This window comes from Streptomyces flavidovirens DSM 40150, assembly GCF_000429085.1.
GTDB classification, from domain to species: Bacteria; Actinomycetota; Actinomycetes; order Streptomycetales; family Streptomycetaceae; genus Streptomyces; species Streptomyces flavidovirens.
This window is the reverse complement of record NZ_AUBE01000002.1, coordinates 498016-547923: the sequence shown is the minus strand read 5'-3', so window position 1 is coordinate 547923 and position 49908 is coordinate 498016. Positions and strand designations below refer to the sequence as shown.

Annotated in this window: 49 protein-coding genes, 1 pseudogene and 1 riboswitch (1 of these 51 only partly in view); of the genes and pseudogenes, 27 read left to right on the top strand and 23 right to left on the bottom strand. The window is 70.9% G+C overall.

Annotation, left to right across the window (positions count from 1 at the left end; genetic code table 11):
- Nucleotides 1-333, top strand: a 333-nt coding sequence (locus G412_RS0105250) for an IS5/IS1182 family transposase (protein ID WP_028811137.1), incomplete at its 5' end; no start/stop codon positions are given.
- A 48-nt stretch (nucleotides 334-381) separates the two neighbouring features.
- On the opposite strand, the gene G412_RS0105245 is transcribed toward G412_RS0105250, so the two are convergent.
- Complete coding sequence (locus tag G412_RS0105245) at nucleotides 382-882, bottom strand: flavin reductase family protein (RefSeq protein WP_028811136.1); 501 nt, start codon at nucleotides 880-882, stop codon at nucleotides 382-384.
- Between the two features lie 379 nt (nucleotides 883-1261).
- Between G412_RS0105245 and cdgB the strand changes: the two genes are divergently transcribed.
- Together cdgB and G412_RS0105235 are read left to right on the top strand one after the other, a co-directional pair.
- Entirely contained in the window at nucleotides 1262-2938 is a 1677-nt protein-coding gene (gene cdgB / locus G412_RS0105240; RefSeq protein WP_028811135.1) for a diguanylate cyclase CdgB, read from the top strand.
- Between the two features lie 110 nt (nucleotides 2939-3048).
- Complete coding sequence (locus G412_RS0105235) at nucleotides 3049-4050, top strand: carbohydrate-binding protein (protein ID WP_028811134.1); 1002 nt, start codon at nucleotides 3049-3051, stop codon at nucleotides 4048-4050.
- Between the two features lie 10 nt (nucleotides 4051-4060).
- On the opposite strand, the gene G412_RS0105230 is transcribed toward G412_RS0105235, so the two are convergent.
- From G412_RS0105230 to G412_RS0105215, 4 genes are all read right to left on the bottom strand, one after another.
- On the bottom strand, nucleotides 4061-4912 hold the full coding sequence (locus G412_RS0105230; RefSeq protein ID WP_028811133.1) for a class II fructose-bisphosphate aldolase: 852 nt from the start codon (nucleotides 4910-4912) through the stop codon (nucleotides 4061-4063).
- Nucleotides 4913-4943: 31 nt separating this feature from the next.
- Nucleotides 4944-5870, bottom strand: a complete 927-nt coding sequence (locus G412_RS0105225) for a 1-phosphofructokinase family hexose kinase (RefSeq protein WP_028811132.1) — start codon at nucleotides 5868-5870, stop codon at nucleotides 4944-4946.
- A gap of 149 nt (nucleotides 5871-6019) precedes the next feature.
- Nucleotides 6020-7165 carry an N-acetylglucosamine-6-phosphate deacetylase gene (gene nagA / locus G412_RS0105220; protein ID WP_028811131.1) on the bottom strand — a complete coding sequence of 382 codons (1146 nt, stop codon included), beginning with the start codon at nucleotides 7163-7165 and terminating at the stop codon, nucleotides 6020-6022.
- Nucleotides 7165-8115, bottom strand: a complete 951-nt coding sequence (locus G412_RS0105215; RefSeq protein WP_028811130.1) for an ROK family protein — start codon at nucleotides 8113-8115, stop codon at nucleotides 7165-7167. Before G412_RS0105215 ends, nagA begins: the two co-directional genes overlap by 1 nt.
- 207 nt (nucleotides 8116-8322) lie before the next feature.
- Between G412_RS0105215 and G412_RS0105210 the strand changes: the two genes are divergently transcribed.
- From G412_RS0105210 to otsB, 3 genes are all read left to right on the top strand, one after another.
- Complete coding sequence (locus tag G412_RS0105210; RefSeq protein WP_051338156.1) at nucleotides 8323-9537, top strand: ABC transporter substrate-binding protein; 1215 nt, start codon at nucleotides 8323-8325, stop codon at nucleotides 9535-9537.
- Between the two features lie 39 nt (nucleotides 9538-9576).
- Nucleotides 9577-9882, top strand: coding sequence for a DUF3263 domain-containing protein (locus G412_RS0105205; protein ID WP_425274447.1), 306 nt, complete (start codon nucleotides 9577-9579; stop codon nucleotides 9880-9882).
- 240 nt (nucleotides 9883-10122) lie between these two features.
- Nucleotides 10123-10986, top strand: coding sequence for a trehalose-phosphatase (gene otsB / locus G412_RS0105200; RefSeq protein ID WP_028811127.1), 864 nt, complete (start codon nucleotides 10123-10125; stop codon nucleotides 10984-10986).
- On the opposite strand, the gene G412_RS39570 is transcribed toward otsB, so the two are convergent.
- On the bottom strand, nucleotides 10987-11214 hold the full coding sequence (locus G412_RS39570) for a hypothetical protein (protein WP_157839061.1): 228 nt from the start codon (nucleotides 11212-11214) through the stop codon (nucleotides 10987-10989).
- Nucleotides 11215-11296: 82 nt separating this feature from the next.
- Here G412_RS39570 and G412_RS0105195 point away from each other — a divergent pair, with 82 nt between their 5' ends.
- Complete coding sequence (locus G412_RS0105195; protein ID WP_037647655.1) at nucleotides 11297-12508, top strand: phospholipase D-like domain-containing protein; 1212 nt, start codon at nucleotides 11297-11299, stop codon at nucleotides 12506-12508.
- 23 nt (nucleotides 12509-12531) lie between these two features.
- On the opposite strand, the gene G412_RS0105190 is transcribed toward G412_RS0105195, so the two are convergent.
- Together G412_RS0105190 and G412_RS0105185 are read right to left on the bottom strand one after the other, a co-directional pair.
- On the bottom strand, nucleotides 12532-13926 hold the full coding sequence (locus G412_RS0105190; protein WP_028811125.1) for an alpha,alpha-trehalose-phosphate synthase (UDP-forming): 1395 nt from the start codon (nucleotides 13924-13926) through the stop codon (nucleotides 12532-12534).
- A 104-nt stretch (nucleotides 13927-14030) separates the two neighbouring features.
- Nucleotides 14031-14981: a glucosyl-3-phosphoglycerate synthase gene (locus tag G412_RS0105185; protein ID WP_028811124.1), complete on the bottom strand. Its 951-nt coding sequence runs from the start codon at nucleotides 14979-14981 to the stop codon at nucleotides 14031-14033.
- Between the two features lie 178 nt (nucleotides 14982-15159).
- A riboswitch (SAM riboswitch) is annotated at nucleotides 15160-15287 on the top strand.
- A 17-nt stretch (nucleotides 15288-15304) separates the two neighbouring features.
- On the opposite strand from G412_RS0105185, the gene thrC reads away from it, so the two are divergent.
- The 5 genes from thrC (at nucleotide 15305) to G412_RS0105160 (ending at nucleotide 20850) form a co-directional block, all read left to right on the top strand.
- The gene (gene thrC / locus G412_RS0105180) at nucleotides 15305-16603 is read left to right on the top strand and encodes a threonine synthase (RefSeq protein WP_028811123.1); all 1299 of its coding nucleotides are present in this window, start codon (nucleotides 15305-15307) and stop codon (nucleotides 16601-16603) included.
- Nucleotides 16600-16875 carry a MoaD/ThiS family protein gene (locus G412_RS0105175; RefSeq protein ID WP_028811122.1) on the top strand — a complete coding sequence of 92 codons (276 nt, stop codon included), beginning with the start codon at nucleotides 16600-16602 and terminating at the stop codon, nucleotides 16873-16875. Before thrC ends, G412_RS0105175 begins: the two co-directional genes overlap by 4 nt.
- A 439-nt stretch (nucleotides 16876-17314) precedes the next feature.
- A complete protein-coding gene (locus tag G412_RS0105170; protein WP_028811121.1) occupies nucleotides 17315-17518 on the top strand; it encodes a cold-shock protein in 204 nt (67 codons plus the stop codon).
- Between the two features lie 316 nt (nucleotides 17519-17834).
- Nucleotides 17835-19457: a chaperonin GroEL gene (gene groL, locus G412_RS0105165; RefSeq protein WP_028811120.1), complete on the top strand. Its 1623-nt coding sequence runs from the start codon at nucleotides 17835-17837 to the stop codon at nucleotides 19455-19457.
- A gap of 214 nt (nucleotides 19458-19671) precedes the next feature.
- Nucleotides 19672-20850, top strand: coding sequence for a S8 family peptidase (locus G412_RS0105160; protein WP_028811119.1), 1179 nt, complete (start codon nucleotides 19672-19674; stop codon nucleotides 20848-20850).
- A gap of 71 nt (nucleotides 20851-20921) precedes the next feature.
- Here the strand turns inward: G412_RS0105160 and G412_RS0105155 are convergent, their stop codons facing one another.
- The 3 genes and pseudogenes from G412_RS0105155 to G412_RS40430 form a co-directional block, all read right to left on the bottom strand.
- Nucleotides 20922-21857 (bottom strand): hypothetical protein, encoded by a 936-nt coding sequence (locus G412_RS0105155; protein ID WP_028811118.1) that lies wholly within the window; start codon nucleotides 21855-21857, stop codon nucleotides 20922-20924.
- Nucleotides 21858-22092: 235 nt separating this feature from the next.
- Nucleotides 22093-22356, bottom strand: coding sequence for a DUF397 domain-containing protein (locus tag G412_RS40435; RefSeq protein WP_028811117.1), 264 nt, complete (start codon nucleotides 22354-22356; stop codon nucleotides 22093-22095).
- Nucleotides 22339-22521: pseudogene (locus G412_RS40430) on the bottom strand (helix-turn-helix domain-containing protein); the annotation flags it as partial. The pseudogene G412_RS40430 and the gene G412_RS40435, both read right to left, overlap by 18 nt.
- Before the next feature lie 114 nt (nucleotides 22522-22635).
- Here G412_RS40430 and G412_RS0105145 point away from each other — a divergent pair.
- Together G412_RS0105145 and G412_RS0105140 are read left to right on the top strand one after the other, a co-directional pair.
- The gene (locus tag G412_RS0105145) at nucleotides 22636-22851 is read left to right on the top strand and encodes a hypothetical protein (RefSeq protein WP_051338155.1); all 216 of its coding nucleotides are present in this window, start codon (nucleotides 22636-22638) and stop codon (nucleotides 22849-22851) included.
- Nucleotides 22794-23048, top strand: a complete 255-nt coding sequence (locus tag G412_RS0105140) for a hypothetical protein (RefSeq protein ID WP_051338142.1) — start codon at nucleotides 22794-22796, stop codon at nucleotides 23046-23048. Before G412_RS0105145 ends, G412_RS0105140 begins: the two co-directional genes overlap by 58 nt.
- A 67-nt stretch (nucleotides 23049-23115) precedes the next feature.
- On the opposite strand, the gene G412_RS33410 is transcribed toward G412_RS0105140, so the two are convergent.
- The 4 genes from G412_RS33410 to G412_RS0105120 all read right to left on the bottom strand — a co-directional run bounded on the left by G412_RS33410 (nucleotide 23116) and on the right by G412_RS0105120 (nucleotide 27237).
- Nucleotides 23116-23451, bottom strand: a complete 336-nt coding sequence (locus G412_RS33410; RefSeq protein WP_037647643.1) for a helix-turn-helix domain-containing protein — start codon at nucleotides 23449-23451, stop codon at nucleotides 23116-23118.
- Between the two features lie 323 nt (nucleotides 23452-23774).
- Entirely contained in the window at nucleotides 23775-25283 is a 1509-nt protein-coding gene (locus G412_RS0105130) for a PTS transporter subunit EIIC (protein ID WP_028811114.1), read from the bottom strand.
- Between the two features lie 9 nt (nucleotides 25284-25292).
- On the bottom strand, nucleotides 25293-26255 hold the full coding sequence (gene murQ, locus G412_RS0105125) for an N-acetylmuramic acid 6-phosphate etherase (protein WP_028811113.1): 963 nt from the start codon (nucleotides 26253-26255) through the stop codon (nucleotides 25293-25295).
- Nucleotides 26256-26307: 52 nt separating this feature from the next.
- Complete coding sequence (locus G412_RS0105120) at nucleotides 26308-27237, bottom strand: MurR/RpiR family transcriptional regulator (protein ID WP_028811112.1); 930 nt, start codon at nucleotides 27235-27237, stop codon at nucleotides 26308-26310.
- A gap of 88 nt (nucleotides 27238-27325) precedes the next feature.
- Between G412_RS0105120 and G412_RS0105115 the strand changes: the two genes are divergently transcribed.
- Nucleotides 27326-27685: a hypothetical protein gene (locus G412_RS0105115; protein ID WP_028811111.1), complete on the top strand. Its 360-nt coding sequence runs from the start codon at nucleotides 27326-27328 to the stop codon at nucleotides 27683-27685.
- The gene (locus G412_RS0105110; protein ID WP_028811110.1) at nucleotides 27682-27951 is read left to right on the top strand and encodes a DUF4031 domain-containing protein; all 270 of its coding nucleotides are present in this window, start codon (nucleotides 27682-27684) and stop codon (nucleotides 27949-27951) included. Before G412_RS0105115 ends, G412_RS0105110 begins: the two co-directional genes overlap by 4 nt.
- A 12-nt stretch (nucleotides 27952-27963) precedes the next feature.
- Here G412_RS0105110 and G412_RS0105105 read toward each other — a convergent pair whose 3' ends face one another.
- The 4 genes from G412_RS0105105 to G412_RS0105090 form a co-directional block, all read right to left on the bottom strand.
- The gene (locus G412_RS0105105) at nucleotides 27964-28566 is read right to left on the bottom strand and encodes a Uma2 family endonuclease (protein ID WP_028811109.1); all 603 of its coding nucleotides are present in this window, start codon (nucleotides 28564-28566) and stop codon (nucleotides 27964-27966) included.
- A gap of 151 nt (nucleotides 28567-28717) precedes the next feature.
- Nucleotides 28718-29953, bottom strand: a complete 1236-nt coding sequence (locus tag G412_RS0105100) for a Cmx/CmrA family chloramphenicol efflux MFS transporter (RefSeq protein WP_028811108.1) — start codon at nucleotides 29951-29953, stop codon at nucleotides 28718-28720.
- Nucleotides 29954-30045: 92 nt separating this feature from the next.
- On the bottom strand, nucleotides 30046-30711 hold the full coding sequence (locus tag G412_RS0105095) for an HD domain-containing protein (protein ID WP_051338154.1): 666 nt from the start codon (nucleotides 30709-30711) through the stop codon (nucleotides 30046-30048).
- A 135-nt stretch (nucleotides 30712-30846) separates the two neighbouring features.
- Nucleotides 30847-33162 (bottom strand): heavy metal translocating P-type ATPase, encoded by a 2316-nt coding sequence (locus tag G412_RS0105090; protein ID WP_279626754.1) that lies wholly within the window; start codon nucleotides 33160-33162, stop codon nucleotides 30847-30849.
- Between the two features lie 201 nt (nucleotides 33163-33363).
- On the opposite strand from G412_RS0105090, the gene G412_RS0105085 reads away from it, so the two are divergent.
- The 4 genes from G412_RS0105085 (at nucleotide 33364) to G412_RS0105070 (ending at nucleotide 36253) form a co-directional block, all read left to right on the top strand.
- Nucleotides 33364-34059, top strand: coding sequence for a copper homeostasis protein CutC (locus G412_RS0105085; RefSeq protein ID WP_028811105.1), 696 nt, complete (start codon nucleotides 33364-33366; stop codon nucleotides 34057-34059).
- Nucleotides 34060-34301: 242 nt separating this feature from the next.
- Nucleotides 34302-34625 carry a hypothetical protein gene (locus G412_RS0105080; RefSeq protein ID WP_028811104.1) on the top strand — a complete coding sequence of 108 codons (324 nt, stop codon included), beginning with the start codon at nucleotides 34302-34304 and terminating at the stop codon, nucleotides 34623-34625.
- Nucleotides 34622-35737, top strand: coding sequence for a DUF6973 domain-containing protein (locus tag G412_RS37095; RefSeq protein WP_157839060.1), 1116 nt, complete (start codon nucleotides 34622-34624; stop codon nucleotides 35735-35737). Before G412_RS0105080 ends, G412_RS37095 begins: the two co-directional genes overlap by 4 nt.
- A 3-nt stretch (nucleotides 35738-35740) precedes the next feature.
- Nucleotides 35741-36253, top strand: coding sequence for a hypothetical protein (locus tag G412_RS0105070; RefSeq protein WP_028811103.1), 513 nt, complete (start codon nucleotides 35741-35743; stop codon nucleotides 36251-36253).
- Between the two features lie 225 nt (nucleotides 36254-36478).
- Here G412_RS0105070 and G412_RS33400 read toward each other — a convergent pair whose 3' ends face one another.
- Entirely contained in the window at nucleotides 36479-36943 is a 465-nt protein-coding gene (locus G412_RS33400) for an ATP-binding protein (protein ID WP_051338140.1), read from the bottom strand.
- A gap of 211 nt (nucleotides 36944-37154) precedes the next feature.
- On the opposite strand from G412_RS33400, the gene G412_RS33395 reads away from it, so the two are divergent.
- Both G412_RS33395 and G412_RS0105055 read left to right on the top strand, forming a co-directional pair.
- Nucleotides 37155-38534, top strand: coding sequence for an NsdA family TPR-like regulatory protein (locus tag G412_RS33395; protein WP_051338139.1), 1380 nt, complete (start codon nucleotides 37155-37157; stop codon nucleotides 38532-38534).
- 21 nt (nucleotides 38535-38555) lie between these two features.
- Nucleotides 38556-39110, top strand: a complete 555-nt coding sequence (locus G412_RS0105055) for a GNAT family N-acetyltransferase (RefSeq protein ID WP_028811100.1) — start codon at nucleotides 38556-38558, stop codon at nucleotides 39108-39110.
- 96 nt (nucleotides 39111-39206) lie between these two features.
- On the opposite strand, the gene G412_RS0105050 is transcribed toward G412_RS0105055, so the two are convergent.
- On the bottom strand, nucleotides 39207-41303 hold the full coding sequence (locus G412_RS0105050; protein ID WP_028811099.1) for a HelD family protein: 2097 nt from the start codon (nucleotides 41301-41303) through the stop codon (nucleotides 39207-39209).
- A 268-nt stretch (nucleotides 41304-41571) separates the two neighbouring features.
- Between G412_RS0105050 and G412_RS0105045 the strand changes: the two genes are divergently transcribed.
- Together G412_RS0105045 and G412_RS33390 are read left to right on the top strand one after the other, a co-directional pair.
- On the top strand, nucleotides 41572-41796 hold the full coding sequence (locus G412_RS0105045; RefSeq protein WP_028811098.1) for a hypothetical protein: 225 nt from the start codon (nucleotides 41572-41574) through the stop codon (nucleotides 41794-41796).
- 95 nt (nucleotides 41797-41891) lie between these two features.
- Nucleotides 41892-43214 carry a glycosyltransferase 87 family protein gene (locus G412_RS33390; RefSeq protein WP_106964013.1) on the top strand — a complete coding sequence of 441 codons (1323 nt, stop codon included), beginning with the start codon at nucleotides 41892-41894 and terminating at the stop codon, nucleotides 43212-43214.
- Nucleotides 43215-43438: 224 nt separating this feature from the next.
- Here G412_RS33390 and G412_RS0105035 read toward each other — a convergent pair whose 3' ends face one another.
- Entirely contained in the window at nucleotides 43439-45094 is a 1656-nt protein-coding gene (locus G412_RS0105035) for a DNA repair helicase XPB (protein WP_028811097.1), read from the bottom strand.
- A 190-nt stretch (nucleotides 45095-45284) separates the two neighbouring features.
- On the opposite strand from G412_RS0105035, the gene G412_RS33385 reads away from it, so the two are divergent.
- Nucleotides 45285-45758 (top strand): VanZ family protein, encoded by a 474-nt coding sequence (locus tag G412_RS33385; RefSeq protein ID WP_341860528.1) that lies wholly within the window; start codon nucleotides 45285-45287, stop codon nucleotides 45756-45758.
- Between the two features lie 53 nt (nucleotides 45759-45811).
- Nucleotides 45812-46252 carry a hypothetical protein gene (locus G412_RS0105025; RefSeq protein WP_157839059.1) on the top strand — a complete coding sequence of 147 codons (441 nt, stop codon included), beginning with the start codon at nucleotides 45812-45814 and terminating at the stop codon, nucleotides 46250-46252.
- Nucleotides 46253-46493: 241 nt separating this feature from the next.
- Here G412_RS0105025 and G412_RS0105020 read toward each other — a convergent pair whose 3' ends face one another.
- The gene (locus G412_RS0105020) at nucleotides 46494-49034 is read right to left on the bottom strand and encodes a helicase C-terminal domain-containing protein (protein WP_051338137.1); all 2541 of its coding nucleotides are present in this window, start codon (nucleotides 49032-49034) and stop codon (nucleotides 46494-46496) included.
- A gap of 70 nt (nucleotides 49035-49104) precedes the next feature.
- Here G412_RS0105020 and G412_RS0105015 point away from each other — a divergent pair, with 70 nt between their 5' ends.
- Nucleotides 49105-49908 carry the 5' portion of a hypothetical protein gene (locus tag G412_RS0105015; protein ID WP_028811094.1) on the top strand. It continues 261 nt past the right edge of the window, so only the first 804 of its 1065 coding nucleotides appear in the window; it begins with the start codon at nucleotides 49105-49107; the stop codon falls past the right edge of the window.

Genomic DNA, 49908 nt, shown 5'->3' with positions numbered 1-49908 from the left:
AGGGTGGCACGGCCGGGTCCCGGACGCCCCCGGACACGGCCCGACCGGGTCGTCGCGGACAAGGGCTACTCGGCCCGGAAGATCCGTGCCTACCTCCGCCGGCGCGGCATCGCCGCGACGATTCCCGAGCGGATCGACCAGATCAACGGCCGCATCCGCCGTGGCGAGGCACGCTGCCGGCTCGACCGGACCGCCTACCGACGACGCAACGTGGTCGAACGCTGCTTCAGCCGACTCAAGCAGAACCGGGCCCTGGCCACCCGATACGACAAACGCGCCGTCCACTACCAAGCCATGGTCACCCTCGCCTGCCTCAGGCTCTGGCTCCCATGACTTTCCGGACAGCCCCTAGGACCTCTCCAGGCAGAGCGCGGCCGGCCCTCAGGCCAAATGGCGGTACCGGCCCCTGAAGTACGCGAGCGGGCTCCCGTCCGCGCTCGGCAGGCCCACGGCGAGGACCCGGCCGATCACCAGCGTGTGGTCCCCCGCCTCCACCCGCTGCTCGGTCCTGCACTCCACCACCGCCAGCGCGCCGCCGATCAGCGGGGCCCCGGACGCCGTGCCCCGCGTATGCGGGATGTCCTGGAACAGCAGGCGGTCGCTGAGCCGGCCCTTCATCGCGAACCGCCCCGCGATGTGCCGCTGGCTCTCCGACAGGAGTGAGACCGCCCACAGCGGCTGCTCGGCCAGCAGGTCGTCCATGCGTGAGCCGTTGCGTACGCTCACCAGCACCAGCGGCGGGTCCAGCGACACCGACATGAAGGCCGTCGCCGTCATGCCGACGTCCTCACCGCGCGCACCACTGTCCGGATCGTGCGCGGTCACGAGGGTCACGCCCGCCGTGAAGCGGGACATCGCGGCCCGGAACTCTTCGCTGCTCACCCCCTCAGGATGAGGGATCGGGGGGCGGGGGGACTGGGAGGAAGTCGACTGGAACACACAGGGAACGCTATGCCCGTGCCTCCGGCCGCCACCATCGGGCCTTGGGACCAGTACGCTCGCCTCCCGGTCCTAGGACCGGGAGGCCGCGGCCGTATTTGCGCTATTTGCGTTCAAGAAAACTATGGAGCGCTCCCACGCGGCTCCCACCCACCCCATCCAGCCGTTCCTCACCTGACGTGACTTGAGTCACACAGCCCAGTATTTGCTGACCCTGTGTACCGGGTGGGCAGCTCGCTGTGATTCAGTGGCCGTGATACTGCAACAAGTGCGGCGATTGAGAATCCTGGAGTTGCTGTCGAGGTCTCGGGGAGAGCGAACAATGGAGGCCGAGTCCGAGCCGTACGTCCGCCTGGCGACGCTGCGGCAGCTGCACCAGGTGGTCGCCGACCTCAATCGGGCCACCAGCCTGGCTGACACCCTGCAGGCCGTCGCCGACGGAGTCGTCGCGGGTCTCGGGTTCGAGCTGGCCTGCGTAAACCTCGTCCAGCCCGACGGCGACCTCGTCATCGCCGCCTTCGCGGGCAACGCGGCGGCCGAAGCCCTGATCACCGGCCGCGTCGGCTCCCGCGCCTCCTGGGAGCGCCGCCTCTCCATGGGCGAGGCCTGGGGTGACCTGCACTTCATCCCGCACACCGAGGGCTGGGTCCTCCTCGACGACGACGTACCCCAGTGGCACACCGAGGGCCCCGAGCCCCGCTTCGCCGACGAGTGGCACCCGCACGACCGCCTCTACGCCCCCATGTACGCGTCGGGCGGCGGCCAGGAGCTCCTCGGCGTCATTTCCGTCGACCGGCCGCGCAACGGCAGGCACCCCGGCGCCTGGGGCCAGGAGGCGCTCCAGATGTACGCGTCCCAGGCAGCCATTGCGATCAGCAACGCCAGGCTTCGCGCAAACATGCAGCGCGCCCTGGTCCGCCTGGAGCGCGAGCAGCAGGCTCTGCGCGCCAGTGAGGAATCCTTCCGGCAGGCCTTCGAGTACGCCCCCAGCGGCATGGCCATCGCGGAAATGGGCGGCGACCAGCACGGCCGGCTGCTGCGGACGAACGACGCGCTGTGCCGGCTCCTCGGCCGCCCCGCCTCCGCGATGCGCCGTTACTCCTTCGCCGACCTCGTCCACCCCGAGGACATCGGCACCCTGCTGCGTACGTCGGCCGAGGGCGGCCGGGCCGAGCTGCGGCTGGCGCGGCGCGACGGCACGTACGTCTGGGTGTCCCTGCGTAACTCCGTCGTCGCCGACACCACCGACGGGCCGCGCTTCCTCCTCACCCACGTCGAGGACATCGAGGAGCGCAAGCGTCACGAGCTGCACCTCGCCCACCGCGCCTCGCACGACTCGCTCACCGGCCTGCCCAACAGCGCCGAGCTGCGCTCCCGTCTCTCCTCCCGGCTGTGCCGCCGCCCGCACTCGGTGCGCGCCACGGCGGTCGAGGCCCTGGACGCGGCGTACGGCGAGCCTTCCGCGCCGGGCAGGGCCGTGCCCGAGCACGACTTCGACTACAACCCGCACACCGACGCGGGCTCCTTCGATCACCACGTCCACATCGTCGCGCCCACCTCGGACGCCGACGGCGGGGCGGGTGGCGGCGCCGACGACGGCACGAAGGGGCTCGCCGTCCTCTTCTGCGACCTGGACGGCTTCAAGTCGATCAACGACCGGTTCGGGCATCACACGGGAGACGCCGTCCTGATCGAGGTCGCCCGCCGGCTGACGACGTGCGTACGCGACGGAGATACGGTCGCCCGGCTCGGAGGTGACGAATTCGTCGTTCTCGCCGACGGTCTCGGCAGCGCGGACGCCGCCGACCTCGCCGTACGCTTGCGAAACGCCATCATTCCGCCGATCAGAGTCGACGGCAGGGCGGTCCGCGTCGGAGCGAGCTTCGGCATCGGCTGGGCGAGCTGCGGAATGTCGGCGGACGAGGTGTTGCACTCCGCTGACCAGCGGATGTACGTGGAGAAACGCTCCCGTGCCAAGGTTCACAGGCGGGCGGGTTGACCGACCCCCCACTACCGCACTGTGGTCCACGCCAAACCTTCGGGTTGCCCATTCGGGGTAGGCTCGCCCGGTCGGCGACGGCTGGCGAACATGGTGAGGAGTGACCAGGGATGACTGCCGCGAACAACGGCACGAGCACGCCTGAGGACGACGATCCGTTCGGCTACCTCTACGAGGACGGCCAGGCGGCGGGTGCCGTCTCGCCCCGCTCGGGCGGCTACGGCTACCCGGGCCCGGCCTCGCAGCCCGGTGTGCCCAGAACCTCGTACCACCAGGTGGGAACGGTCGGGCAGCGGCAGTACGGGCAGCAGCACAGCCAGCACCAGCAGCAGTACGGCCAGCAGGTGCCCCCGCAGCAGGCCTACGGCCAGCAGAACTACAGCCAGCCCAACGCCCACTACGCGGCCCCCGAGACGCAGCCCGGCGGCGCCCCGACCCGCCCGGTGCCGCACGCGGGCGGCGGCGGTGGTGGCGGCCGCAGCGGCGGGCCCAACACCAAGGGCCTGCTCATCGGCGCGGTGGCGGTCGTCGCGGTCGTCCTCATAGGCATCGGCGTGGCCCTGATGACCAGCGGCGACAAGGACGACAAGAACGCGCAGGCCGGTGACACGGGCGGCGGCGGCTCCAGCGCCGGCCAGGCCGTCAAGCCGACCGAGGACCCGAAGGACAAGCCGGAGGAACCGGCGGTCGAGCTGCCCAAGAAGGACGCGGCGCTCCTCCAGCTCTCTCCCGGTCTGTCCACGGACAAGACCATTCCGGGTGCGCGGTCGGCGAGCGGCGCGTACGTCCCGCTGAACACGCCGGGTGTCTCCGCGACCTGGACGGTGAAGGTGCCGAAGGCCGGGGCGTACACGCTGTCGATCGACTACGGCGTGCCCGGCAAGGACGCGAACACCTCGCTGACGGTCAACGGGAAGCCGCACAGCGGCGGGCTGAACATGAAGAACTTCGCCCACGCCGAGGAAGGCGCCTGGGACAAGGGCTGGACCAACACCTTCGCCTGGGTCAACCTCACCGAGGGCGAGAACACCTTTGTGATCTCCTGCGGCGCGGGCGACCAGTGCGAGGCCAACCTCGACCGGCTGGAGCTCAAGGCCGGCCACATCCAGTAGCCCCTGCGCTTCAGGGGCCCATCAGCCCCAGGAAGTGCGCCACCGTCCCGGTCATCGCCTCGCGAGCCGGGACGAGGTACTTCCTGGGGTCGGCCGTCGCCGGGTTCGCGGCCAGGTACGTGCGTACCGCGCCTGTGAAGGCCGTGTTCAGGGCCGTGCCGACGTTGATCTTGACCATGCCCGCCGCGACCGCCCGCCGGATCTCCCCGTCCGGTACGCCCGACGAGCCGTGCAGGACCAGCGGCACGGGTACGGCGTCGCGCAGGGCGGCGATCAGGTCGTGGTCCAGGGCCGCCGTGCGGTGCGTCATCGCATGGGAGGAGCCGACGGCGACGGCGAGGGCGTCCACGCCGGTGTCGGCCACGTAGGACGCCGCCTCCACCGGGTCCGTGCGTACGCCGGGTGCGTGGGCGTCGAGCGGGGCCTCGCCCTCCTTGCCGCCGACCTTGCCCAGCTCCGCCTCGATCCAGATGCCGCGCTCGTGGCCCCAGCGCACTGCCTCCGCCGTGGCCTTCACGTTGTCGCCGTAGCTCAGCTTCGAGGCGTCGAACATCGCCGAGCTGAAGCCCGCCGGATGCGCCGCGCGCAGCAGCTCGGCCGACTCGACGTGGTCGAGGTGCAGGGACAGTGGGGCGGCGCAGGCGCGGGCCACCGCCGTCGCAGCCGCCGCGATGGCAGTGAGGTCACCGCCGTGGAACTTCACGGCGTTCTCGGAGATCTGGAGGACGGCCGGCGCTCCGGCCCGCTCCGCGCCGGCCGCGATCGCCTCCGCGTGCTCCAGCGTGATGACGTTGAAGGCGGCGAGGCCGTGGCCCGATTCCCTGGCCGCGGTGACGAGTTCGCCGGTGCTGACGAGTGGCATGCGATCCCCTGGTGCTCGTAGGTGGGCGTTGTTACGCCGCCGTGGCGTGGGCGGTGACTTCGACTTGTGGGAGCAGGTCCTCATAGGTCCGTACGTCGAACTCGCCCGCCGCCGGGGCCAGTACGGTCGCCGCCGACAGCGCCACCGCCCGCGCCAGCCGCTGCGGCCAGGGCAGTTGCTCGACGAGACCTGAGAGCAGCCCGGCCACCGCCGAGTCGCCCGCGCCCGTCGGGTTGCCCTTCACGCGGGCCGGCGGGGCCGCCTGCCACAGGCCCTCGGGGGCGGCGGCGAGCATGCCGTCCGCGCCGAGCGAGGCGACCACGGTGTGCGCGCCCCGGCGGCGGGCGTCGTGAGCCGCGCGCAGGGGGTCGCGGGAGCCCGTGAGCTGCGCGAGCTCGTCGGCGTTGGGCTTGACGAGGCCGGGGCGGGCGGCGATGCCGCGGCGCAGTGGTTCGCCGCTGGTGTCGAGGAGCACGGGGACGCCGGCGGTGCGGGCGCGGCGGATCAGTTCGGCGTACGCGCCGACGTGGATGCCGGGGGGCAGGCTGCCGCAGAGGGCCACCGCCTGGGCGCCGCCGAGGAGTTCGGCGTACTTCGAGAGGAAGGTGGCCCACTCGTCGGCGGTGACCACCGGCCCCGGCTCGTTGAGCTGGGTCGTGTCGCCGGTGGCGGCGTCGACGACGGCGATGGTGCGGCGGGTGTTGCCGGAGACGGGCACGAGTGCGTCGACGGGGGCGAGCGGTGCGAGCAGATCGCGGAGTACGGCGCCGGAGGGTCCGCCCGCGAAGCCGGTCACGACCGTGTCGTGGCCGAGGGCGGCCAGTACGCGCGCCACGTTGAGGCCCTTGCCGCCGGGGCGTTCCGCGACGTCGGTCACCCGGTGCGAGGCGTGCGGTGTGAGGGCCGGGACGCGGTAGGTGATGTCGAGTGCGGTGTTCAGCGTGACCGTCAGGATCACCTGCGTCACCCCCCTGTGGAAGCGCTTGCCCTGTGAACCCTGCCGGGGTGATCATGCCAAAAAGAAAGCGGCCGGCCCAGGGCTGCGGGCCAACCGCTCTGTGTCGCTTTGATATCAACTGGTGGTGAAATCACCCCACTTGGGGAGACTTACGGCTCAATCACCCAGGCGCCCTTGCGCATCACGCCCTTGAGCGTGAAGCCGGCGTCCAGGACCACCAGGTCCGCGTCCTTGCCCGGCTCCAGCGAGCCGACCTTGTCGTGGACGCCGAGCAGGCGGGCGGGGTTGGCGGAGATGGACCGTACGACATCCTCGACCGGCAGCCGGTCCACGGTCACCGCGCGCTTGAAGGCGGTGTCGAGGGTGAGCGTGGAGCCGGCGATCGAGCCGCCCTCGACGAGGCGCGCGACCCCGCCCTTGACCTCGACCGCGAGCGGCCCGAGGTCGTACATGCCGTCGCCGAAGCCCGCCGCGTCCATCGCGTCCGTGATGAAGGCGACCCGGTCCGCGCCCGCCCGGTGGTACGCCAGCTCCAGGGCGGCCGGGTGCAGGTGCGTACCGTCGTTGATCAGCTCGACCGTGATCCGCTCGTCCTCCAGGAGTGCGGCGATCGGGCCGGGCGTGCGGTGGCCGAGGGCGGGCATCGCGTTGTAGAGGTGCGTGGCGACACTCGCGCCCGCGTCGATGGCCTCGACGGTCTGCTCGTACGTCGCGTCCGTGTGGCCGATCGCGGCGATCACGCCGTGCTCGGCGAGCAGCCGCACCGAGTCGATGCCGCCGGGCAGTTCGGTCGCCAGCGTGACCATCTTCGCCGTGCCGTGCGCGGCGTCGATCAGCTTGCGGACCTCCGCCGGATCGGGGTCGCGCAGCAGGTCCTCGCTGTGCGCGCCCTTGCGGCACGGCGAGATGAACGGGCCCTCGAAGTGGATGCCGGCCAGGTCGCCCTGCTGGACCAGCTCGGAGAGCAGCGCGGCCTGCCGGGCGAGTACGTCCATCTCGCCGGTCACGGTCGACGCGGCGATTGTCGTCGTGCCGTGCTCGCGGTGCGTCTGTACGCCCCGCAGGACGTCCTCCGCGGTGCCGGAGGTGAAGGACGCTCCGCCGCCGCCGTGCACGTGCATGTCGACGAAGCCCGGCACGATCCAGTGGCCGGAGAGGTCCAGGGAGGGGGCGTCCGCCGGGGCGGCGCCGGCGATGCGGCTTCCCTCGACGATGACCCGGCCGTTGTCCACGGTCCCGGTCGGCAGCACCACCCGGGCGCCGGAAAGAACCTTGCTTGCAGCGCGTCCGGCCATCAGGCGGATACCTCCGTGGCTTCCGTGGAGTCGGCTTCGAGGAGATCCCAGGCGAGGAGCCCCGCGCCCAGGCAGCCGGCGGTGTCCCCGAGGGCCGCCGGAACGATGTGGGGCAGCTTCTGGAACGTGACGCGTTCCGCGACGGCCGCCCGCAGTGGTGTGAACAAGGTTTCCCCCGCCTCGGCCAGTCCGCCACCGATGATCAGGGTGCGGGGGTCCAGGAGGGTGAGCGCGGTGACGAGCCCGTCGGCGAGCGCGCCGACGGCTTCCCGCCACACCTCCCGCGCCCTTCGGTCGCCCGACTCGACGGCCTTCGCGCAGTCGGCGGCGTCGGCGCCGGGGTCGCCGGAGGCGGCGGCCCAGGCGGCGGACACGGCGGACGCGGAGGCGAGGCGCTCCAGGCAGCCGCGCTGGCCGCAGCCGCACGGGATGCCGCCGGGGCGTACGACGATGTGGCCGATCTCGCCGGCGTAACCGTGGGCTCCGGACTCGATGACGCCGTTGATGCCGATGGCCCCGGCGATCCCGGTGCCGAGCGGCACGAACAGGAAGCGGTCCGTGCCCCGGCCCGCCCCGATCCGGCCTTCGGCGAGGCCGCCGGTGCGTACGTCGTGGCCGAGCGCGACCGGCACGCCGTGCAGCTCGCGGCCGAGCAGCTCCCGCAGGGGTACGTCGCGCCAGCCCAGGTTGGCGGCGTACACCGCGATCCCGTTCTCGGCGTCCACGATGCCGGGGACGGCGACACCCGCGGCCGAGGCGCTCTCGCCGTACCGCTCCTCGCCGTACGCGCGCAGTTCGGCGGCGAAGCCGGTGATCGTCTCGACGACGGCCTCGGGCCCCCGCTCCCTGCCGGTGGCCCGGCGTGCCTCGTGCAACAGTGCGCCGTCCGCGCCGACCAGCGCGGCCTTCATCCCGGTGCCGCCCACATCGAGGGCGATGACGTGTTTCACGGGAACAGTCTCGCGCGTAAACCCTGGAAAGGTCTAGTCCACTTCGGGGTGGACGTGTTGTACAAGTGAGACCCCACTGGTGTAGACCTCACAGGGCGGTCTGGGCGAAAATCGCAGCTCATACGCATGTAGGACAACGAATCAGGTGGGGAAAGAGCTGTGCACCGGCGCTTCTTGGGTTTGACCGCGACCGTGGTCGCACTGGGTATGACAGTGGGCCTGGCGGGATGCGGAAGCTCCGACGGCGGTGACGTCACCCTCAAGCTCGTCGCGGCGGACTACGACCCCGAGGGCGGCGACAGCACCAAGGAGTACTGGGACGGCGTCGTCACCGCGTTCGAGGCCAAGAACAAGGGCATCAAGGTCGACGTCTCCGTCTACGACTGGAAGGACGTCGACCGCAAGGTCGCCGAGATGGTCGAGGCCGGCGACGCCCCCGACATCGCGCAGATCGGCGCGTACGCCGACTACGCGGCCGGGGACAAGCTCTACCCCGTCGACGAGCTGCTCTCCATCCCCGTACAGGCCAACCTGCTCGCCCCGCTCGCCGAGGCGGGGGAGGTCGGCCGTGTGTCGTACGGCATCCCGTTCGTCGCCAGCACCCGCCTGCTCTTCTACAACCAGACGCTGTTCAACCGGGCCGGCGTCGAACCCCCCAAGACGTGGGACGAGATCGAGAGCGCGGCCAAGGCGCTCAAGCAGCGCGGCGTGAAGTACCCGTTCGCGCTGCCGCTGGGCAATGAAGAGGCCCAGGCCGAGACCATGATGTGGATGCTCAGCAACGGCGGCGGTTACACCGACTCGGTCGGTTCGTACACGATCGACTCCGTGCAGAACATCGAGGCCTTCAACTGGCTGAAGGACACCCTGGTCGGCGAGCAGCTCACCGGGCCCGTCGCGCCCGGCAAACTCGACCGGAAGCCGGCCTTCACCGCGTTCGCGAACGGCGAGGTCGGCATGCTCAACGGCCACCCCTCGCTGCTCCAGCAGGCCGCGAAGAATGGCGTCAAGGTCGGCATGGTGCCGCTGCCGGGGCCCAACGGCAAGGCGAGGTCGAGCATGGGCGTCGCCGACTGGATGATGGGCTTCAAGCAGCACGGCCACGGCAGGCAGATCGGCGAGTTCCTCGACTTCGCGTACAGCGACGAGAACGTCCTGGAGTTCGCCGACGAGTACGACCTGCTGCCGGTCACCGTCTCCGCGTCCGAGACGATGGGCGCGGACCCGGCTCACAAGGAACTGTGGCCGTTCCTTGAGGCGCTGCCCGGATCGACGCTCTACCCGGTCGGCAAGACGTCGTGGGCGAAGGTCAGCGAGAACATCAAGAAGCAGATCGGTTCGGTGGTCGGACCCAACGGCGATCCGACCGGAACCCTTGGCGCGATCGGCCGCGAGGCGGCGGCGCAGGAGAACGCCGAGTAGGCGAACCGCCCGTTCTCCCCACCGCCCTAGACTGCTCATATGCCTTACCCCCCGGCCGAGGACGCCGCCCGCCCGGCCCCGTCCCCGCCTGCCGACGGCGCGATGCCGGACGCGGAGCCCTCCGGGCTCTCCGAGCGGGACCGTGCGGTGCTTGCCGTCGAGCGGCGGTCGTGGCCGGGGCCCGGCGCCAAGGAGCGGGCGATACGGGAGCAGCTCGGCATCTCGCCGACCCGCTACTACCAGCTCCTCAACGCCCTGCTGGACGACCCGCGAGCCCTCGCCCACGACCCCGTCACGGTCAACCGCCTCCGCCGGGTACGGGACGCCCGGCGTGAGCGCCGCTGAGGGGGTCGGCAGGGGGGCGACGCCCGCGGCGGGCTTGTGAAGTTGCCGCAAGCGGCAAAATCCAGCCCGTCCGGCGTTTGAGGACACGCCCGCAGGGCGTCCGGGGGTCTGGGGGCGTGCCCCCGGTTCGGGAAGGGGCGGGTAGGGGAAAGCCCGCCGCAGGCGTCCCCTTGCGCCGAGGGGCTCGGCCAGCGCCAGGTCAGTGCCGAGCAGGCGCGGGCGCCGGTAGGGTCAGGGGGCATGGGTAGCCAATCGCAACCGCACCCCCTGCCGACCGACTTCACGCCCGCCACCCCCGCCGGCCGCGACGGCCTCGCCGCGCTGCTGGCCGCACCGGACCGGGCGGTGATCGCCCTCGACTTCGACGGCACGCTCGCCGACATCGTCCCCGACCCGGAGCAGGCCCGCGCCCACCCCGGCGCGGTGGCGGCGCTCGCCGCACTCGCGCCGAACGTCGGCTCCGTCGCCGTGATCACCGGCCGCCCGGCCGGCGTCGCGGTCCGTTACGGCGGCTTCGCCGGAGTCCCCGGCCTGGAACACCTCGTCGTACTCGGCCATTACGGCGCCGAGCGCTGGGACGCCGTGACCGGCACCGTCCGTGCCCCCGCCGCACACTCCGGCGTACAGGCCGCCCGCGCCGAACTCCCCGGCTTCCTCGAAGGCATCGGCGCCTGGCGCGGCTCGTGGATCGAGGAGAAGGGGCAGGCCGTCGCCGTCCACACACGGCGCGCCGAGGACCCCGTAACAGCGTTCGAGTCCCTGCGCGTCCCCCTCGCCGAGCTCGCCGCCCGCCACGGGCTGATCGTCGAACCCGGCCGCCTGGTACTGGAGTTGCGCCCGCCCGGCATCGACAAGGGCGTGGCGCTCGCCGAGTACGTACGCGAGGTCGGCGCGGGCTGCGTGCTGTACGCCGGGGACGACCTGGGCGACGTCGCCGCGTACTCCACAGTGGAGAAGCTCCGTACGGAGGGCGTCCCCGGCCTGCTGGTGTGCAGCGGCACCGAAGTACCCGCGCTCGCGGACCGGGCCGACCTGGTGGTGGACGGCCCGGCGGGAGTGGTGGGGCTCCTTACGGCGCTGTCCCAAACCGCCGGACGGGATTGATCACCCGCCCAGGGCGGGCCAGTGTGGCGTGAGCCGCCGCCGCAGCAGCCGGTCGTCGGCGACGGTGTGGCGGACGGCGAGCAGCGGGCGGTGGCCGGTGCGCCGCTGACGGTGTCGGCCTCCGCCCCGGCCCGCGCGGGCGCGGCGGCCACGCCCCTGGCGGCCAGGCTCGGCACTCCGCCGCAGTGGCTTCGCCTCGCCTGCGGCGTAAACGCGGCTCCCGCGCATTGCGAGCCGGTGTGTACAGTCGGCTCGCCTCAGCGGTTGCCGGACGCGCGGGGCGGCCTTCCCCGACCGGCCAGGTGGAGCCATGACCAGCACACGCAGCGAGTCGCCGCTGTCCGAACAGGGCACTGCGCCGTCTCTGCCGGAGCGCAAGCAGCGGATGCGGCGCCGCCTGGAGCGGCTGATCGGCATCGCAGCCACGGAAGGCAACGCCCTGGTTCCGCTGCGCAACGGGGACGAGATCTTCGCGGCCATGCTGCGGAGCATCCGCAGCGCCGAGCACACCGTGGACATGATGACGTTCGTGTACTGGCGCGGGGAGATAGCCCGCGAGTTCGCGAAGGCGCTGGCGGACCGGGCACGCAACGGGGTGCGCGTGCGGCTGCTGCTGGACGGCTTCGGCAGCCGGCTCATCGAACAGGACCTGCTCGATCTGATGGACCGGGCCGGGGCCGAGGTGACGTGGTTCCGCAAGCCTCTGTACCTCTCCCCGCTCAAGCAGAACCACCGCTGCCACCGCAAGGTGCTGGTCGTCGACGAATCGGTGGCCTACACCGGCGGGGTCGGCATAGCCGAGGAGTGGTGCGGCAACGCCCGCAACGAGAACGAGTGGCGCGACACCCACGTCCAGGTACGCGGCCCCGCCGTGGACGGCATCGCCGCCGCCTTCGCGCAGAACTGGGCCGAGTGCCACGACACCCTCTTCGACGCGCGCGACCGCTTCACCGGCCACACACCGCAGGGCGACGCCGTGGTGCAGGTCGTCCGCGGTTCGGCCAGCTTCGGCTGGCACGACATGCAGACCCTCATGCGGGTCATGCTCGAATCCGCAGAGGAACGTTTCCGCCTGGCCACCGCCTACTTCGCCCCCGACGCCTACTTCGTCGATCTGCTGTGCGCGGCGGCCCGGCGCGGCGTCGAGGTGGACATCCTGCTGCCCGGCCCCCACACCGACAAGCGGGTCTGCCGTCTGGCCGGCCAGAACTTCTACGAGGACCTTCTTGCGTGCGGGGTGCGCATCTTCCAGTACCAGCCGACGATGATGCACGCCAAGGTCATCACCGTCGACCGGGTCGCCGCCCTGATCGGCTCGACCAACTTCAACCGCCGCTCACTCGACCACGACGAAGAGATCATGCTCGCCGTCCTGGACGAAGACTTCACCGCCACCATGGACGGGCACTTCGACGAGGACCTTCAGGTCAGCGAACGGATCGAGAAAGGCCGCTGGAAACGCCGCTCCGCGACGCAGCGGATACGGGAGGCGGCCGTCGCCCCCATCCGCCGCTTCCTCTGAAACCGGAGCAGCCCCCCGGCCCCCTACTCCGACGTCAGCGCCGAGAGCTGCGCCAGGAACCACGCCGCCGGCGGCAGCGCCGTAGCCGCCGCCGCCAGCCGCTTCGAACGCTCCGCCCGCTCACCCGGCTCCATCACCAGCGCCGCGTGCAGCGCGTCCGCCGTCGCCATGACGTCGTACGGATTGACCACGATCGCGTCCTCGCCCAGCTCCTCGTACGCCCCCGCCTCCCGCGAAAGCACCAGCGCGCACCCCGCGTCGGAGACGACCGGCACCTCCTTCGCCACGAGGTTCATGCCGTCCCTGATCGGGTTGACCAGCGCCACGTCAGCCATCCGGTACGCCGCCAGCGACCGCCCGAAGTCGTCGTCCAGCTCCATCAGCACCGGCTGCCAGTCGTCCGTCCCGTACTCCGCGTTGATCTCGTCGGCGAGCCGCCGCACGGCCGCCGTGTACTCCCGGTACACCGCCAGGTCCTGCCGCGACGGATACGCGAAAGCGATGTGCACCACCCGCCCGCGCCACTCAGGCCGGTCCGCCAGTAGCTGCCGGTAGGCGAGCAGGCCGCGGACGATGTTCTTGGAGAGCTCCGTACGGTCCACCCGGACCACCGTCCGGCGCCCGGCCCCCACCCGCTCACGCAGTCTGACCAGCCACTCGTTCACGTCTTCCTGGTGCGCCCGCTCCCGCAGGAATTCCGCGTCGGCGCCCAGCCCGTGCACCCCGACCGCCGTGCCCTCCAGGGCGTCCGCGCCCAGCACATCCACCGCGCACGCCGCGAAAGCGTCCGCCCAGCGCCGCGTCAGGAACGCCACCCGGTCCGCGCCCAGCAGACCGCGCAGCAGTTGCCGCGCGATGTCGTCGGGCAGCAGACGGAAGTAGTCGACCGGCGCCCACGGGGTGTGCGTGAAGTGGCCGATGCGCAGGTCCGGGCGCAGCTCGCGCAGCATGCCGGGCACCAGGCACAGGTGGTAGTCCTGCACCAGCACCGCCGCACCCGGCGCCGCCTCGGCCGCCAGCGCGTCGGCGAAGGCGCGGTTGTACGTCTCGTACGCCGCCCACTGCCGCCGGAACTCCGTGTCGAAGACCGGGGTCAGAGGCGTCTGGTAGAGCATGTGGTGGACGAACCACAGCACGGAGTTCGCGATGCCGTTGTACGCGTCCGCGTGCACACCGGCGTCGATGTCGAGCATCCGTACGCCCGCCGTGCCCGTTCCGCGCCGTACCGCCTCCCGGTCGCCGTCGCCCAGCGCCGCGCACACCCACAGCGAGTCGGCGTCCTGCCCGATCGCCGAAAGGCCCGAGACGAGACCGCCCCCGCCGCGCTTCGCGGCGAGCGTGCCGTCCTCACGGAGCGTGTACGAAACCGGGCCGCGATTGGAAGCGACGAGAACCTGTGCAGCGCGCTCGGAGACCATGTGGCGAACCTAGCCCGTCCGGGAAGCCCTCAAACGTGCGTACGGCTCACACCGGCCACAGCGGCCACACCGGTCACAGCGGTTCACACAAAGCACAGCGGCGCTCACGCGGCCCGCCGCGCCGCGTACTCGACGATCTCGCGCATCGGCGGCCGCTCCTCCGTGTCCACCGCGTGCGTCCGCGGCACGAACCCGATCCCGTCCTCGCCCCGCTCGAACTGCGTCAGCGCCGGCCGCACCAGCGGGCCGCGCGAAAGCCGCAGGTGAGCCGTCCGGTAGATGGTGGCCGCCATCCGCCCGAGCGCCTGGCCGTCCTGGTGGCGGTGTTTGCGTACGCCGACGTCGACCTGGGCCAGTGCGTCGAGGCCCACCGTGTGGAGCGAGTCGACGAGCAGGCCCAGTTCCACTCCGTAACCGACGGGGAAGGGCAGCCGCTCAAGGAGCGAGCGGCGTACGGCGTACTCGCCGCCCAGCGGCTGGACGAACCCGGCCAGCTGCGGCCAGTGCAGATTGAGCAGGGGGCGTGCCACCAGTTCGGTCACCCGGCCGCCCTGACCTGTGGCTTCGCCGAGGGGGCGGTCGTACATCGCCTTCACGAAATGCACGTCGGGTTCGGTCAGCAGCGGGCCGACGATGCCCGAGACGAACGAGGCGGAGAAGTCCTTCAGGTCCGAGTCGATGAAGCACACAATGTCACCATGCGTGACGATGAGTGACCGCCACAGCACCTCGCCCTTGCCGGGCAGGGCCGGTATGCGCGTCAGTACGGCGTCCCGGTGCACGACCCGCGCCCCGGCGGCGGTCGCCATCTGAGCCGTACGGTCCTTCGAGCCGGAGTCGACGACGACGAGCTCGTCGACCAGGGGCACCGCCTCCATCAGCTCGTGGCGTATCGCCGCGACGATGTCGCCGACCGTCTCCTCCTCGTCGAGGGCGGGCAGCACCACGCTGACGGTGAGGCCGCGCCGGGCCTTGGCCGCGACCAGCCGGTCCAGCGGCCGGTCGGCCGTGGACCAGGACCGCAGGTCCAGCCAGCGCTCCACCTCTTCCAGCACGGGCCTTCTCCCTCGTCCGGCGAGCCGTCGCACGGCTCGTCATGTGATCCATCTCGCGGTGCGGACGACTGTCTCAACCGTCCGGGGGTTCGGTTACAGTCTTGAACAACGCGGACGACCCTCGCATCTCGGGGGGTGCCGCGGAACAAACGCGCCGGGCCCAGACCCGGCGCCATAGCGCTCATCCAGAGGGACAGAGGGAACGGCCCGTTGAAGTCCCGGCAACCATTCCGCCGACCGCGAGGTAACGGTGGGGACGGTGCCAATTCCGTCTCACGGCGAAACGCGCCGTGGGGAAGATGAGGAGAAAGGGCCTCGCCACCATGGCTGTGCAGTCTGTTGAAGCCGATGCAAACACCACGCATTCCCTGCCCGTAGACCTGGGCCCCGCCACCGCGCTTTCCTGCCGCGAGTGCGGAGAACGCTTCGAACTCGGCCCGATCTTCGCGTGTTCTTCCTGTTTCGGCCCTCTTGAGGTCGCTTACGAGCTGCCCCTCGGTGACGCCGAGGGCCTGCGCAAGCAGATCGAGGCCGGACCGGACAACATCTGGCGGTACGCGCCCCTGCTGCCCGTGCCCGCCGACGTGGCCACCAAGCCGAGCCTGAATCCGGGCTTCACCAAGCTCGTCAAGGCCGACAACCTGGCCCGCGAGCTGGGTGTCACCGGTGCCCTGTACGTCAAGGACGACTCCGGCAACCCGACGCACTCCTTCAAGGACCGTGTCGTCGCCATCGCCGTCGAGGCGGCCCGCGCGTTCGGCTTCACGACGCTCTCCTGCTCCTCCACCGGCAACCTCGCCGGCGCGGTCGGCGCCGCCGCCGCGCGGGCCGGTTTCCGCTCGTGCGTGTTCATCCCGCACGACCTGGAGCAGGGCAAGGTCGTCATGGCCTCGGTCTACGGCGGCGAGCTCGTCGGCATCGAGGGCAACTACGACGACGTCAACCGCTTCTGCTCGGAGCTCATCGGCGACCCGCTGGGCGAGGGCTGGGGATTCGTCAACGTCAACCTGCGCCCGTACTACGGCGAGGGCTCCAAGACCCTGGCGTACGAGATCTGCGAGCAGCTCGGCTGGGAGATTCCGGACCAGCTCGTCATCCCGATCGCCTCGGGCTCGCAGCTCACGAAGATCGACAAGGGTCTGAAGGAGCTCATCGCGCTGGGTCTGGTCGAGGACAAGCCGTACAAGATCTTCGGCGCTCAGGCCGAGGGCTGCTCCCCGGTTTCGACGGCCTTCAAGGCCGGGCACGACGTCGTACGGCCGCAGAAGCCGAACACGATCGCCAAGTCGCTCGCGATCGGCAACCCGGCCGACGGTCCGTACGTCCTGGACATCGCCCGCCGCACGGGTGGCGCGGTCGAGGACGTCAACGACGAGCAGGTCGTGGAGTCGATCAAGCTGCTGGCCGAGACGGAGGGCATCTTCGCGGAGACCGCGGGCGGCGTGACCGTCGGCGTGACGAAGAAGCTCATCGAGGCCGGACTGCTCGACCCGGCCCTGACCACCGTCGTGCTCAACACGGGCGACGGCCTGAAGACCCTTGAGGCGGTGGCCCCGACCACGGGCCAGTCCGCCGTCATCCGCCCCAACCTGGACTCTTTCCGAGAGGCTGGCCTCGCATGAGCGTCAACGTCCGCATCCCCACCATTCTTCGTACGTACACGGACGGCAAGGCCGAGGTCGCGGCCGAGGGCGCGACCCTCGCTGAGGTCATCGCCGATCTGGAGAAGAACCACGCGGGCATCGCGGCCCGTGTCCTGGACGACCAGGGCAAGCTGCGCCGCTTCGTGAACGTGTACGTGAACGACGATGACGTGCGCTTCGAGCAGGGCCTGGAGACGGCCACGCCGGACGGCGCCGGCGTCTCGATCATCCCCGCCGTCGCCGGAGGCTGACCGTTCGGCACAGTGCCGGACCGACTCCGCTGAGCATTGCTTCAATTGCCCCCTCCGCCATGAAAGCGGAGGGGGCAATTCTGCATGGTTGAGCGCGGTACAGTTGGGGAAGCCCCCCTCCGCTGCCTGTGCCCGGCGCATATGAGAATGCGACCCCGTGCGACAAGAAGCAGCCAAAGTGCCGGACCCAATTGCCGCCAATGCGTGCCTTGTCCGGCCCGACTTGCCCGGGAAACCTGAGAATTCTTCACATTCGCGTGTTCATCCATGCCCAGATTTCTCGTCGGAATGACCTGTTGCAGAGGGCAGTTGGGCAGATACATTCAGCCGCGGTCGACGCGTTCCGGCGCACGCCCTCTCCTGTCGGAGGGTGGAGGAGTCTGACCCAGGACCCGCGAAGTGCGGTCCTGTGCAAGGGCCAGTAATAGGGGAGTTAGGCATGGCTCAGGGCACCGTCAAGTGGTTCAACGCGGAGAAGGGGTACGGCTTCATCGCGGTCGACGGTGGTGCGGATGTTTTCGTCCACTACAGCGCGATCCAGATGGACGGGTACCGCACCCTTGAAGAAGGTCAGCGAGTCGATTTCGAGATCTCGCAGGGCCAGAAGGGTCCGCAGGCGGACATGGTCAAGCTCGCCGTCTGATCTCGGCGCGACCGGCCACCGACGCACTCACACACGAAGGGCCTGTACCCCGCACCGGGTACGGGCCCTTCGTGCGTGCCGCGCCCCCTGTCGGTCGTCTGTCCACATCTGAGGGAGGCGCTTGCACTCGGAGGGGTCGAGTGCTAATCATTGGCGTTAGCACTGTTAGCACTCTCCCAGTGAGAGTGACAGAAGGACCGGGCCGGTGAGGCCCGCAGGCCTGGTGGGACAAGGAAAACCACCAGGCAGGCTGGCCGTCCGTCGCGGGCGCCACTCGGTCCGGAGAATCCACCCCAGTCCGGGAGGACCACTTCACATGGCCAAGATCATCGCGTTCGACGAGGAGGCACGGCGCGGTCTCGAGCGCGGGATGAACCAGCTCGCCGACGCCGTCAAGGTCACCCTCGGCCCCAAGGGCCGTAACGTCGTCCTCGAGAAGAAGTGGGGCGCCCCCACGATCACCAACGATGGTGTTTCCATCGCCAAGGAGATCGAGCTCGAGGACCCGTACGAGAAGATCGGCGCCGAGCTGGTCAAGGAAGTCGCGAAGAAGACCGACGACGTAGCCGGTGACGGCACGACGACCGCGACTGTCCTCGCCCAGGCTCTGGTCCGCGAGGGCCTGCGCAACGTCGCCGCCGGTGCCAACCCGATGGCCCTCAAGCGTGGCATCGAGAAGGCCGTCGAGGCCGTCTCCGCCGCTCTGCTTGAGCAGGCCAAGGACGTGGAGACCAAGGAGCAGATCGCTTCGACCGCCTCCATCTCCGCCGCCGACACCCAGATCGGCGAGCTCATCGCCGAGGCGATGGACAAGGTCGGCAAGGAAGGCGTCATCACCGTCGAGGAGTCGCAGACCTTCGGTCTGGAGCTTGAGCTCACCGAGGGCATGCGCTTCGACAAGGGCTACATCTCGGCGTACTTCGCCACCGACATGGAGCGTATGGAGGCGTCGCTCGACGACCCGTACATCCTGATCGTCAACTCCAAGATCTCCAACGTGAAGGACCTCCTTCCGCTGCTGGAGAAGGTCATGCAGTCGGGCAAGCCGCTGCTGATCATCGCGGAGGACGTCGAGGGCGAGGCGCTGTCCACGCTCGTCGTCAACAAGATCCGTGGCACCTTCAAGTCCGTCGCCGTCAAGGCTCCGGGCTTCGGTGACCGCCGCAAGGCCATGCTCGGCGACATCGCCATCCTCACCGGTGGCACCGTCATCTCCGAGGAGGTCGGCCTCAAGCTGGAGAACGCCGGTCTCGACCTGCTCGGCCGTGCCCGCAAGGTCGTCATCACCAAGGACGAGACGACGATCGTCGACGGCGCCGGTGACAGCGACCAGGTTCAGGGTCGCGTCAACCAGATCCGTGCCGAGATCGAGAACTCCGACTCGGACTACGACCGCGAGAAGCTCCAGGAGCGCCTGGCGAAGCTGGCCGGCGGCGTGGCCGTCATCAAGGCCGGTGCCGCCACCGAGGTCGAGCTCAAGGAGCGCAAGCACCGCATCGAGGACGCGGTGCGCAACGCCAAGGCCGCCGTCGAGGAGGGCATCGTCGCCGGTGGTGGCGTGGCTCTGCTCCAGGCCACGGCCGTCTTCGAGAAGCTCGAGCTCACGGGCGACGAGGCGACCGGCGCCAACGCCGTGAAGCTCGCGCTGGAGGCCCCGCTCAAGCAGATCGCCGTCAACGGTGGTCTTGAGGGTGGCGTCGTCGTCGAGAAGGTGCGCAACCTGGCCGTCGGCCACGGTCTGAACGCCGCGACCGGCGAGTACGTCGACATGATCGCCGAGGGCATCATCGACCCGGCGAAGGTCACGCGTTCCGCCCTGCAGAACGCCGCGTCCATCGCCGCGTTGTTCCTCACCACCGAGGCCGTCATCGCCGACAAGCCGGAGAAGGCGTCCGCGCCTGCCGGTGGCGGCATGCCGGGCGGTGACATGGACTTCTGATCCCACCGGGATCAGTAGCTCCATCGCTGTACTGCTTGCTGTACGGCTGTACCGCTGTACGCGACCGAGGGCGGCACTCCCATTGCGGGGGTGCCGCCCTCGGGCGTTGGCGTTCACCCGCTCCGGTGCAATTACTTACCGTATTCAAACCACGCCAGCGAGTGATTGCGCGTGATCGTTTCTGCATGGTGCCATCGTGACCATGCCACAACCCATGAGGATCAGGATCGCCCTCGCGGCCACCGTTACGGCTGTCCTGGCGACCGTAGGCCCGTTGACCGCCTCAGCAGCGCCGTCCGCCCCGGCGGAGCGCTCCACTCCCGCGCCGTTGCGCCTCTCCGACAAACCCGTTCCCGGCCAGTACCTCGTGGCCATGAAACCGGCGGCGGACGTCTCCAAAGCCGTGCGCCAGGTGGGTGTCACCCCCCTGTTCAGCTTCAAGAAGGTGATGAACGGCTTCGCGGCCAAGCTCACGGACGCCCAACTGGTCACGGTCCGGGCGGACCCGAACGTGGCGGCCGTGGAGCAGGACGCCAAGGTCACCGCGTCCGCGCCCGCCGCGTCCTGGGGCCTGGACCGCATCGACCAGCGCAACCTGCCCCTCGACGGCCAGTTCAGCACCAACGCGACCGGCGCCGGAGGTGTCGCGTACATCCTCGACACCGGTATCGACTACAGCCACTCGGAGTACGCGGGGCGCGCCCGGTTCGGCTTCGACGCCTTCCCGGCCGAAGGCCGCTTCGGGCGGGACTGCCATGGGCACGGCACCCATGTCGCGGGCACCGTCGGCGGCCGGACGTACGGAGTGGCGCGCCAGGCCGACCTCTTCAGCGTCCGGGTCCTCAACTGTGAGGGCGCGGGCAGCAACGCCACGGTGATCGCCGGTCTCGAATGGGCGGCGTCGCACGCCGCGCTCGCCTCCGCCACGCCGGCCGTACTCAACGGATCACTCGGTGGGGAGAGGTCCGCACTGGTGAACGCCGCCGCGACCGCCCTCTCGGACAGCGGTGTGCTGCCGGTCGTCGCGGCGGGCAACGAGGCGCAGAACGCGTGCGGGGTCTCCCCGGCGTCCGCACAACGCGTGGTCACGGTCGCCGCGTCCACCAACTCCGACGCGCAGGCATCCTTCTCCAACTACGGCCGGTGCGTGGACATCTTCGCGCCCGGCACCGCCATCGTCTCGGCCAGGCTCGGCGGCGGCAGCGTCGCCCTGAACGGCACCTCCATGGCCACTCCGCACGTGGCCGGGACCGCCCTGCTCTACAACACCACCCACCCGGCGGCCACGCCGGCGGACATCGCCGAGTGGCTCGATACCACCTCCACCAAGGACGTACTGTCGGGCGTCACCCCGGGCACGCCCAACAAGCTCCTGTTCACCGGCGGCATCTGACCCACCCCCACTCCGGTGAAGCTCTGCCCTCCGCCCCCGGCTCGGGACGCGGAGGGCAGGCGTCCTCCAGGTCATGCCTGATCCGTTTCTGACCGGCGGGTCGCCGCGGCTCGGATCTTGGCCGCGTGAGCGCGGACGTCGGCCTCGGGGAGGCCGTCGCGGGGCGGGAGCGGCGGCTCGTCGCGGCAGACCCGGCACAGCCCGCCGGACAGCGCCTCGGGCCGGGCGGGCGCCCGGCATTCGGTGCACTCCAGGATGCGGAGGGTGCGGGCGGGGCCCTGGATGCCCAGGTCGGCGGGGTGCGGTGCGCGTTCGGGTGGGAGTTTCGCCAGCCGGGTCCGGGCGATGGCGGCGGGACGGTGGACCTCGGCGGGCAGTCCGGCGGTCAGCGCGTGCCGCAGCTCGGCGTCGGTGGCGCCGCGCGTCAGCCAGTCGGTGGCGAGGGACTCAAGGGTCACGCAGTCGTCCGCCGAGAGGGACATCTGGGGCTTGGTACGGCCGACGGAGGCGAGGATCTCGTACGCGCGGGAACGCTGCTGGGGCTGCGGCCGGCCCGGCTGCCGGGCGGGGGCGGTCCTGTTGCTGCTGCTGCTGCTGCTGCCGCTGCTGCCCTGGCCCTGCCCCTGGAAGGCGGCCCACCAGGCGTCGTCCCTGGCCGTACGGGAGAAGAACGTGCGGGTCACCCAGCGTCGGCTGCCGGTCGCCTCGTCGGTGACCGTCTCCCGGCCGAGGCGCAGGTGGCCGGCTTCCGAGAGGCGGCGAAGGGACGTGCGTACGGCGCACTGGCCGTAGTCCGGCAGGACCTTGGCCAGCATCTTCACGGAGATGTCCGAGCCGTCGGGCAGCCGGTCGATGTACGCCGCGATGGACGCCTCGCGGCGGGGCAGGTGGCCGAAATCACTTTCGCGACGGGGCAGTTGTTCGGGCGCGCTGCGCTTTCCGTAACCCGGATTGGCGAGGGGATGTGCGGGCGCGGAGGGGGCGGCATTAAGCTGGCTCGCAGCCATGGGATCGCTGATTCCGATCTTGTTGGTTAAGCCCTCGCTGGTGTTGTCCGCACCGGCGGGGGCTGTTCTGTTCGTTATTCGGGCACGCTAGACCGTCGCGACGTACTGTGGCAAGCCGAGCACGGAAAGTCATCCGCCATGATGTGGGCGGGAGTTGGACGGGTGGTTGGGTAGTTCTCACCCACCCAATCCACTGAAAAGGGCTCGGACTCCGAGGCTTGAGCCTCGGGCCGGATCAGGCCGCTGTGACCTGCCCGTTCTTCACCCCGGCGACGAACGCGGACCAGGCCCCGACCCGGAACACGAGCGCCGGGCGGAGTAGGTCTTTTGAGTCTCGGACGGGGACGATGCCGGGGTGGCCGTCGGCCACTTCGAGGCAGTTGCCGCCGCTGCCGTCGCTGTACGTGGACTTGCGCCAGGTTGCGACCTCCAGGCAGTTGCCGCCGTCGCCGCCGCTGTAGCTGGACTTGTGCCAGGTCGCCGCGTACTCCGGCATCATCCGCCGGGTGCCCGCCTCCAGTTGGCCGATGAAGGAGCCGCTCACGAAGAGTGGCTGCCCGAGTTCCTCCTGCGTGAGGCCGGCTTTTTCGCGCGCGTGGCGCAGTTCCGCGCCGAGCAGGGCGCGTGGGGAGGGCGAGGGATCGAGGTCCTTTGGTCCGGGCATGGCAACTCCCTGTCGTACATACGGGGTTGTTGGGCCGTTTTCGCTGTCAGGTTAGTGCGTCTTCGGCCACGCTGTGTAAGTAAAGCGAACACTCAGCGTGTGGAGGTGCTGGACATGGTGGTGCGATCGTCGGAGCGGCTGCGGGCTGCGGAAGAGGTGGTGGCCCAGTTGCGGGAGGGGCTCGGGGACGTGGCGGTGACGCTGCCGTCGCTGCGGGTGGACCTGGTGTCGCTGGCGGGCGAGGCGCCGTATCCGCTGGTTGACCTGGGGCGATGCAACCTCGATACGGCGCTGCGGCTCGCCGCCGTACTCCAGGGGCTGAAGCCGTGACGGGGGAGTACGCCATCGACGTGCGGGACGGGCGCATGGGCCGGGTCATGGGGCGGGTGGGCCCTTACGTACAGCTACGGCCGCCCGGTGGGGGCAAGGAGTGGGACTGTCCACCGGAGCACGTGCGGCCGGTCACACTCGGGGAGGTGCTGAGAGCGAGAGTGCGCGAGATCAACGCGCAAGGGCGGCTGCCGTGACGCGCGGCCGTTGTCGGTGGCGGGTGGGAGCGCAGCCTGCGGCCGCGGACTGACGTGCAGGGGGCAGTCAGGCCGCTGGGCGGGCGACGAACGCGACCTCTTCGTGGTCATCGTCCAGGGCGATATTCAGGGAGGCGTTCAGCGCGTGGGCCAGCCGGCGCAGCAGGGTGAGGGTGGGGACGGCGTCAGCGCCCTCGACGCGGGAGATCTTCGCTTGGGTGAGCCCCGCGCGCGCGGCGACCTCGGCCTGGGACAGACCCAGCTCTTTGCGACGGTCGTAGACGGCCTTGGCGAAGGCCATCGCGAGCCGGATCTCCGCACGCTCGGCGGCGGTTTCCGGGGACTCGGCGTATCCCTCGGTCAATGTCCGCTCGCGGGCCAGCTTCCAGCGGCTGTGGTTCATGAGGCGCTCCCTTCCTCGCCGCGACTGTACGTCGTGTGGGCTGGACCGTGCTCCCCGGCGCATACCGCCCTCGCAATGACCGCCCGGGTGACCTGGGCAGCCTCGCGCATCCGCGTCTTGCGGAAGACCGTGAGAAACACGACGGGCGAAGTTCATACACCCCGTCCTTCAGCGGCCGGGCGAAGGGCATGGGGGTACGAGTCCCCAGTGTGGCCAGCAACTGGTCGTACTCCTCCACTTTGCGGTACTGCCTGTCGGAGAGAAGCTCCAGCCAATCACGCATCTCGGGCTCCAACTCGATGCAAGCGGTTCTGCGTCGTGGGTCAGACCCTTGCCGAGACCGGTTCCTCTGCCGGGGTGTCCGTGACCGGCCGGGTCGGCGCCGGCTCGGACGGATCCACGTTGAAGTCCGCCAGGAGCTGCTTGCTGAAGCCGAAGAAATACGTGACCAGGAAGCCTGCGACGTAACCGGTGACCAGGCCGGCGGCGTACACGGCGATCATCACGGTCATGGTCTCGTTGCCGGAGAGGAGGGGGAACAGGGCCCAGCCGGACGGGCCGATGGCCGTGGAGCCGACCGAGCCGCCGAGCTGGTTGAACAGGCCGACCAGGCCGCCGCCGAAGGCGCCACCGACGCACGCGGTGATGAACGGGCGGCCGAGGGGGAGGGAGACGCCGTAGATCAGGGGCTCGCCCACACCCAGGAAACCGGCCGGGAGCGCGGACTTGATGGTGCGTCGGACCGAGGTGTTGAGGGGGAGGCGGAGGTAGACCGCGGCGGCCGCGCCGACCTGGCCCGCGCCTGCCATGGCGAGGATCGGGAGGAGGACCGTGAAGCCCTGCTGCTCGATGAGGGTGGTGTGGATCGGGATGAGGGCCTGGTGCAGGCCGAGCATGACGAGGGGGAGGAACAGGCCACCGAGGACGAATCCGGCCGCCGCGCCGCCGGTGGACAGAAGCCAGTCGGCGAAGTCGCCGATGGCGGTGGAGATCTCACCGGCCACGAACATCAGGCCGAAGACGGTGACGAGGCCGGAGATCAGCACGGTGAGCGTCGGGGTGACCAGGACGTCCAGGGACTGCGGGATCCAGCTTCGGCACCACCTCTCGACGTACACCGCCAGGACCGCCGCGCCGAGTGCGCCCAGCACGCCGCCCTGGCCGGGCGACAGCGGCTGGCCGAAGGCGTCAATCTTTGCCACGCCCGGAAAGACGATGATCGCGGCGACCGCGCCGCCCAGGATCGGCGTACCGCCGAATTCCTTTGAGGTGTTCAGGCCTACGAAGACCGCGATCAGGGCCATGAAACCGGTCGCGATCGCGGCGAGGGCGGGGGTGACGGCGGGGAGCCAGCCGAGGTTGACCATCAGGCCGTTGAAGCCGGCGATGATGCCGCAGCCGATGAGGGCGGGGATCAGCGGGACGAAGATGTTCGCGATCTTGCGGAGGAGGAGCTTGACGGGGGTGGCGTTCCTGGCCTTCTGCTGGGCCTTGAGGGCGGCGCCCTGCGCGGCGAGTTCGTCGGCGGTGAGCGGGATGGGGGCCGGTGTGGGTGTGGGGGAGGCTGTCCGGTCCGTCTCCACCAGGGCCTCGAACTCCGGGGTGACGCGGGCGGCCGTGCCGGGGCCGAGGACGATCTGGTACGTACTGGCATCCTCGACCACACCCATGACGGCGGGCAGCGCCGCCAGCTTGTCGTCCTGCACGAGGGTGCGGTCGCGCAGGCCCAGGCGGAGGCGGGTCATGCAGTGGGCGATCGAGGTGATGTTCCCCGCGCCTCCGACGAGTGGAAGGATCGCGGCGGCGGTGGCGCGGTTCTTGTTCTCTGTCATGGTGTCAGTTCAGGGGGTACGGGCGGCGGCAGCCCGTAGCGCCACGCGCAAATGGCCCCGCGCTTCGTCGAGCAGGGCGGCCGCGGTGGGTCCGTCGACATCCCCGAGGAGCACCAGGATGGCGTTCTTCACCTCTCCGTCCGTGGCGGCGAGCGCGTCCTCGATCTCCTTGTCCTGCGCGCCCGTCGCCAGTGCGACGATGCGGCGGGAGCGGGCGCGCAGCTTCTCGTTGGAGGCGCGGACGTCGACCATCAGGTTTCCGTACGTCTTGCCGAGCCGGATCATCGTGATGGTCGAGATCATGTTGAGGACGAGCTTCTGGGCCGTGCCGGCCTTGAGGCGGGTGGAGCCGGTGAGGAGTTCCGGGCCGACGACGACTTCGAGGCCGTGTTCGGCGGTTGCCCCGAGCGCGCTGTCCGCGTTGCAGGACAGGCCGATGGTGAGGGCTCCGCGGCCGCGGGCGTGCTCGACGGCGCCGATCGCGTACGGGGTGCGGCCGGAGGCCGAGATGCCCACGACGGTGTCGTTGCCGGTCAGGCCGAGTGCGTCCAGGTCGGCGGCCGCCAGCTCTTTGGAGTCCTCCGCGCCTTCCACCGCCTTGACCATCGCGGAAGGTCCGCCCGCGATCAGGCCGACGACCCGGGCGGGGTCGGTGTTGAAGGTCGGCGGGCACTCGCTGGCGTCCAGCACGCCGAGCCGTCCCGCCGTTCCGGCGCCCGCGTAGATCAGCCGGCCGCCACGGGCCATCCGCTCGGCGGTGGCGTCGATGGCGGCGGCGATCTGGGGGAGCCGGGCGGCGACGGCCTCGGGGACGGTGCGGTCCTCGCCGTTCATGATGCGGGCGATCTCGGCCGTCGGCATGTGGTCGATCTCGGCGAGCTCGGGGCGGAAGGCCTCGGTGGTGAGGGTGGCGAGCTGGGCGCGCAGTTCGCCGTACGTGTCGCTGGGCGCGTTCGCGCTGGGGGAGGTCATGAGGAGTGCGGCTCTTTCTCGTCGTACCGGCTGCGTGGCTGCGGTTCGGTCCCTAACGGCTGCTGTTGCTGCGGGGCGTGTGGCGGTGCGCGAGTGCCTCGTAGGAGGCGGCGAGGGCGGGGGCGGCCGTCTCGTACGTACGCTGGGCCACGCCTATGAACAGGCAGTCGATGACGAGGAGTTGGCTCGTACGGCTGGACATGGCCGCCGGGCGCAGTTCGCTCTCGCGGGCCGTCGACGTGGTCAGGATGTGGTCGGCGTACTGCGATACGGGCCCGTCCGGGCGGCCCGTGATCGCGACCGTCGTCGCCCCCCGGTCGAAGGCGACGCGCAGCGGCTCTATGGCGTCGCCGGTCGATCCCGAGTGCGTGATGGCTATCGCCACGTCACCGGAGCGCAGCTGCACGGCGTTGGTGACGGCGAGGTGGGGGTCGGTGTGCGCGTGCGCGATGAGGCCGATGCGCAGGAGCTTCTGGGCGAGGTCCATGCCGACCAGGGAGGAGGCGCCGACGCCGTAGATGTCGATGCGGCGGGCCGCGGCGAGGGCGGCGACGGCCGCGCCGAGCTGGACGGTGTCCAGGCCGGCGGCGGTGTCGGCGAGGGTCTGCTGTTCGTCGTACGCCAGCTTCGTCACCACGTCGGCGATCGGGTCGTCGACCGCGATGTCGGCGGTCACGGCGGGCGCCCGGCCCGACTGCTGCTGTGCGGCGAGCCCGGCGAGAGCGAGGCGCAGGTCGCGGTAACCGGGGTAGCCGAGGAGGCGGGCGGTACGGACGACGGTGGCCTCGCTGGTGCCGGTGAGCTCCGCGAGGCCGGTGACCGTGAGGGCGGCGCAGCCGGCCGGGTCGGCGGCCACGGCCTCCGCGACGCGCTGCATGGAGCGGGTCATGGATGGCGCGAGGGTCCGTACCTTGGCTGCCAGAGCGGCGGGCGCGGGCGGGGCGGCCCTGCCGGTGAAAATTTCCTTCACTTCATTGGTCACCAGTGAAAGATATTTTCGGGGACGACGGGCCGTCAACCCCCTCCTTTGCCTTGCCTGCGTGCCCGCGCGAGCGCGCGACAATGGCTGCATGGACCCCATTCCTTCTCCCACGGAACAGGCGTTGCACGCCGCTCGCGCCCTGGTCATGGCCGACCTGGCGGCCCGCGACGTGGCGCGGGCGGACGTCGTGTCGCTGGTCGAGGACGCCGTCGTGCAACGCCGCTGGTGGGTGGAGCAGTGGCCCGAGGGCGCGGAGTACGTCACGGGCCTGATCGCCCAGGACGTACAGGACGCGCTGCTTGAGCGGTACGGCCGCTGGCCGATCTGCCCGGTGTGCACGGACGTGGAACCGCACGCGCTGGAGGTGGCACCTGAGCTGGGGCCCGACCCGCACTGGGTGTGCGCGAAGGCGGCCGTGATCGTGGCGCCGGTCGGCAGCCTGCGGTGACGGTGTACATCGACCCGCCGACCTGGCCGGGGCACGGCCGGATGTGGTCGCACCTGGTGAGCGACGTCTCGTTCGAGGAACTGCACGCTTTCGCGGCGTCGATCGGCTGCCCGCCGAGGGCCTTCGAACGGGACCACTACGACGTGCCGGACACGCGGTACGCGGACGCGGTGGCCGCGGGGGCGGTGGAGGTGGGCTCGAAGGAGCTGGTACGGCGGCTCACCGCGGCGGGGCTACGGCGCCCGAAGGGGCGGCCGGTTCAGTAGCGTTTTTGCCGGTCAGACCGGGAATTCCGCAGTGTTCAGAATTCCGCCGAAGGGCTCGGGCAGGCGGACCTGCTCGCCGAAGGGGATTCGCTCGCTGAGCTTGTACGCGCCGTTCTGCGGCTCGGTGAAGAGCGTGGTCGTCGGTCCGTGCTCGTCGAACCGGTCGATCAGCAAGTACGCCGGCACCGGCGCGTGTGCGTATGCCCAGAGCTTCTTGGTCCGGTCGTCCTTGGCGTTGCCCTTGGACGTGATCTCGACGATGAGCAACGCCTCGGACGCGTCCACCGGATCGCTGGTGTCGGCGTCCATGGCCGCGATCAGCTCGGTCGGCATGACGACAAGGTTCGGTACGTAGAGCTTGTCGAGCGGGGCGATGTGGATACCGAGGGTCTGATAGACACCCAGCCTCTCCGGCAGGTCGCGGTAGAGCGTGCGCTGCACTGCGGCGGCGATGCCGTTGTGGTGCGCGTGCGGCGGTGGCACCAGGATGATCCGTCCTGCGTCGATCTCGGCGCGCCAGCCCTCGGGCACGTCCAGCTCGCGCCAGGCCTGCAGCAGGTAGTCCCACGGCCGACGGCGAGGCGTCCGGCCGTTCTCGACCATTGCGGCGGTCATCGCGACTCCCTTCTCCAGCGGCCTGACGGTCTCCAGCGGCCTGACGGCGAGCGTAGATCGACAGTTGTGCGGCGCTCAGCCGCCTTCAACCGCATCCCACCATCGAGTGAGCGGCGCACCAACCTCGTCGAGGCGGAGCGGGACGCGGCGCTCAGACCCGTTCCGTACGCACAGCTTCCGTACCCACAGCTTCCGTACGCACAGCTTTCGGCGACGACGTGGCCGATGCCACCACGCGGGAGCGTGAGCGCTGGAGGCGGAGTGAGAACGCCACCGCGACCAGTGCCAGCAGCAGCATCGCCGCGCCCGCCCACGCCGTCGACGGGAAGCCGAAACCCGCGTCGATGACCGTGCCGCCGAGCCAGGGGCCACCGGTATTGCCCAGGTTGAACGCGGCCGTCGTCGTCGCGCCCGCCAGAGTGGGGGCCGCGCCCGCGACGTTGAACATCCGGGCGTTCAGGGCGGGGGCCGTGTAGAAGCCCGAGAAGCCGAGGAGGAACGCCAGCACACTCGCCACCACCGCGCTGGAGGCGAAGAGGGCCAGTACCGCGAGAAAGACCGTCGATGCCGCGATGCCGCTCATCAGTACGCCGAAGAGGTGCGCGTCCGCGACCCGCCCGCCCACGGTCGTACCCACCAGCGCGCCGATCCCGAACAGCGCCAGGACGGTCGGCACTGAGCCTGAGCCGAGGCCCGCCACATCCGTGAGCAGTGGCGCGAGGTAGCTGAACGCGCAGAAGATGCCGCCCGCCGCGAGCGCCGTGATCGTGATCGCGAACCAGACCTGGCCGTCGCGGTAGATCGCCAGCTCCCGCTTGAGCTGCGGCTTCTCCTCGGGGAGGGGGATACGGGGGATCAGCGTCACGACCCCCACCAGCGCGATCGCCGAGGCCGCGCCCACGGCCCAGAACGCCGACCGCCAGCCGAAGTGCTCGCCGAGGAACGCCCCGGCGGGCACGCCCAGTACGTTCGCGATGCTCAACCCGCCGATCATGACGGCCATCGCCCGCGCACGCGCGTTCACCGGCACCATAGCGATGGCGACCGCCGCCCCCACCGCCCAGAACCCGGCGCACGCGAAGGCGCTCACGACGCGCGAGGCGAAGAGCAGCTCGTACGTCGGGGCCAGCGCGCCGGCGACCTGCCCGAGGCCGAACACCGTGATCAGGGTGATCAGTGTCGTACGGCGCGGAAGGCGCAGCGTGGCGACGGCCAGCAGGGGGGCGCCGATCACCATGCCGATGGCGAAGGCCGAGATCAGGAGCCCGGCCTGCGGGATCGAGACGTCCATGTCGTCGGCGATCGGCGGCAGCAGTCCGGAGAGCATGAACTCGCTCGTCCCGAGGGCGAACACCGCCAGGCCGAGTATGTAGACGGCAAGGGGCATGCGGGTGCGGCGGTCGGCAGAAGCAGGCATGACTGGTCAGAACACCGCTGAGGCTGTCGGCATTCCTGCGGGCCTCGCCGGCCCCATCTGTCTCAGATGGTGAGCAGGTCCAGCTCCGTCGCCAGGTTCTGCCGCGCCCGCGCCTCCCACTCGGCCTGCCCGTGCGGCGTACGGAACAGCGTGGGCAGCTCCAGGAGCTGGCGCAGGACCGCTGCCCGGCCCTGGCGGAACGCGTCGTCCGGGACGAAGCCGTACTCCTCGCGGACCGCTGCCGCGTAGGCGGCGTACTGCGCCGGGGGCGCGGCCAGGATCGCCAGGTCCGCGTCGCAGAGGGCCTCGCCGTTGGTGTCGCCCGGACCGGGGTCGTGGGTGGCGGTGAGGCGGACCAGTCGGGCCACCTCGGCCGTACGGGCGCCGTCGAGCTCCAGCTCGGACAGCGCGCGCTCGGCGAGGACGGCGCTGCGCTCCTCGTTCTCGGAGCGGTCGGGGCGGTAGACCGCGTCGTGGAACCAGGCGGCGAGGCGGACGGCGGCCGGGTCGTCGGCGTGGCCGGCGAGGGTGTCGAGGTGGCCGAGGACCGCGACCAGGTGGTCCGTGGAGTGGTAGCGCCGCTGCGGTTCGGCCCAGCGGGCGAGGAGATTCTCGGCGTACGGGCGAGGGTCGGCCGAAAGCTCCGTACCGGCGGGGACGGTGTCCAGCCAGCGGCGGATCAGGTCGTCGTGCGCGGGGTGGCGCGGGGCGGCGTCTGTGGCGTTCATGCCGTTCATGCCCTTCATGCCGTTCATCCGTTCATTCTGCCGCTGGACATGCTGCCCGGCTCCTGCGGTCCGTGCCTGTGGCCGGGCCTGCGGCTGTGCGACCCGTGGAGGTAAGTAACCGGCCACTGTGTCCCCTCAGTCGGTCGCGGCCTTGAAGCCGCGCAGGCGCAGGGAGTTGCCGACGACGAAGACGGACGAGAAGGCCATGGCGGCTCCGGCCATCATCGGGTTGAGGAGGCCGGCCGCGGCCAGGGGGAGGGCGGCGACGTTGTACGCGAAGGCCCAGAAGAGGTTGGACTTGATGGTGCCGAGCGTCTTGCGGGAGAGGCGGATGGCGTCGGCCGCGGCGAGGAGGTCGCCCCGTACGAGGGTGAGGTCGCCGGCTTCGATGGCGGCGTCGGTGCCGGTTCCCATGGCGAGGCCGAGGTCGGCCTGGGCGAGCGCGGCGGCGTCGTTGACGCCGTCACCGACCATGGCCACGCTGCGCCCCTCGGCCTGGAGCCTCTTGATGACGGCGACCTTGTCCTGCGGCATGACCTCCGCGATGACCTCGTCGATGCCCACTTCGCGGGCGACCGTTTCGGCGACGGCCTGGTTGTCGCCGGTCAGCAGGATCGGGGTGAGGCCGAGGGCGCGCAGCCGGCGGATGGCTTGCGGGCTGGTGTCCTTGACCGCGTCGGCGACCTCCAGGACCGCGCGGGCCTCGCCGTCCCAGGCCACTGCGATCGCGGTACGGCCCGCCGCCTCGGCGGCGGTCCGGGCGCGGTCGAGTTCGACGGGCAGGGTCATCGCCCACTCGGCGAGCAGCCTGCCGCGCCCGACCAGGACCGCGTGGCCCTCGACGACGCCCTGAACGCCGAGGCCGGGTACGTTCGCGAAGTCCTCGGGGACGGGCAGGGAGCCGCCGGTCCGCTCGGCGGCTCCCGCCGCCACGGCCCGGGCGATCGGGTGCTCGGAGGCGTGCTCCAGGGCGCCCGCCAGGCGCAGTACCTCGGTCTCGGTGGTGGTGGGGGTGGTGTGGACGGCGAGGAGGGTCATCCTGCCGGTGGTGACGGTGCCGGTCTTGTCGAGGACGATCGTGTCGACCTTGCGGGTGGTCTCCAGTACTTCAGGGCCCTTGATCAGGATGCCGAGCTGGGCGCCGCGGCCGGTGCCGACCATGAGGGCGGTCGGGGTGGCCAGTCCCAGCGCGCAGGGGCAGGCGATGATCAGTACGGCTACGGCGGCCGTGAACGCGGCGGTCAGGCCGGAGCCGTTGCCGAGCCAGAAGCCGAGCGTGCCGAGTGCGAGGGCGATGACGACGGGGACGAAGACGGCGGAGATCTTGTCGGCGAGCCGCTGGGCCGCCGCCTTGCCGTTCTGGGCGTCCTCCACGAGCTTGGCCATGCGGGCGAGCTGGGTGTCGGCGCCCACCCGCGTGGCCTCGACGACCAGGCGCCCGCCGGCGTTGAGGGTCGCGCCGGTGACGGTGTCGCCGGGCACCACCTCGACGGGGACCGACTCCCCGGTGAGCATGGCGGCGTCGACCGCCGAGGTGCCTTCGACGACGGTGCCGTCGGTGGCGATCTTCTCGCCCGGGCGGACCAGGAAACGGTCGCCGACGGCCAGTTCGGCGGTGGGAACGGTCTCCTCGCGCCCGCCGTCGCGCAGTACGGTGACGCTCTTGGCGCCCAGCTCAAGCAGCGCCTTCAGGGCGGCGCCCGCCTTGCGCTTGGAGCGGGCCTCGAAATAGCGCCCGGCCAGGATGAACGCGGTGACGCCGGCCGCCACCTCCAGGTAGATGTTCCCCGCGCCGTCGCTGTGCGAGATCGTCAGCTCGAAGGCGTGCGTCATACCGGGCGTACCGGCGGTACCGAAGAACAGCGCCCACACCGACCACAGGAACGCCGCGGACGTACCGACCGAGATCAGCGTGTCCATCGTCGCCGCGCCGTGCTTGGCGTTGGTCCACGCGGCGCGGTGGAAGGGCCAGGCGGCGTACGTGACGACCGGGGCGGTCAGTGTCAGCGACAGCCACTGCCAGAACTCGATCTGCAGGGCGGGGACCATCGCCATCGCGATGACCGGCACCGCGAGGACTGTGGCGGTGACCAGCCGCTGGCGAAGCGGCCGCAGCTCGTCGTAGTCCGCCGCCGGGGTCTCCTCGGCGCCGGGCTCCGGGGCCGCTCGTACCGGGGCCGCTCGTACCGGGGGCGGCTCCTTCGCCGTGTAGCCGGTGGCCTCAACCGTCGCGATCAGGTCTTGTACGGAGACGTCCTCGCCCCGGTAGGTGACCTTGGCCTTTTCGGTGGCGTAGTTGACGGTCGCCTCGACGCCGTCCATCCGGTTCAGCTTCTTCTCGATGCGGGCGGCGCACGAGGCGCAGGTCATGCCGCCGATGGCGAGTTCGACTTCGGCTCCGGTTTCGACTTCGGCGTCGGCTCCGGTGGAGGTTATGGGCGTCGTGGTCACTTCTACCCCTCGGGTGGTGGGCTGCCTGGGAACCAGATCCGATACTCAACACAGATACCCCAGGGGGGTATCTGGTGTGGGGTCCATGTATACCCCCCGCCACCGCCCCGCGCAAGCTTCTGATGCGCTGGCGGGGTGGGGGCTCTAGGGTGGATATTGGACTAGACCTGTAGTCGCCGCTTTTCCGAGGAATGGGGTCCCATGAACAACCGTGCAGTCCTGGAGGTGATCGCCCTCGACGCGGAGGACGCGATCGCCGCCCAGTCCGGAGGGGCGGACCGCCTTGAGCTGGTCACCGACATGGCGGCGGACGGCCTGACCCCGTCCCGCGAGACCTTCGCACGGATCCGTGCGGCCGTGGACATTCCGCTGCGCGTGATGCTGAGGCTGGCGGACGGGTTCCTCGCCGGGGACGTCGACGAGCTGGTGCTCGCGGCGCGCGGGATGCTCGCGGAGGGGGCCGACGAGTTCGTACTCGGCTTCCTCGACGCGGACGGGAATCCCGACCTGGTCGCGGTCGAGCGGGTGGTGGCGGAGATCGAGGGCTGCCGGTGGACGTTCCACCGGGCGATCGACCGGGCGGCGGACCGTGACGCGTTGCGCAAGCGGCTCGCGGAGCTGCCCGGCCTGGACACGTACCTGACCGCCGGTGCGGCGGAGGGCGTCGACGCGGGGATGCCGGTGCTGCTGGCGGAGGCGGCTGCGGGGCGGCGGGGCGCACCGGGCTATCTGCCGCAGCTCCTGGTCGGCGGCGGCCTGCGCCTCGACCACCTCCCCGCCCTCCGGGCCGCCGGTATCAACGCGTTCCACATCGGCAGCGCGGCGCGACCGGGCGGGTGGTCGGGACCGGTGTCCGCGGACGCGGTACGGGAGTGGCGGGCGGTGCTGGACGGGTAGGGGGTGTGGGCACCGGGTGCGGGATCCGGGGTGCGGAGCGCGGGGGCCGGGGGTGCGGTGCGGGGGCGTGAGCCGCCATCCTGCACAGCGGTGCTCTGCCGACGGGCAGTGTGGTCAGCCGCCCGTCGATCTCGACAGTTCCACGGACAATCGCCCGGAACCCCTCAAGATGCCTCATGCGTCCACCTCTTACTGTGAGGATGAAGGGCACACAGATCTTGAGGGGGAACTGTAGGGCTGAGTTGCGTGACGGTGAGCGGGGTTACGCCGCCGATCCCGACGCGATCAAGAAGGCCGGCGGTGATGCGCTGGACATCCGGCAGGCACTGCTGTCCGCGGCGGAGCCGACCTGCACCGCGACACGTCGAGCGGCCGGGGGAGTGGACGGCTGGCTGAGCGAGGACCAGTTGAAGAGCACCGCGCGGCTGTGGGACGACCAGAACAATGCACTCGCCGAGAGGATCGGGCGCACCGGCGGGAACCTGCAGTACAACAGCCAGAACTACCGGGCGGCGGAAGTGGTCAACACGTCCGGCATGCAGGGTGGTGACAGCCCGTGGGGATGACGGTCGCCCAATTGGACGGGGCCGACGCCGGCCTGGTGCTCAAGGCGGCGGAGGCCTGGGAGGAACAGGTCAGGAAGCTCAAGGGTCTGGCCTATCGCTATCGGACCGAGGTCAAGGACGTTCTCGAGAAGAGCGGCTGGTCGGGCCCCGCGTACGAGGCAGCCCGCAGCAACTGGGTGGAGGAACTCACTCAGTTGGAGTTCGCACAGCAAGAGGCCGACGCCATTCGGCTGGCCCTTGAGATGGCCGTGGCCGACATCCGCACCGCACAGCAGCACCTGCGCGCGGGCCTGAAGAAGGCCCGCGAGAACGGCGCGGAGGTCGCCCCGGACGGAAGCCTCGACTTGCCGCCGGCGTTGATCCACGACCCCGACCACCGCAGCGGCCCCGTCCGGGACAACCTGGCAGAGGCGCACACCCAGATCCAGGACGCGCTGCGGATGGGCGACAAGGCCGACGAACGGATCGCCTGGGACCTCAAGGACGACGGTGGCACGCGCCGTGACGCGTTCAACGACGTCGTGCACATGGGGCGGCGGAAGAGCCCCAAGGAGATCCTCCGCGAGTACCAAGTCACCGACGACCCCCGTGGAGTGACGGACTATTTTGGTGAGCGGATCACCCAGGGCGAGGAGAATCTGCTCAGCGACCTGAGTGTCGTCGAGAAGAGCGACTTCAAGGACATCAAGGAGCGCGCCTGGGAGGAGTGCCAGGCGCGCTTCCCCGAGGACCGCAACGACGGTCACATGGATGCCTTCAGGCATGCGTACTGGAACGCGCTGATGACCCAGCGATTCGGCCCCGAGTGGACCGAGCAGTACGGGACCGCGCACGAGCGCCTGCCGGGGAACCCGAAGGACCGTGAGGCCATGGACCTCTACAACAACGAGGTCGGGCGCCGCATCGCCATGAACAACCCGACGGACACACCGGCCCAGTTGGCCGCGAAGACTCAGTCGGCGGTGCAGCTAGGCACCACCGTGGTGATGGACCGCGACGGGAACCTCGTGGCCAGCGACAAGGTGGAGATCGGAGAGCACGGGCACAGCAACGGGGTGAAGGGCGGCGCTCACGAGGGCAGGGACCCGGGCGACCCGGGCCCGGGGAGCTAGGGCGTGGGCATGCGGGGCGTCCGCAAGTTGTGGCTGGTCGCGGTGGCGGCACTGGCCTTGGCGCTGGTGGTCGCCTGGTATTTGTTCATCAGGGAGACACCACTGTCCAGTACGACGGACAAGGCTCTCCAAGCGAAGCTGGACGCGGCGGTGCGGACACCGGAAGCGGTGCCACTGTCCGGCATGACCGGGTTCGACTGGGACCGGGTGCAGGTCTTCGCGTACGGGACCGACAGCGATGACATCTCCGACGCGGTGGGGGACCCGGTCGACTGGTCGGTCTCCACGACATCGTACGAAGGCCCTTCGCTCTGGGTGTTCAGCGAGAACGGCGAGGCAGTGCGCGCAGTGCAACTCGACGCGAACGTTCCAAAGGGCGGGACGAGCTGGCCGCGCGCGGTCAAGGTGTCCGGTGGCCCGGATGCGAACGTGGTGACGCTGGAGCTGTCTGCACGCGCCAGCGCTGGGAGCGTGATCCCTCGCACGAGGGTTGGCGTCGGCCGAACCCTAACTTGATGCTTAACCTCAGGGCCCGAACGGGCCCTCGTACTTGATCACTCGGACTAATAACTGCCGTACGTGCGAGCGGTCGTCGCCTGAGCATGTGATCCGACCAAGGAACGCTCAGCACGAAGGCCCGGCCCAGGACAGCCACCTGTTGGTTTCCCCCTGGCAGTGCGGTAGTTGCCGGTCGTGGAGATGGCGCGGTGGCTTCGGGTGCGCAGGCTTGCGGCCATCCAGTCAGGCCGTCGGGCGGGCGGCAGTGAGGGTGGCGCGGACGGTCTTACCGACGTGTCGGCGCAGGAACCAGGTCACCTCCGCACCGAGCCCGCGGGTGACGAGCAGCCCCCGGCCGCTTTCGTCCTGATCGCTGGGTGCGACCGGGCGACCGGCGTAGGGGAAACCGGAGAAGGCTGCGATGGGGTCGCTGACGTCGATGACCAGTGTGTGGTCCTCCAGCACGGCGAGGCGCAGCCCCAGGACGTGGCCGCGTTTGTGTGCGTGCCAGACGGCGTTGGTGACCAATTCGCTGACGATGATCGCAGCGTCCTGGATGTCGCCGGTCCAGTTCCATGTGGTCAGTTGCCGGCGTGTGTGGATGCGGGCGAGACCGACCGAGCCCTCGACCATGGTGTAGCTCATCGACCACTCGCAGTCGACAGGGGCGGCGGCTTCCGTACGGGCCTCGATCACGTCGGCTGTCACTTCCTTCTTCGTGTCGCAGTAGCCGGTTCGTCGGCAGGGACACATCGAGCATGGCGGTCGCGTGCGGAACAGATCCACCCGCATCCGGACCTCGGATTCCGTCCGCAGAGTGAGGTGCGGCATCGGTTTCCCTCACCCCCACCTCACCTTTCCCAACAGGGCTGTCAGGGAAGGGAATACAAGACGTCGTAGGGCTACGGTCGGAAATGACATGGCGGACAGGGGAGGGAGCGCGATGGTCACGCTGTTACGCGTGCTGCTCGATACCAGGGAGTGGCGGGACTTCGACGTCTTCCTCTCCCACTTCACGGCAGCCGCCGGTGAACTGGCCCAGATGGAGGGCCTGGCGAAGTACAGGACGCTCACGGTCTCCGAGGCGACCTTTGAGCGCTGGTACTACGGCACCGGCCGGCCGCACCCGGACTCCCGGCGGGTCTTGGTCCACCTCCTGGGCCACAGCATCGACGAGCTGTGGTCCCCGGCTCCCGACGCGCTCACCTCCGCGCCCGCATCCGGGCGACCCGGCATGTCGTACACCGCCCCACCCGACGCCGCGTTCGGCGCGGGCCTGCACGAGATGGGAAGAAACGCAGCTATGGCAGCACGGCGCGCGATGGCATTCGCCATGGGAGAAGAACGAGGACAGGTCGGCGAGGAGACCATGGGTTTCCTCCAGGACGAGGTACGGCGCCTGGCCGCCGCCTACGTGAGGGTGCCGCTCGGCACCGTCCTGGACGACCTGATCAGCGTGCAGGACGAGACCTTCCGCCTCCTCGAGTCCGGCCGCGCCCGCCCCGTCCAGCTCCGCGACCTCTACCTGATCGCCGCGCTGTCGTCCGGGATGCTGGCCAAGGCGGGCCATGACCTGGGCGACCCGAGCGCGGCGATGATGCAGGCCCGGACCGCTGCCGTCTGTGCCGACAAGGCCGAGCACCCCGCCATGGGCGCCTGGGTCCGTGGCCTGCAGTCCTTGATCTCCTACTGGGCCGAGCGCCCCACCGACGCCCTGCACTACGCCCGTCAGGGGCAAGCCGGTGCTACCTCCCAGAACGGCACTGTCACCGTATGGCTATACAGCCTCGAAGCCTGCGCTGCCTCGCTCCTCGGTGACGCCGACACCGTCACCCAGGCCACCCAACGCGCTGCAGACATGCGCGAGGCCACTGTCCCCGACGACCTGGACGCGCTTGGCGGTCTGTTCACCTTCCCCCGCATCCGCCAGGACTACTACGACGTCGAGGCCCACGTCCTGCTCGGCCACGGCGACGCCCAGCTCTTACGCCGTGCCACCCAGGCCGCTGACGGCTCCAACGACCCCGACCACACCAACTGGTCTTTTGGCCCGGCCGCAGGTGCCCGCACCAACCTCGCCCTGGCCCGCCTCTACACCGGCGACCTCGACGGTGCCGCTGAAGCCGTTCGCCCCGTCCTTGACCTGCCTGCCGACCAACACAACGCGGGCATCATCCACTCCGCCCGGCGCGTGCGCACGGCCTTGCTCCAACCCGCATTCCTCGACGTGCCCCTCGCCCGCGAACTCCGCGAGGAGATCGAGACGTTCTCCCGCCCAACCCTTGCCCTGCCCCGTTGAACCCGGCATAGAGTCCAGCTCATGTACCCGGTCGCCCGCCACCGCTCCCGCCTCGCACTGCGCGAGCTGACACTCGAAGACGTGGACGCCGTCCACGCCATCTACGGCAGCAGCGAGGCAACCGAGCACCTCTCCTTCGAACCACGCACCCGCGACCAGGTCGCCGGGATCGTGGCCCGCTCGATCGCCTCGGCCACCGCCACCCCGCGCGAGGAGTACGCCCTGGCCGTCACCGAGGGCGAAGGCGGCCCCTTGGTCGGTTACGCCCGCCTCGCCCTCGACCCCCACCAGCAGCGTGCCGCCACCATCGGCGGCGCCCTGCATCGCGACGCCTGGGGAATCGGCTACGGAACCGAGACCGTCCACCTCCTCCTCGACCTGGCCTTCGACGACCTGGACCTGCACCGCGTCTGGGCGGCCCGCGCCCCGAAGAACGAAGCCTCCGCCAAGACCCTCCTGGCCGCCGGCATGACTGAGGAGGGACGCATCCGCGGACACGTCTTCGTACGCGGGGCCTGGCGCGACTCTGTCGTTTACGGCGTCCTGAAGGAGGAGCGGAATCCGGCACGGACGTGACCGTACCGACGCCTCGGCGACTGCGGACAGGACAGAGCCGAGCCGAGCCCTCGCGCACCCGCTACGACACAAGCGCCACCCACTGCCAAGCCGTAATTACCCTTGCCTGCCCAGTGGCGCCGGCAAGGGGGCCGTGTGGACGATGGTCAGGCCCGATACTGCTCGGGTCAGTGCTACGTACAGGCGGCGCAAGCCGGTTCGTTCGTCCGGCTCGCCCGATACCACCGCCGCCGGCTCGTCCAGCACCACGTAGTCGTACTCCAGGCCCTTCGCCAGTGACGCCGGCACCAGCGTCAGCCGGGACTCCGCCGTCGTCTCCTCGCCGGGGGAGAGGTACGTGTGGCCCGCCGCCGTAAGGGCCGCCGCCAGTTCCCCGATGCGCGCGTCCGCCGCGATCAGCCCCGTCGACCCCTCGTTGCGCAGCGCCTCCGCGCACCCCGACACCACCGCCCCGGTCAGCGCCTCCGCATCCACCTGACGCACCGACAGCGCCCCCGCGCTCTCCCGCACCGACGACACCGGCGCCAGCCCCGGCGAGATCGCCGGCAGCAGCCGCGACGCGTACGCGATGACGTCGCGCGGCACGCGGAAGCCCGCCGTCAGTTCCTCGACCACCGCTTCCGGTTTGCCCAGGTGCCGCAGTGCCTGCGCCCAGCTCGCCGTCGCCCACGGCGTCGTACCCTGCGCCAGGTCGCCCAGTACCGTCGCCGAACCCGTCGAGCAGCGGCGGCCCACCGCCCGGTACTGCATCGGCGACAGATCCTGCGCCTCGTCGAGCACGACATGGCCGAGCGAGTGCGTACGCGAGATCAGATCCGCCGCCTCGTCCAGCAGCACCACATCCGCAGCCGACCACTTCGCCGACTTCACCGACCGCGCCGGCTTCGCCCACAGGATCCGCTTCTGTTCCTCCGCCGACAGCACACCCTCCGCGTGCTCCGCCAGGAAATCCGCGTCGGAGAGCAGCCGCAGCACCAGCTTCGCCGGGTCCACCGCCGGCCACAGCGCCTTGACGGCCGCCTTCACCGCCGGGTTACGGGCGACCGCGTCCTGCACCCGGTCGTCGGGCGCCTCGCCCGCCTCCTCCATGCGTACGAGCACCGCGTGGGCGATGCGCTGCGGCAGCGCGTCGTGGGCCGCCCCGTACCGGATGTCGCGGCTGAGCAACTCGCCGACCATCTCCTCCAGTTCGTACGCCGGGACCCGCCACCGCCGCGAGCCCCGCACCACCACCACCGGCTCGGTGGGTACGGCGGTGACGTGCGAGCGCAGCGCCCGGCGCAGTACCTCCGCCATGCGCGCGTCGCCCTTGATGACGGCCGCGTCCGCGTCGTCCGTGCCCCGGACCTCGCCGTGCACCGCCACCAGGTCACCGACCGTCGCCTGCTTGACCTCCAGCTCGCCCAGCGCGGGCAGGACCTGCTCGATGTAGTGGAGGAAGGACTTGTTCGGGCCGATGACCAGCGTGCCGGTCCTGGCCAGCCGGTCGCGGTGCGCGTAGAGGAGGTACGCCACACGGTGCAGGCCCACAGCCGTCTTTCCGGTTCCCGGACCGCCCTGGACGCAGACGCTGCCGGACAGGCCCGACCGTACGATCTCGTCCTGCTCGGGCTGGATCGTCGCCACGATGTCCCGCATCGGGCCGACGCGCGGGCGCTCGATCTCCGCCTGGAGCAGCTTGCTGGTCTGCGCGGCTTCGGTGGGGTCGGAGAGGTGCTCGTCCTCGTACGCCGTGAGTTCGCCGCCCGTGTAACCGAAGCGGCGCCGCAGGCCGACGTCCAGCGGGTCCTTCTTGGAGGCGCGGTAGAAGGGCTGGGAGACGGGCGCGCGCCAGTCGATGACCATGGGGTCGCCGTCGGCGTCGTGGACGTGCCGCCGGCCGATGTAGAAGCGCTCGCCCTCCGCGCCTTCGGCCCGGTCCGCGCCGACGACGTGCAGGTAGTCGAGGCGGCCGAAGAAGAGCGGGGTGTGGGAGAGGTCGGCGAGCGACTTGATGCGTTCCTCGATCTGGGCGCCGAGGACGGCGGCGTTCACCCAGTTCGCGGTGACGTCGCGGATGTCGAGGGCCTGCGCGTCCTCGCGCATGGCGCGCAACGCGGCGCGCGAGGCGGTGAGGTGGGCACGCTCGCGGCCGAGGGGGTCGAGGGGGTCGAGCGCGTCGCTGTGGGCGGTGTCGGGGTCGGGCGCGGGCACGGTGCTGCCTCCGGGGGAGATCACTTGGGATCACGGCGTGGACCGGCCGGTTTCCGTCCGGGCGGCGGCGCTCCACGGAGGGAGGCGGGAAGACCGGGGATTGTAGTCGCGGGGGCGTGGGGCGGGCCAATGGTTTTCCGTCGCCGGAGGCTGTACCGCCATGCGCCCCGGCCCTAAGGGTTGGGTCAATCCCTGGGAGGAGGCCGGTGGTACGGAGTTCAGCCCGCAGACCGTTGTGCTCAAAATGTCCGGAATCCAACATGGAGACATGAGTGCAGCAGCCTTCGCCCCCGGTCCCTCCGCCCACCGCAACCGCAACCGCAACCCGCGCGCTGACGGTGCCCCCGCCCACTCCGTCCACTCCACCCACTCCGTTCACTTCGCGCACCGGATAGGCAAGGCCGTGCACGCCGTAAAGGTGTTCGCGGGCGCCGCGTTCAGCGTGGCCGTCCTCGGGGAGTACGCGCAGGAGGCGGGCGTAAAGCGCCGCTGAGTGGGCGGCTCCACAGCTCCGTCGGCTGATCCACTAGGGTCGCGGCCGTGGAGAAACGGAGCGTGACCCCTCGATCACCGGCCGTACCGGTCGGCATGCCCGCCGGCATCCTGCTCGCCGTATCGCTGGCCGCACTGGCCGCGCTGTGCGTACTCCAGCACATCCCCATGGCCGACACCCTCGTCTACCGGGCGGAAGGTGCGGCCGTCGCCAACGGCACCGACCTGTACGGGTTCACCGTCACGCAGTGGCAACTGCCCGCCACGTACCCGCCGTTCGCCGCGATCCTCTTCGTACCGACGACCTGGCTGCCGGTCGGCGCCCTCAAGGTCGCCTTCGCCGTCGGCAACACCGCGCTCCTCGCGCTCCTCGTGCATCTCTCCTGCCGCTTCGCCCGGCTCCCGGCCGGACCCGCGCTCGTCCTCGCGGGCACCGCACTCGGAGTGTGGCTCGAACCCGTCTTCCAGACGATCCTCTTCGGGCAGATCAACCTGGCCCTCGCGTGTCTCGTCCTGTGGGACCTGACCCGTACGGACGACGCCATCGGCAAAGGTTTCGCGCTCGGTGTCGCGGCGGGCGTCAAGCTCACGCCCGCGATCTTCATCGTCTATCTGCTGCTGACGGGCCGTGTACGAGCCGGGCTCACCGCCCTCGCCTCGCTGACCGGCACGGTGCTGCTGGGCGCGCTCGTACTGCCGCATGCCAGCGTCGACTTCTGGACCCGGCGGGTCTTCGAGACCGGGCGGGTCGGCAGGGCGTGGATCGTCGACAACCAGTCGCTGCAGGGACTGTTGGCGCGAGTCCTGCACGATCCCGCGCCCGGACCGGTGTGGCTCGCGGCCGCGGTGTTCGTCGCAGCGGCGGGGCTGTGGACCGCGCGGCGGGCGGCGGTCGGGGCGGGCCGCGAGACGTGGGGCGTGCTGGTCACCGCCGCGACGGCGCTGCTGGTCTCGCCGATCAGCTGGTCGCACCACTGGGTGTGGTGCGTGCCGCTGATCGCGGTGCTCGCCGCGGAGGGGCGGGGGAGGGCGGCCGCAGCGGTGGCCGTGGTGTTCACGGCGCGCACGCTGTGGCTGGTGCCGCACAAGGGGGCGCTGGACCTCCAACTCCCATGGTGGCACCAGCCACTGGCGTCCCCGTACCCGCTGCTGGCACTGCTCGGTCTGCTGGCCTGCGCGGCGGGAGCGGGACGTGCGGCTCGGGTGACGGGTGTGGCACCGCTGAGGCATGCCCGACGCATGCTGCCCTCACCCCGCCCCGCCCCCTCCCCCAGCGACAAGAGCGACTCCACCGCCCGCCCTCCAGCGCCGGACGGGCTGGAATCCGGCCCGGCGCCCGATGCTTCCAGGCCGGCACGGGACGAGGACTCCAGACCGGGCGAGGACACCAGGTCGGGTGAGGCCCAGCAGGTCGGGTGAGGCCCACCAGGTCCGGTCAGGCCCAGCAGGTCGGGTGAGGCCCGGCACAGGTCGGGTGGACACCCAAGTGGGCGCCGTGAGCCGTAAGCCCGGTGGGGCCGATCCACTCCGTCGAGCAGATCCAGCCCGTCCACCGGGCTTGGGCGGAGCCCCGGTGGACCGGAAGTGGCGCGGCGGGGAAAGAGATGGCTCGCCCCCGTTCGCCGGACGCCGCGCATGGCGGTTTACGGTGTGGGGTCGTCCGCTGCCATCAGTTCGTCCGCGTCCACGATGCGGTACGCGTAGCCCTGTTCCGCCAGGAAGCGCTGGCGGTGGGCCGCGAAGTCCTGGTCGATCGTGTCGCGTGCGACCACCGAGTAGAAGTGCGCCTGATGGCCGTCCGCCTTGGGGCGCAGTACGCGGCCCAGGCGCTGGGCCTCCTCCTGGCGGGAGCCGAACGTCCCCGACACCTGGATCGCGACCGTCGCCTCGGGGAGGTCGATCGAGAAGTTCGCGACCTTTGAGACCACCAGGACGCTGATCTCGCCCTGCCGGAAGGCGTCGAAAAGCTTCTCGCGCTGGGCGTTCGACGTCTCGCCCTTGATGACCGGCGCGTCCAGGTGCTCGCCCAGCTCGTCCAACTGGTCGATGTACTGGCCGATGACCAGGATCTGCTGGCCCGCGAACTTACGTACCAGCGCCTCCGTCACCTTCCGCTTCGTCGCGGTCGTCGCGCAGAAGCGGTACTTCTCCTCCGTCTCGGCCGTCGCGTAGGCCAGACGCTCGCTCTCGGTGAGGTTGACGCGGACCTCCACACAGTCCGCCGGCGCGATGTAGCCCTGCGCCTCGATCTCCTTCCACGGCGCGTCGAAACGCTTCGGGCCGATGAGGGAGAAGACGTCGGACTCGCGGCCGTCCTCGCGTACGAGCGTCGCCGTCAGGCCGAGGCGGCGCCTGGCCTGGAGGTCCGCCGTGAACTTGAAGACGGGTGCGGGGAGCAGGTGCACCTCGTCGTACACGATCAGGCCCCAGTCACGGGAGTCGAAGAGCTCCAGGTGCGGGTAGATGCCCTTCCGCTTCGTCGTCAGGACCTGGTACGTCGCGATGGTGACCGGCCGGATCTCCTTGCGCGTACCGCTGTACTCACCGATCTCGTCCTCGGTCAGCGACGTCCGCTTCACCAGCTCGTGCTTCCACTGGCGGGCCGAGACGGTGTTCGTGACGAGGATGAGGGTGGTGGCCTTCGCCTGGGCCATCGCGCCCGCGCCGACGAGCGTCTTTCCCGCGCCGCAGGGCAGGACCACGACGCCCGAGCCGCCGTGCCAGAAGCCCTCGACCGCCTGCTTCTGGTACGGGCGCAGCGCCCAGCCGTCCTCCGCGAGGTCGATCGCGTGGGCCTCGCCGTCGACGTAACCCGCGAGGTCCTCGGCCGGCCAGCCCAGCTTGAGCAGCGTCTGCTTGATCTGGCCGCGCTCGGAGGGGTGCACGGCGACCGTGTCCGCGTCGATCCGGGCGCCGACGAGCGGCTGGACCTTCTTCGAGCGGAGGATCTCCTCCAGTACCGGTCGGTCCGTGGAGGTGAGTACGAGTCCGTGGACCGGGTGCTTGGAGAGGGTGAGGCGGCCGTAGCGGGCCATCGTCTCGGCGACGTCGACGAGGAGCGCGTGCGGGACCGGGTACCGGGAGAACTCGACGAGCGCGTCGACGACTTGCTCGGCGTCGTGTCCGGCGGCCCGCGCGTTCCACAGGCCGAGCGGCGTCACCCGGTAGGTGTGGATGTGCTCGGGGGCGCGCTCCAGCTCGGCGAAGGGCGCGATGGCGCGACGGCAGTCGTCGGCACGCTCGTGGTCGACTTCGAGGAGCAGCGTCTTGTCGCTCTGGACGATGAGGGGTCCGTTCACGCGTGTTTCGGCCCTTTCTGCGGCAGGTCGGCCCGTACGGCCAAACGTCCAGTGTGCAGCATCGCGTGCGGTACGGGCCGTGAGTCGGGGTAAGCGGGTGTCCATGACAGCTCAAGCGGATGAAGCGGATGCAGTGGGTGGAGCGGATGCCGCGGGTGCGGCCCGGCCTCGTCGTTCGTGGGGGCGGGCGGTGCTGCGGGCTTTCGCGGTCGCCGTGGCCTTTCTCGGCCTCGTGCTCTTCTCGGCCGTACTGGCGCGGCTGACGCTCGCGCCCTCACACGCCTCGGAAGCCCTGGTCACGACCAACCTGCGGCCCGGTGCGTCGCTGCGGCAGTACGCCGAGGACTACACCTTCCTCGCCGCGTGCAAGCAGATCGGCGGCAATCTGCTGCTCGGGATGCCGTTCGGGCTGCTGCTGCCGGTGCTGGTGCCGCGCTCGCTGCGGCTGCTGCGTGTGGTGGCTCTCACGGTGGTGGTGATGGTGCTGGTGGAGCTGGCGCAGGGCGCGATCGTGGCGGGGAGGGCATTCGATGTCGACGACGTGATCCTCAACACGACGGGCGCGCTCATCGGCTACTTCCTCCTCGGCCGCCGGATCGGGCGAGCGGTGCACGCCAGGCGCGCGCCGCGCGGGGAGGGGGATACGGTGCGTTCCGGCAAGTGAGCGGATCGGGAGGCGACTTGATACGGGGCGTGTGGGGCGGGAGGGTGGCCGTCGTGCTGCTTGTGGCGCCGGTCCTGTCGGGCTGCGGGGCGGACTACGCCGGCGCCCGCAACTGCACGATGATCGGCGGCGTACCGGGGATCACCGTGCTCTTCGAACCGGCCGGCGGCGCGACGGCGGACCCGGTGGGGCCCGCCGTCTTCCGGCTGTGCGTGGACGGGAAGTGCGAGGAGCGTACGGAAGCGGAAGCGTCCGCGGCGGCCGGCACGAGCACGAGGATGTACCTCCGTACGTCCGACGACGTGCGGGACGAGGAGCTCGACGTGTGGTTCTCGGTCACCTCGGTCGAGGGCGAACGCGTGATCATGCAGGACAGCGCGAAGGTCCGCATGACGGAGCACTGGCCCAACGGCAAGGAGTGCGACCCCAAGGGCACGTGGTCGGCGTCCCTGACGGCGTCGCCGGAGACGGGGCTCGTGGAGCGGCGGCGGTAGGGCGGTAGGGGCGGGGGTGGCGGGGGCGGGGGAGGTCCGTACGGGCGTAGGGGCGGTCCGTACGTTCGGCACGGGGGGCCTTTGGCGCCGGGCCTGTGCCGCTGGGTTTTTTCCTTTCCCGCCCCGTCCCTTTCCACCTTGGCGTGTTGCGGCTGCCGTCGCATGTGTGCCGGCGTTTGAGGGCCGGGGTCCGGGGCGGAGTCCCGGTATCGCCGCACTGTGACGTCCGCCCGCCCGCCGGCTAAGGGCTGTCCGCCAGTTCCGCCACGCCCGTGATGCGGTGCAGGGGGTACGTCCGGACCTCGTCCGCCGTGTGGTCGTACGCCGTGACGAAGCCGCCCTCCACGCGTACCGGGGCGATGACCCGCTGGCTCGCCGCCCCGTCCGCGTTGACGTACCCGATCCACACCGCGGAGCCGGTGAGGGCCGCCGCCTGGACCGTGGCCAGGGTCTCCGCCGAGGTGGTGCGCGGCAGCTCGCCGGGGGACGGTGCCGCCGCCGGGGCCTCCTTGCGTACCGCCGTGGACGCCATGTCCCCGGCCCGGATCGCCCGCAGCGCGGCACTCAGCAGCGTGTCGTCCGGCGTCGGCGGACCCTCCGGCACCGGCGCGGGCGCGGTGCGCGGCGGGGTCCGGTAGGCGTGGGCCCTGGTGATCAGTACGTCTCCGGCCGCCGACTCGGCGGCGGGCGCGAAGCCCATCCCCCGCAGCCCTTCGAGCAGCGCCGCCGGGTCGGCCTGCGCCGCCAGGACGGTCGGGGCGAGGCGTCGCAGGCCCAGCCCCTGCGACCGCTTGTCGGCGAGGATCTCGCCCAGCATCGCGTCGTCGTCGCAGCGTACGTAGGCGGAAGCGGCGCCGACCCGCAGGTGCCCGTGCTTCCTGGCCACGTCGTCGATGAGGTAGCTCAGCGGCTGCGGCACGGGCGTACGGCTGTGCTCGGCCAGGAAGGCGTGCAGGTCCGACGCCGCCCGCCCCGCGTCCAGCGCGCGCCGTACGGACGCGGGCGTGAAGCGGTACACGGTCGCCCCGCCCTTCGACTCCACATCGGCGAGTACGTCGAGCGTGTCGGCGAGCGGCCGCCGCAGCGGCCCCGGTGCTACGGCGGTGAGGTCCGCCTGGAGGAGTACGTGGTCGAGGGGCTCCGGGATCAGCGGCGCGAGGAGCGCGGCGGCGCGCGCCACCGCCGTGGCTTCCTCCGCATCGGTCCCCTGCCCGGCGGCCAGCAGCGCGCGCCCGTGGGAGGAGAGCGCCCCGCGTCCGGTCACACCGAGGAGTTCCGCCTCGGTGAGCGTCCACAGGGCGATACGGGAACGCAGGTCCCCAGGGGTGCCGGCGGACGCCGAAGCCGAAGCCGACGCGGAAGTCGAAGTCGAACCGGACGCCGCCCCCGCCCCCCGCAGCGGCCGCTCCCACCGCAGCCGCGCCAGCACCTGATCCGGCGCCGGCGCGGCGCCCTCCGGCAGGCCGGCCAGCAGCGCGAGGACGCGGCGGCGTACCTCCGGTGCCGCCGAACGGTCCAGGTCCGGGCCGAGCGCGGCCAGGATCCGGCCCTTCGCGTCCTGGCTGCCGACCAGGCCGGCCGTGCGGGTGGCGTGCAGCCAGGCGGTGGCGAGGCGGGTCCACTGCTCCTGCGGCGGGAGTTCGAGCCATTCGTCGTACGCGGGTGTGGCGGCGTACCGCTCGGAGGCCTCACCGTCGGACGCCAGCAGCCCCGCCCCATAGGCGAGTTCGACCCAGAAGGCGGCCGTGTGCTCGGGCATGTCCAGCGCGGTGGCCGTCCGCTTCAGGTCGCGGACGCTCAGACCGCCGGAGCGCAGGACGGCCGGGCCGCCCTCGTTCCAGTCCTTGAGCAGCTCCTCGACGGTGGCCAGCGCGGTGTACGCCTGGCCCGCCGCCGTGCTGTCCACAACCTGTGGACTGTATTCGTGGGCCGGTACGACGGCGGGCGGCACCGGCTCCGGCACCCGGTGCGCGCGCCCGGCGCGCAGATGCAGCGCCGCCTCGCGCGGCAGCACGACCGTACGCAGACTCGTCGGCAGCAGCAGCCCGCGGTCGCGCAGCCACCGCACCGGCGGCGCGGGGTCGGGGGTGACCTCGCCGTACGGCGGGCCCCACACCAGCCGCTCCAGCACCATCAGAGCCTCGGGTGGCGCCGTGTCGAGCAGCGCCGACATCCGGGTGCGGTCGCTGAAGAGCGCGGCCAGCGCCGTGACCGCCGACACCGGGTCGTGGGTGGGCGGCAGTCCGGCCGCGGCCAGGGTCTCCTGCCACCGTCCCGGCGACATGCCGGCGGTCGCCTCGGCGACGGTCGGGCCGAGACCGGTGGGCGACGGGTGCGCGGGGGAGGGGGCCAGCAACTCGCGTGCCGTACGCACCAGCCGCAGCCGGTCGTCGGCGCCCCACAGCAGCGCCTGGTCACGCAGGGTGGCGACGGCCCCCGGCAGCGCCGCCTCGACCGCCGGGTCACCGTCGTCGCCGGTCATCAGCGCGCGCAGCGCCTCGTACGGAGCCGGATCGGGTGCCACGGCCAGCGCCTCGGCGGTCTGGAGCGTGAACCGGTCGAGCCGTTCCAGCGCGCGTACGACGGAAGCGCGTGTCGCCGCCCGGGTCGCGAGCTGCGACAAGTCGTTCGGCACGGGCGAGAGCAGGTCGGGCCGGGCGCGCAGCAGCGCGGCCAGGGACGCGTCGCCGCGGGTGCGCAGGGCCTCCGCGAGTGTGCGCGGTGGCGTTGCGGCTGATCCTTCGGACACGTGCGCCTCCTGGTTGCGCTCGCCGGTCCCCATCCGCCCCACGGTAGCCGGTGTGGCGCTACCGTCGGTGCAGGCAGTTGGAGGCCAAGGGACGGACCGTCGCGTGGGGATCGAGAGCGATCAGCTCGTCTACGACTATCTGAGCCGGGTCGGTGACCTGGCTCAGCAGCACAAGCTGCCCTCGGCGGCGCGGATGCGGCTGGTGGCCGGCCTGCGCGACGAGATCGACCGGCAGCGCTCGAAGTTCGGTACGCCGGACTCTCCCGCGGCGGTACGGCGCATCCTGGACCGGATCGGATCGCCGGCCGAGCTGGTGGCGCGGGCCACGTCGGGCGGGTCGATGCCGGAGTCCGGGTTCGGGTCGGGGCTCAGGTCAGAGTCCGGGGCCGGGGGCGATTCGGTTCAGCGAGTCGTGCTGCCGGAGCAGCGCGACAAGTCCAGGCGCGGTGGGTGGATTCCGCGGCCCCGTGACCGTGACAGCGGCCAGAAGCGGCCGGGCGTGGTGGACCAACCCGCCGCCGCCTCCCCGCCCCACCTCGCCGGTTCCGACGAACTCGGCCCCCAGGGCAGCGAACCCGACTGGTGGCGTGTCGAGCCCGGCCCCTTCGGCCTGGGCGTCTCCGTGCCGGGCTTCACCGGCGGCGTCGAGATCCCCGAAATACTCAAGCCCCCGCCGGCGAAGGAGGACGACGACGACAAGAAAGAAGCCGGCGAAGCCGGGCAAACGCCCGTCGAGGCGCAAGTCCCGGCACGCCGCCGCCTCCTGAGCCTCGTGCGTCTCCTGCGCCGCCGTACCGCCCCGGTCGCCGTCGCCGTGCAGCCCAAGGTGGTACGCCCGCCCGCCAGCGTCCTGCTCCTGCTCGCCGCCGCACTGCTCGTCGTCGGTGCCGCACTGGGCAACTGGCTG

Coding starts and splice junctions, on each gene's coding strand:
- cdgB (WP_028811135.1), top strand. CDS start 1,262: ATGGAGGCCGAGTCCGAGCCGTACGTCCGCCTGGCGACGCTGCGGCAG.
- G412_RS0105235 (WP_028811134.1), top strand. CDS start 3,049: ATGACTGCCGCGAACAACGGCACGAGCACGCCTGAGGACGACGATCCG.
- G412_RS0105230 (WP_028811133.1), bottom strand. CDS start 4,912: ATGCCACTCGTCAGCACCGGCGAACTCGTCACCGCGGCCAGGGAATCG.
- nagA (WP_028811131.1), bottom strand. CDS start 7,165: ATGGCCGGACGCGCTGCAAGCAAGGTTCTTTCCGGCGCCCGGGTGGTG.
- G412_RS0105210 (WP_051338156.1), top strand. CDS start 8,323: ATGACAGTGGGCCTGGCGGGATGCGGAAGCTCCGACGGCGGTGACGTC.
- G412_RS0105205 (WP_425274447.1), top strand. CDS start 9,577: ATGCCTTACCCCCCGGCCGAGGACGCCGCCCGCCCGGCCCCGTCCCCG.
- otsB (WP_028811127.1), top strand. CDS start 10,123: ATGGGTAGCCAATCGCAACCGCACCCCCTGCCGACCGACTTCACGCCC.
- G412_RS39570 (WP_157839061.1), bottom strand. CDS start 11,214: ATGCGCGGGAGCCGCGTTTACGCCGCAGGCGAGGCGAAGCCACTGCGG.
- G412_RS0105195 (WP_037647655.1), top strand. CDS start 11,297: ATGACCAGCACACGCAGCGAGTCGCCGCTGTCCGAACAGGGCACTGCG.
- G412_RS0105190 (WP_028811125.1), bottom strand. CDS start 13,926: ATGGTCTCCGAGCGCGCTGCACAGGTTCTCGTCGCTTCCAATCGCGGC.
- thrC (WP_028811123.1), top strand. CDS start 15,305: ATGGCTGTGCAGTCTGTTGAAGCCGATGCAAACACCACGCATTCCCTG.
- G412_RS0105175 (WP_028811122.1), top strand. CDS start 16,600: ATGAGCGTCAACGTCCGCATCCCCACCATTCTTCGTACGTACACGGAC.
- G412_RS0105170 (WP_028811121.1), top strand. CDS start 17,315: ATGGCTCAGGGCACCGTCAAGTGGTTCAACGCGGAGAAGGGGTACGGC.
- groL (WP_028811120.1), top strand. CDS start 17,835: ATGGCCAAGATCATCGCGTTCGACGAGGAGGCACGGCGCGGTCTCGAG.
- G412_RS0105160 (WP_028811119.1), top strand. CDS start 19,672: ATGAGGATCAGGATCGCCCTCGCGGCCACCGTTACGGCTGTCCTGGCG.
- G412_RS0105155 (WP_028811118.1), bottom strand. CDS start 21,857: ATGGCTGCGAGCCAGCTTAATGCCGCCCCCTCCGCGCCCGCACATCCC.
- G412_RS40435 (WP_028811117.1), bottom strand. CDS start 22,356: ATGATGCCGGAGTACGCGGCGACCTGGCACAAGTCCAGCTACAGCGGC.
- G412_RS0105145 (WP_051338155.1), top strand. CDS start 22,636: ATGGTGGTGCGATCGTCGGAGCGGCTGCGGGCTGCGGAAGAGGTGGTG.
- G412_RS0105140 (WP_051338142.1), top strand. CDS start 22,794: ATGCAACCTCGATACGGCGCTGCGGCTCGCCGCCGTACTCCAGGGGCT.
- G412_RS33410 (WP_037647643.1), bottom strand. CDS start 23,451: ATGAACCACAGCCGCTGGAAGCTGGCCCGCGAGCGGACATTGACCGAG.
- G412_RS0105130 (WP_028811114.1), bottom strand. CDS start 25,283: ATGACAGAGAACAAGAACCGCGCCACCGCCGCCGCGATCCTTCCACTC.
- murQ (WP_028811113.1), bottom strand. CDS start 26,255: ATGACCTCCCCCAGCGCGAACGCGCCCAGCGACACGTACGGCGAACTG.
- G412_RS0105115 (WP_028811111.1), top strand. CDS start 27,326: ATGGACCCCATTCCTTCTCCCACGGAACAGGCGTTGCACGCCGCTCGC.
- G412_RS0105105 (WP_028811109.1), bottom strand. CDS start 28,566: ATGACCGCCGCAATGGTCGAGAACGGCCGGACGCCTCGCCGTCGGCCG.
- G412_RS0105100 (WP_028811108.1), bottom strand. CDS start 29,953: ATGCCCCTTGCCGTCTACATACTCGGCCTGGCGGTGTTCGCCCTCGGG.
- G412_RS0105095 (WP_051338154.1), bottom strand. CDS start 30,711: ATGAACGCCACAGACGCCGCCCCGCGCCACCCCGCGCACGACGACCTG.
- G412_RS0105085 (WP_028811105.1), top strand. CDS start 33,364: ATGAACAACCGTGCAGTCCTGGAGGTGATCGCCCTCGACGCGGAGGAC.
- G412_RS37095 (WP_157839060.1), top strand. CDS start 34,622: ATGACGGTCGCCCAATTGGACGGGGCCGACGCCGGCCTGGTGCTCAAG.
- G412_RS33395 (WP_051338139.1), top strand. CDS start 37,155: ATGGCGGACAGGGGAGGGAGCGCGATGGTCACGCTGTTACGCGTGCTG.
- G412_RS0105055 (WP_028811100.1), top strand. CDS start 38,556: ATGTACCCGGTCGCCCGCCACCGCTCCCGCCTCGCACTGCGCGAGCTG.
- G412_RS0105045 (WP_028811098.1), top strand. CDS start 41,572: ATGAGTGCAGCAGCCTTCGCCCCCGGTCCCTCCGCCCACCGCAACCGC.
- G412_RS33390 (WP_106964013.1), top strand. CDS start 41,892: ATGCCCGCCGGCATCCTGCTCGCCGTATCGCTGGCCGCACTGGCCGCG.
- G412_RS0105020 (WP_051338137.1), bottom strand. CDS start 49,034: ATGGGGACCGGCGAGCGCAACCAGGAGGCGCACGTGTCCGAAGGATCA.